44 protein-coding genes (2 of these 44 cut by a window edge) are annotated in these 57,671 nt (G+C 35.5%); 24 read left to right on the top strand and 20 right to left on the bottom strand.

Features of this window, described 5'->3' with window-relative positions:
• The 4 genes in view from rnc to queA are tightly spaced (at most 17 nt apart) and all read left to right on the top strand, a layout consistent with a single transcriptional unit that may run on beyond the window.
• Window positions 1-673 carry the 3' portion of a ribonuclease III gene (gene rnc, locus TTHT_RS06555; RefSeq protein ID WP_201327179.1) on the top strand. The gene continues 44 nt to the left of window position 1, outside the view, so the window shows 673 of its 717 coding nt (coding positions 45-717); its start codon lies beyond the left edge, outside the window; its stop codon occupies window positions 671-673.
• Window positions 663-1,673 carry a radical SAM protein gene (locus tag TTHT_RS06550; RefSeq protein WP_201327178.1) on the top strand — a complete coding sequence of 337 codons (1,011 nt, stop codon included), beginning with the start codon at window positions 663-665 and terminating at the stop codon, window positions 1,671-1,673. The genes rnc and TTHT_RS06550 overlap by 11 nt, the downstream gene beginning before the upstream one ends.
• On the top strand, window positions 1,666-2,817 hold the full coding sequence (locus TTHT_RS06545; RefSeq protein ID WP_201327177.1) for a hypothetical protein: 1,152 nt from the start codon (window positions 1,666-1,668) through the stop codon (window positions 2,815-2,817). The genes TTHT_RS06550 and TTHT_RS06545 overlap by 8 nt, the downstream gene beginning before the upstream one ends.
• A gap of 17 nt (window positions 2,818-2,834) precedes the next feature.
• A complete protein-coding gene (gene queA, locus TTHT_RS06540) occupies window positions 2,835-3,869 on the top strand; it encodes a tRNA preQ1(34) S-adenosylmethionine ribosyltransferase-isomerase QueA (RefSeq protein ID WP_201327176.1) in 1,035 nt (344 codons plus the stop codon).
• Window positions 3,870-4,083: 214 nt separating this feature from the next.
• Here the strand turns inward: queA and TTHT_RS06535 are convergent, their stop codons facing one another.
• Window positions 4,084-6,180: a glycosyltransferase family 39 protein gene (locus tag TTHT_RS06535; protein ID WP_201327175.1), complete on the bottom strand. Its 2,097-nt coding sequence runs from the start codon at window positions 6,178-6,180 to the stop codon at window positions 4,084-4,086.
• A gap of 257 nt (window positions 6,181-6,437) precedes the next feature.
• Between TTHT_RS06535 and TTHT_RS06530 the strand changes: the two genes are divergently transcribed.
• Window positions 6,438-10,658, top strand: coding sequence for an SBBP repeat-containing protein (locus tag TTHT_RS06530; RefSeq protein WP_201327174.1), 4,221 nt, complete (start codon window positions 6,438-6,440; stop codon window positions 10,656-10,658).
• Between the two features lie 58 nt (window positions 10,659-10,716).
• On the opposite strand, the gene TTHT_RS06525 is transcribed toward TTHT_RS06530, so the two are convergent.
• Genes TTHT_RS06525 through TTHT_RS06510 form a run of 4 tightly spaced genes read right to left on the bottom strand, consistent with a single transcriptional unit; the run spans window position 10,717 to window position 15,137 of the window.
• A complete protein-coding gene (locus TTHT_RS06525; RefSeq protein ID WP_201327173.1) occupies window positions 10,717-11,655 on the bottom strand; it encodes a site-2 protease family protein in 939 nt (312 codons plus the stop codon).
• Window positions 11,656-12,516, bottom strand: coding sequence for an RluA family pseudouridine synthase (locus tag TTHT_RS06520; protein WP_201327172.1), 861 nt, complete (start codon window positions 12,514-12,516; stop codon window positions 11,656-11,658). It abuts the gene before it with no gap.
• Complete coding sequence (locus tag TTHT_RS06515; RefSeq protein ID WP_201327171.1) at window positions 12,491-13,678, bottom strand: sodium:solute symporter family protein; 1,188 nt, start codon at window positions 13,676-13,678, stop codon at window positions 12,491-12,493. The genes TTHT_RS06520 and TTHT_RS06515 overlap by 26 nt, the downstream gene beginning before the upstream one ends.
• Before the next feature lies 1 nt (window position 13,679).
• On the bottom strand, window positions 13,680-15,137 hold the full coding sequence (locus TTHT_RS06510; RefSeq protein WP_201327170.1) for an HAD-IG family 5'-nucleotidase: 1,458 nt from the start codon (window positions 15,135-15,137) through the stop codon (window positions 13,680-13,682).
• A 66-nt stretch (window positions 15,138-15,203) separates the two neighbouring features.
• Between TTHT_RS06510 and TTHT_RS06505 the strand changes: the two genes are divergently transcribed.
• Window positions 15,204-16,814: a PAS domain-containing protein gene (locus TTHT_RS06505; RefSeq protein WP_201327169.1), complete on the top strand. Its 1,611-nt coding sequence runs from the start codon at window positions 15,204-15,206 to the stop codon at window positions 16,812-16,814.
• Between the two features lie 59 nt (window positions 16,815-16,873).
• On the opposite strand, the gene TTHT_RS06500 is transcribed toward TTHT_RS06505, so the two are convergent.
• From TTHT_RS06500 to TTHT_RS06465, 8 genes are all read right to left on the bottom strand, one after another.
• Window positions 16,874-17,155: an FmdB family zinc ribbon protein gene (locus TTHT_RS06500; RefSeq protein WP_201327168.1), complete on the bottom strand. Its 282-nt coding sequence runs from the start codon at window positions 17,153-17,155 to the stop codon at window positions 16,874-16,876.
• Window positions 17,156-17,343: 188 nt separating this feature from the next.
• The gene (gene fabF / locus TTHT_RS06495) at window positions 17,344-18,582 is read right to left on the bottom strand and encodes a beta-ketoacyl-ACP synthase II (RefSeq protein ID WP_201327167.1); all 1,239 of its coding nucleotides are present in this window, start codon (window positions 18,580-18,582) and stop codon (window positions 17,344-17,346) included.
• Between the two features lie 3 nt (window positions 18,583-18,585).
• A complete protein-coding gene (locus TTHT_RS06490; RefSeq protein WP_201327166.1) occupies window positions 18,586-18,825 on the bottom strand; it encodes an acyl carrier protein in 240 nt (79 codons plus the stop codon).
• Between the two features lie 61 nt (window positions 18,826-18,886).
• Window positions 18,887-20,068, bottom strand: a complete 1,182-nt coding sequence (locus TTHT_RS06485) for a M24 family metallopeptidase (RefSeq protein ID WP_201327165.1) — start codon at window positions 20,066-20,068, stop codon at window positions 18,887-18,889.
• Window positions 20,069-20,133: 65 nt separating this feature from the next.
• Window positions 20,134-20,490 carry a pilus assembly PilX N-terminal domain-containing protein gene (locus TTHT_RS06480; protein ID WP_201327164.1) on the bottom strand — a complete coding sequence of 119 codons (357 nt, stop codon included), beginning with the start codon at window positions 20,488-20,490 and terminating at the stop codon, window positions 20,134-20,136.
• A complete protein-coding gene (locus tag TTHT_RS06475) occupies window positions 20,480-21,241 on the bottom strand; it encodes a prepilin-type N-terminal cleavage/methylation domain-containing protein (protein ID WP_201327163.1) in 762 nt (253 codons plus the stop codon). The genes TTHT_RS06480 and TTHT_RS06475 overlap by 11 nt, the downstream gene beginning before the upstream one ends.
• Window positions 21,216-21,728, bottom strand: coding sequence for a type IV pilus modification PilV family protein (locus TTHT_RS06470; protein ID WP_201327162.1), 513 nt, complete (start codon window positions 21,726-21,728; stop codon window positions 21,216-21,218). Before TTHT_RS06470 ends, TTHT_RS06475 begins: the two co-directional genes overlap by 26 nt.
• Entirely contained in the window at window positions 21,718-22,179 is a 462-nt protein-coding gene (locus TTHT_RS06465; RefSeq protein ID WP_201327161.1) for a GspH/FimT family pseudopilin, read from the bottom strand. Before TTHT_RS06465 ends, TTHT_RS06470 begins: the two co-directional genes overlap by 11 nt.
• Before the next feature lie 103 nt (window positions 22,180-22,282).
• On the opposite strand from TTHT_RS06465, the gene TTHT_RS06460 reads away from it, so the two are divergent.
• Both TTHT_RS06460 and TTHT_RS06455 read left to right on the top strand, forming a co-directional pair.
• On the top strand, window positions 22,283-25,225 hold the full coding sequence (locus tag TTHT_RS06460; protein WP_201327160.1) for a hypothetical protein: 2,943 nt from the start codon (window positions 22,283-22,285) through the stop codon (window positions 25,223-25,225).
• Between the two features lie 69 nt (window positions 25,226-25,294).
• Complete coding sequence (locus TTHT_RS06455; protein ID WP_201327159.1) at window positions 25,295-29,680, top strand: DUF2341 domain-containing protein; 4,386 nt, start codon at window positions 25,295-25,297, stop codon at window positions 29,678-29,680.
• An 86-nt stretch (window positions 29,681-29,766) separates the two neighbouring features.
• On the opposite strand, the gene TTHT_RS06450 is transcribed toward TTHT_RS06455, so the two are convergent.
• Window positions 29,767-30,144 carry an alkaline phosphatase family protein gene (locus TTHT_RS06450; RefSeq protein WP_269089409.1) on the bottom strand — a complete coding sequence of 126 codons (378 nt, stop codon included), beginning with the start codon at window positions 30,142-30,144 and terminating at the stop codon, window positions 29,767-29,769.
• Window positions 30,145-30,550: 406 nt separating this feature from the next.
• Between TTHT_RS06450 and TTHT_RS06445 the strand changes: the two genes are divergently transcribed.
• On the top strand, window positions 30,551-39,481 hold the full coding sequence (locus TTHT_RS06445) for an outer membrane protein assembly factor BamB family protein (RefSeq protein ID WP_201327158.1): 8,931 nt from the start codon (window positions 30,551-30,553) through the stop codon (window positions 39,479-39,481).
• An 86-nt stretch (window positions 39,482-39,567) separates the two neighbouring features.
• Here the strand turns inward: TTHT_RS06445 and gpmI are convergent, their stop codons facing one another.
• The 3 genes from gpmI to TTHT_RS06430 all read right to left on the bottom strand — a co-directional run bounded on the left by gpmI (window position 39,568) and on the right by TTHT_RS06430 (window position 42,752).
• Window positions 39,568-41,085, bottom strand: coding sequence for a 2,3-bisphosphoglycerate-independent phosphoglycerate mutase (gene gpmI, locus TTHT_RS06440; protein WP_201327157.1), 1,518 nt, complete (start codon window positions 41,083-41,085; stop codon window positions 39,568-39,570).
• Between the two features lie 84 nt (window positions 41,086-41,169).
• Window positions 41,170-41,982 carry an NFACT RNA binding domain-containing protein gene (locus tag TTHT_RS06435; RefSeq protein WP_236578211.1) on the bottom strand — a complete coding sequence of 271 codons (813 nt, stop codon included), beginning with the start codon at window positions 41,980-41,982 and terminating at the stop codon, window positions 41,170-41,172.
• Window positions 41,955-42,752 (bottom strand): NFACT family protein, encoded by a 798-nt coding sequence (locus tag TTHT_RS06430; protein WP_201327155.1) that lies wholly within the window; start codon window positions 42,750-42,752, stop codon window positions 41,955-41,957. The genes TTHT_RS06435 and TTHT_RS06430 overlap by 28 nt, the downstream gene beginning before the upstream one ends.
• 123 nt (window positions 42,753-42,875) lie before the next feature.
• Here TTHT_RS06430 and rplM point away from each other — a divergent pair, with 123 nt between their 5' ends.
• The 14 genes from rplM (at window position 42,876) to TTHT_RS06360 (ending at window position 55,111) form a co-directional block, all read left to right on the top strand.
• Window positions 42,876-43,325: a 50S ribosomal protein L13 gene (gene rplM, locus TTHT_RS06425; RefSeq protein WP_201327154.1), complete on the top strand. Its 450-nt coding sequence runs from the start codon at window positions 42,876-42,878 to the stop codon at window positions 43,323-43,325.
• Between the two features lie 13 nt (window positions 43,326-43,338).
• Window positions 43,339-43,731, top strand: a complete 393-nt coding sequence (rpsI, locus tag TTHT_RS06420) for a 30S ribosomal protein S9 (RefSeq protein ID WP_201327153.1) — start codon at window positions 43,339-43,341, stop codon at window positions 43,729-43,731.
• A 60-nt stretch (window positions 43,732-43,791) separates the two neighbouring features.
• A complete protein-coding gene (rpsB, locus tag TTHT_RS06415; RefSeq protein WP_201327152.1) occupies window positions 43,792-44,547 on the top strand; it encodes a 30S ribosomal protein S2 in 756 nt (251 codons plus the stop codon).
• Window position 44,548: 1 nt separating this feature from the next.
• Window positions 44,549-45,145, top strand: coding sequence for a translation elongation factor Ts (gene tsf, locus TTHT_RS06410; protein ID WP_201327151.1), 597 nt, complete (start codon window positions 44,549-44,551; stop codon window positions 45,143-45,145).
• 101 nt (window positions 45,146-45,246) lie between these two features.
• Window positions 45,247-45,888 carry a DUF47 domain-containing protein gene (locus TTHT_RS06405; protein WP_201327150.1) on the top strand — a complete coding sequence of 214 codons (642 nt, stop codon included), beginning with the start codon at window positions 45,247-45,249 and terminating at the stop codon, window positions 45,886-45,888.
• Between the two features lie 12 nt (window positions 45,889-45,900).
• Window positions 45,901-47,343, top strand: coding sequence for an inorganic phosphate transporter (locus tag TTHT_RS06400; RefSeq protein WP_201327149.1), 1,443 nt, complete (start codon window positions 45,901-45,903; stop codon window positions 47,341-47,343).
• 102 nt (window positions 47,344-47,445) lie between these two features.
• Entirely contained in the window at window positions 47,446-48,426 is a 981-nt protein-coding gene (pilM, locus tag TTHT_RS06395) for a pilus assembly protein PilM (protein WP_201327148.1), read from the top strand.
• The gene (locus TTHT_RS06390) at window positions 48,423-49,016 is read left to right on the top strand and encodes a hypothetical protein (protein ID WP_201327147.1); all 594 of its coding nucleotides are present in this window, start codon (window positions 48,423-48,425) and stop codon (window positions 49,014-49,016) included. The genes pilM and TTHT_RS06390 overlap by 4 nt, the downstream gene beginning before the upstream one ends.
• Entirely contained in the window at window positions 49,013-49,672 is a 660-nt protein-coding gene (pilO, locus tag TTHT_RS06385; RefSeq protein ID WP_201327146.1) for a type 4a pilus biogenesis protein PilO, read from the top strand. The genes TTHT_RS06390 and pilO overlap by 4 nt, the downstream gene beginning before the upstream one ends.
• Window positions 49,659-50,051 (top strand): hypothetical protein, encoded by a 393-nt coding sequence (locus TTHT_RS06380; RefSeq protein WP_201327145.1) that lies wholly within the window; start codon window positions 49,659-49,661, stop codon window positions 50,049-50,051. The genes pilO and TTHT_RS06380 overlap by 14 nt, the downstream gene beginning before the upstream one ends.
• Window positions 50,048-51,514, top strand: a complete 1,467-nt coding sequence (locus TTHT_RS06375) for a type II secretion system protein GspD (RefSeq protein WP_201327144.1) — start codon at window positions 50,048-50,050, stop codon at window positions 51,512-51,514. The genes TTHT_RS06380 and TTHT_RS06375 overlap by 4 nt, the downstream gene beginning before the upstream one ends.
• Window positions 51,511-53,430 (top strand): M1 family metallopeptidase, encoded by a 1,920-nt coding sequence (locus tag TTHT_RS06370; protein ID WP_201327143.1) that lies wholly within the window; start codon window positions 51,511-51,513, stop codon window positions 53,428-53,430. The genes TTHT_RS06375 and TTHT_RS06370 overlap by 4 nt, the downstream gene beginning before the upstream one ends.
• Window positions 53,420-53,941: a hypothetical protein gene (locus tag TTHT_RS06365; RefSeq protein WP_201327142.1), complete on the top strand. Its 522-nt coding sequence runs from the start codon at window positions 53,420-53,422 to the stop codon at window positions 53,939-53,941. Before TTHT_RS06370 ends, TTHT_RS06365 begins: the two co-directional genes overlap by 11 nt.
• 36 nt (window positions 53,942-53,977) lie before the next feature.
• Window positions 53,978-55,111 (top strand): IS256 family transposase, encoded by a 1,134-nt coding sequence (locus TTHT_RS06360; protein WP_201327094.1) that lies wholly within the window; start codon window positions 53,978-53,980, stop codon window positions 55,109-55,111.
• Window positions 55,112-55,444: 333 nt separating this feature from the next.
• Here TTHT_RS06360 and rpmF read toward each other — a convergent pair whose 3' ends face one another.
• The 3 genes from rpmF to prxU form a co-directional block, all read right to left on the bottom strand.
• Window positions 55,445-55,627 (bottom strand): 50S ribosomal protein L32, encoded by a 183-nt coding sequence (rpmF, locus tag TTHT_RS06355; protein WP_201327141.1) that lies wholly within the window; start codon window positions 55,625-55,627, stop codon window positions 55,445-55,447.
• Between the two features lie 3 nt (window positions 55,628-55,630).
• Window positions 55,631-56,152, bottom strand: a complete 522-nt coding sequence (locus TTHT_RS06350) for a DUF177 domain-containing protein (protein ID WP_201327140.1) — start codon at window positions 56,150-56,152, stop codon at window positions 55,631-55,633.
• A 119-nt stretch (window positions 56,153-56,271) separates the two neighbouring features.
• Window positions 56,272-56,994 (bottom strand): thioredoxin-dependent peroxiredoxin, encoded by a 723-nt coding sequence (gene prxU, locus TTHT_RS06345; RefSeq protein WP_269089378.1) that lies wholly within the window; start codon window positions 56,992-56,994, stop codon window positions 56,272-56,274.
• 457 nt (window positions 56,995-57,451) lie between these two features.
• On the opposite strand from prxU, the gene TTHT_RS06335 reads away from it, so the two are divergent.
• On the top strand, window positions 57,452-57,671 hold the 5' portion of the coding sequence (locus tag TTHT_RS06335; protein ID WP_201327137.1) for a cytochrome c3 family protein. 407 nt of this gene lie beyond the right edge of the window; the window shows 220 of its 627 coding nt (coding positions 1-220); the start codon lies at window positions 57,452-57,454; its stop codon lies off the right edge, out of view.

Here is a 57,671-nt window from a genome sequence, read left to right as displayed (position 1 = left end):
TTCTTTTCAAAATAAAAAGCTTTTAAAAGAGGCTTTTACTCACGCTTCATACGCCTATTTAAAAAACCTTAAATATAACAACGAAAGGCTTGAGTTTTTAGGGGATAGTGTTTTAGGGTTGATTATAGGTGAATACCTTTTTAAAAACTTTCCAGAGCAACCTGAAGGGGTTTTAACAAATGCAAAGGCTTATATGGTGCACTGGGAGACTCTGTCAACAATTACAGATTTTCTTGAAATCCCCGATTTTCTTCTTGTGGCAGATGCAGACAGGCAGATAAGGAACAACCCTAAAATAAAGGAAAACCTCTTTGAAGCCCTTGTTGGTGCAATTTACCTTGATTCAGATTTGCAAACTGCAAAACAATGGGTTCTTGACATATACGAAAAAACAGGTTTTCTTGTGAGAGAACCTGAAAAGGTAATCTTTGACTATAAATCAAAATTGCAGGAAATCCTGCAGGGTGAGGGGCTTGGCCTTCCTGAATACAATATAATTGCAACAAGGGGGCCTGTTCACGACACATCATTTATTGCCGAGGTTAAAATTAAAGGTAAGGTTGTTGCAACTGGGGAGGGTAAAAGCAAAAAAATAGCCCACCAGAATTGCGCAAAAAAGGTTTTGAAAAAGCTTGAGAATAAAGATTTAAACGAATTGCTTGATGAAGATTAAAATTATCCCTGTTTTTCTCCCTGAAAATCAGTGCCCTTTTAGGTGTAAATTTTGCAATGTAAAGGTTGCAAACGGGGATGTTTTGATTAAGTCAAAGAGAGATATTGAAAATATAATAGAAAAATCGTTAATTACTTTAAAAAACAGGTATCCAGATTCATTTAAAGAGGTGGCTTTTTTTGGTGGCACTTTTACCTATGGAAAACTTGAAGAGATAGAGGATTATCTGAAAACAGTTAAGCCGTACATTGAAAACAGTTTAATTGACGGAATAAGGGTTTCAACAAGGCCTGATTTTTTCAATATTGAAATTGCTGAAATATTTAAATTTTACGGTGTTACAACAGTTGAGTTTGGGGTTCAGAGTTTTAACCTGAATGTTTTAAAGGCTGTAAACAGGGGACACAATGGAGAGATTGCTAAAAAAGCGGTAAAGATTTCAAAGGATTACGGTTTTAAAACCTCAATTCATTTGATGATTGGTTTACCTTTTCAAACAGATGAGATATTTTTAAATGATGTTAAAGAAACTATTAAACTTAAAGTTGATTATGCAAGAATTCATCCCCTTGTTGTTTTAAAAGATACAAAACTTGCAGAAGAGGGCTTTGTAGCCCCTGATTGTGATGAAACACTTGATACTTTAAGCAGGGGAGTGTATTTGTTAAAGAAGAATAATGTTGAGGTTATAAAATTAGGCTTGCAGCCAACTGATAGTTTAAATAAAGACAATAGCGTTCTTTCAGGTTGTTATCATCAATCTTTAAAACACCTTGTTTATTCAAAGATTTACAGAGATTTTCTTTTAAATTTAATTGAAAAGGGAGTAAAAGAAGTAACTATCTCTGAAGCTGATACATCCTTTTTTTACGGATACAGGGGCTCAAACAGGGATTTAATTGAAAAAATAGCGTTAAAATCCGATAATAAAATTGAAAGGGAAAGTGTTTTTGTTAATGGGAGATTAATAAGAATTTTTGAGGAGAATATATATGGTTAAAAGGATTATTGATTTTTTGAAAGAATACTGGCTAATGCTTGTTTTAATTTTTCTTATTGCTGGTGGAGGAATTTACTATATTTTTATTCATCCGATTTTAAGGATAAAACACGCACCTAAGTTTGTAAAAGCCTATGTGGTTGTAAAAACAAAAAGCCTTGATTACGCAACAAACGACTTTATGATTATAAAAGAAGATGAAAATCCTGAATTGCAGGCGTGTATTGTTGCAAAAAAGTGGGGAGAGGATAAACTTACTTACTTTTGCCCTTCAAAAAAACTTAAAATAGACGGAAAGTTTATCCCTGAAGATAGAATAGAGCAGTGGGACAATTTTAAGTGGAAAGAAGTAAGGGTATTCTGGTTTAAGATTCAGCCTGTAACTCTGGCCAGGTATGAGAATGAACCATTTGATTACTCTCACATAAAGTATGTATATCAATTGCAGACAACATGGCCTCTTCAATGGACTCATAAACTTGATGTAAGGGATTTTGCGTCTATTTATCCAAAGCAGAATTACGGCACAATGAGGTTTAAGATAAGGGCTGAAATAAAAGAGGGAATAGCAAATGTAATTGAAAAAGTGTATTCAAAGGGAGAGGAAGATGTTGATGAAAGCAACATAATTTCAGACGAGGTTTTCAAGGTGTCCCTTGTGCCTTCAAAGGATTACTTTGGGTATTTAACCTCTCTATTTAATCTTGCCTATGTGACAGGTGGGATAGATTACAAGAAATTTACAGACAAAAACCCTGTTGTTTTAAGGATTGCAGTTGATTCACCTGGATACTTTACCTATGCAGCCCGGCTCGCAGGTTTTAAGGATGTTGAAATTGGAAGTATTCCTTCCCTTTTAAAGCATTTCAAGGTTTTGTACAAAGGGGTTCATCTTGATAAAAAGAAAGGCATTTACCTTGATGAAAAGGGGAATCCTGTAAAAACTAAAAACCTAAAAAGAGGATACATTATCTGGGACGGAGAGTTAATTGGGGTTTACGCCTCTGAAGGAAGCCTGCAGGGGGGCAAATACGGTGTTTTAAGCGACGAAGACAGGGTGTTGTACTCAAACGGATTACCACTTTACTATGAAAAAATGGGAGACCATTTCTATAACAATATTCAAATAGGATATCTTGAATAAATTTGAGGAGTGAAAAATTGAGGACAGATGAATTTGATTACAATTTACCGCAGGAGTTGATTGCTCAAAAGCCCCGTGACCAAAGGGATAAAAGCAGAATGATGGTTTTAAACAGAAAAGAAAAGAGTATTGAGCATAAAATATTCTATGAATTTCCCGAGATAATCCCGGACAACACAATGATTGTTTTAAACAATACAAAGGTTTTCCCTGCAAGGCTTTATCTTACAAAGAGAGAAACAGGGGCAAAGATTGAGGTGTTTTTGTTAAAGCAGTTGGATAAGGAAGCAAAAAGATGGAAGTGTATGATAAAGCCTTCAAAGAGGGTAAAAAAGGGTACTGTGCTTGAATTTGAAAATGGTAAAAAGGTAATTGTTGAGGAAAAGTTTGACGAGGGAATTCACTATGTTTTCTTTGACTTTGACAATCCATTTGAAGAGATATTTAAGTATGGGAAAACCCCTCTTCCACCTTACATAAAAAGAGAGCCTCAAAAAGACTTTGACCCTATAAGGTATCAAACTGTTTTTGCTGAAAAGACAGGTGCAGTTGCAGCCCCCACCGCTGGCTTTCATTTTACTGAAAGTGTTTTGAAAAGACTTGAGGAAAGGGGAATTCCTGTTAGAAAGGTAACACTCTATGTTGGATTGGGAACCTTCAAGCCTGTTACTGTGGATATTGTTGAGAAGCACAAAATGGACAGCGAACACTTTGAAATCAGTAAAGAGGTTGCAAGAGACATAAATGAATGGAAGAAAAAAGGGGGAAAAATACTTGCTGTGGGAACAACAGTGGTAAGAACGCTTGAGGGCTGCTTTGCAAAGTATGGAGAGGTAAGGGGAGTTTCAGACGAAACAGATATATTCATTTATCCCCCTTATGAGTTTAAGGTAATTGATTATCTCCTTACAAATTTTCACCTTCCAAAATCAACACTAATAATGCTTGTATCAGCTTTTGCCGGAAAAGATTTTGTTTTTAATGCTTACAACGAAGCGGTAAGGGAAAGGTACAGATTTTACTCTTACGGCGATTGTATGTTGATTTTATAGACGAAATGTCGTGACTTGGAGTGATTTGATGTATTGAACAAATTGAAATAAGGGGTAAAATTTAAAATAAGTACAGGGTTTAATTTAAGATTTTGGATGTTGAATGATGGATTCTTAATTGAGGGAAAAAACTTTTAATTTAAAGAAACCCTACCTTAATTCAGCATTTAGAATTAAGAATCTAAAATTCTAATTCATAATTTAAAATCCCCATTTACATTTGTTTTTCAAAAGAGATTTTAAAGGGAAGTCCATTGGAAACATTAATTAAAATTTCGTATTCATTGTTATTATGTTCAATGTGATACGCATAGCACAAAGCCCCGTTTTCAATTTCAATTTCTTCTTCAAGGATTTTGCCTTTAATTAAATTTAATGCTATTTTTCTTGCTTCACCCTTCTCAATATTTGAGAGATTTTTTAAATCATGTTCAGTAAATTCAGCTTTCTCGTTAACTGGTTCTTTTATTGATATATTGCCTGTGTATGCATCAACATGTACTTCAAAAAAATCTCCTCTTTTAACAAATTCAAACTCATAGTAAACCCTGTTTTTTATAATAGCAAGTTCTGAGTCGTGCAGGTTGTATTCTTTATCAATTGCCTGTTTTGCTTTTGTTAGGGCATTATTAAAAGATACTTTTACAAATTGCATAAGGTTTACAGGTGCTTTTAATCTATGAGTTTTAACCCCTTCTTTCCAGTTTATGTTGGCACCCCACAGAGGTTTATTGGAAATAACAAAATTATTTCCATCTTTTGCAAGGACAAAGCAGTCTTTAACCAAATCGGTTAAATTTATTATGTCTTTTTTTGAAACAAGAATTAGAAAATTTTCTTTATCCCACAATTTTTTTAACTCTTTACAGCTTATAATTTTTTTAAAAGGGGAAATTTCTTTTTCTATTTTAATGTCGCAATAATAAGGGGTTTCTCCGTGGGTATAAAATGGAATTTGAAATGCATACTGTCTAAAAGAAACAAAGGTAAAACCACTATGAGAAAATTCTTTGCTAATATATGCTAATTTTTTGTTTGAATTTAGAAGTTGGGGGTAGGAAATAAAAAGCTTAACAATAAAAATAAAAAGGATTGTCCAAGAAATAAAAAACAATGCTTTAAAGCATTTATTTTTAATGAATTTTATAATTGAAAGAAATAGAATCAATATTCCTGTAATTATAGAAAGTTTTACTATTTCCCTGTTTATCTGGGATGAAATGTTTAGGTAGCGGGTATTTAAAAGAAATAAAAACGGTATAAGTCCAGCGGTTAGCCAGAGGCACTTTAATTTTGATTTTGTCTCTTCAATCCAGTCTGCTGTAAGCATTGCTGCAGGCGGGATTGAAAATAAAATATAAGTCGGTAGTTTGGTAAGTATAACTGAAAAAAATATCAACGGAAAGGAAAACCAGGTAATTAAAAATAAATCTCTGTTAGAAATCCCTTTTCTAATTTTCTCAATTATTGCTATTAAAAAAGGTATGTAAAAGGGAAGTATTAAAATCGGTAGTATTTCAAAGTAATAGTAAACAGACTTTGGGTGTCCTATTTTTGTGCCTTTTATCCCTGCAATTCTTGCGTAAAGCTGGTCTATTAGAAAGTATTCAAGTATTTTTTTGTCTGAAAAAATAAGGTAAAGATACCATGGGAAGGCTATTACAGAGAAGGTAAGGAGATATTTTAATCTAAAAAGCGGTTTTATTTCTGAAAAATCAAGTTTAAATAAGGATATTAAAACAAGTATTAAAAGAGGGATAACAACTGCAACAGGCCCTTTTGTCATAAATCCCAAACCTAATGATAACCAGAAAAGATATAGTAGTATTTCCTTTTTTGTTTTGTAAAATTTTAAATAAAAATAAAATGCCGTTAATTCAAAAAAGAAAAGGAATATATCTGTTGCAAGAATTCTTGATGTAAAGAAAATTCCAGGAGAGGTTGATGAGAGGATAAGCGTCCAGTATGCCTTTTCTTTATCAAATAGTTCTCTTGCAATTAAATATATTATGAAAAGTGACAAAATTGCAAAAATTATTTGAAAAAATCTCACTCCGAATTCATTTATACCAAAAATTTTCATTCCAAGTGCCATAAACCAGTAACTTAAAGGTGGTTTATGAAGGTGAGGTGTCCCCATTAACTTTGGGACAATATAATTGCCGCTTATAACCATTTCCCTTGCTATTTCTGCATACCTTGAATCAGTTCTATTTAAAAGGGGGATTTTATTTGAACCGTAAAAGTACAGGACTGTTGTTAGCAGAAAAACAAATATTACTTTGTGGTTTTCCTTAATAAAATCCTTCAAAACATCCCCCTGCCAGAATGACATATTCTTTAAACGCATTAATATTATCAGCAAATTTTGTGCCAGCTTAATCCTGATTGTTTTTTTATCTTATTTTATAAAGGGAATTAAAATGTGATTTGAATCTCTTCTTTGATTTTTTTTGAATATTTCTTTTGAAAAATTTTTATTTATTGATATATTCTAATTAACTTATCCATTTGAGAAATTTTTTGGTATTAATTTTTTGCTTTTTTTTATTAACTCAGGAGGAGAAAATGAAAAAGTTTTTTTATTGTGCGTGGGGTTTTTTAGTCTTTTGTTTTTTTCTTTTTTCAACAACTTCAGGGAAAGTCATAGCGAAGGAGTTGAAAAATTTTTCTGAAAAAAAAGGCTTTATTTTAAAGTTGTCACCATCTTACTTTATCCCTAAATTTGAACTTAGAACAAAAGGAAAGGCTATATTAAATAGAGGGGATAATACAGTTGCTTTCGTTCAGACATTGAAGGGTAAAGTGAAATTTACACCTGAAGGTGTGTTTATAGGGGTGCCAGTTAAAAAGGATAGTAATAGCAGTAAGTTTAAAAGAATAACTTTCTCTTCCAGTGAGAATAGCTGGGATGAAAAAGGTTTGTATAGAAATTTGTTTATTTTAGGTTTGGGTTTTGGAGAAAAAAGATCAAAAAATACTGAAAAAAAGGTAGTACCCCGCCTTGAGGAAGCAACAGATGCTTCTGTAAATTTTTTTATTGGTAAAAAGGAGGAATGGCTTACCAACATTCCAACCTATAAGAAGCTTGTTTATTCTGAGGTATGGAAAGGGATAGATGTGGAATATCTGGGATTTTTGGATAGATTAGAGTACAGGGTTATTGTTAAGCCTGATGCAGATCCTGACAATATAGTTATGGAAACTGGTTCTAACAGACTTTTTATCGATAACAGAGGAGATTTAAGGGCTCAGTTTGAAGATGCAATTCTGCTAATTACCAAACCTTTCGCATTTCAAATTTTAAATGGAAAAAAGGTCTTTGTCCCAGTTCAGTTTAAAATACTTGATAATGGAAGATATTCATTTACTGTTGCTAATTATGATAAAAGCAAAACTCTAATTATAGACCCGGTAATGAGCTGGGGGAGTTATGTTGGTGCATCTTTAGATGAATATGCCTTAGGAATGGTGTTGGATTCTGATAGTAATATTTATGTTACTGGATATACATCTTCCTCAGATTTTCCAGCCACCAGTGGGGCTTATAGCACTTCTCATTCTGGCAACAATGATGTGTTTGTTTGCAAATTAAGTGCAGACGGAAGAAAATTATTAAGTTCAACCTATTTAGGTGGGGCAAGTGCCGATTATGGGGAGTCAATTGTTCTGGATTCATCAGGAAATGTGTGGGTAACAGGTTATACAGGTTCTTCCGATTTCCCTGTTACATCTGGTGCGTACAGCGAAACCTATGGCGGGGGTTTGGATGCTTTTGTTTCAAGTTTAAATCCAGATTTAAGCAATTTAAATTATTCAACTTTTTTAGGTGGAAGCGGATATGATGCCTCTTATGCTCTGGCCGTCGATACTTCTGGTTATGTTTTTGTAAGTGGTTATACTAAATCTACTGATTTTCCAACTACAAGTGGGGCATATTCAACAAGTTTAAATGGTAGTGATTATGATACTTTTGTTACCAAATTAAATCCAACTTTAAGCAGTCTTGAGTATTCTACCTATATTGGTGGTGCAGGGAAAGATTATAGTTACAGTTTAGCAGTAACCTCTTCTGGAGAGGCAATTATAACTGGAATTACTTATTCTTCTGATTTTCCGGCAACTTCAGGTGCTTATAGTACAACTAACAATGGTAGTGGAGATGGTTTTGTTCTCAAATTAAATTCAACTGGAAGCAATATTGTTTGCGCAACATTTTTTGGCGGAAGTGACTCAGACCAGGCTAAAGCGTTAGATATTGATTCAGCAGGTAATATCTATGTTGCAGGTTATACTTTCTCCAATGATTTTCCAACTACAAGTGGGGCTATAAGTGGAAGTTTACAAGGAACAATTGATAGTTTTGTTGTGGAGTTTAATTCTGATGTAAGCGCTTTAACTTATTCAACCTATTTAGGGGGGAGTAGTAACGATGTTGCAAGGGGGATTGTACTTGATAGTTCAGGCAATATGTTTGTTACAGGATACACAAATTCAACTGATTACCCCACAACTTCAGATGCTGTATCTTCCTCTTTAACAGGTGGATTTGATAGTTTTGTAAGTGAAATTAAATCTGATGGAACAGGGTTTAATTTTTCAACCTTTTTAGGCGGCAGTTTAGATGATTATTCTTATGATATTGCGGTAAATTCCTTAGGCAATATCTATGTAATAGGTACAACATCTTCTTCAGATTTCCCAGTTACAAGTGATAGTTATGATCCGGATTACAACGGCAGTGACGATATGTTTATTGTAAGGATATCATCTAAGTGTAAGATTACAGCAACTGCTCAAACAGGTGGCAGTATTTCGCCTTCTGGAACAACAACTGTAACAGTTGGTTCAGATAAAACCTATACAATAACACCAGATAGTGATTATTCAATTAAGGATGTTCTTGTTGATGGGCAAAGCGTAGGAGCAGTTTCAACTTACACTTTTACCAATATTACAAATGACCATACTATTGAAGTAAAATTTAATGCAAGTACATACACTATTACTGCAACTGCGGGTCCGAACGGTTCAATTGACCCATCTGGAGAAGTTACTGTAAACTCAGGTGATGATATTACCTTTACAATTACCCCGGATGAAGGATACTTTATCCTTGATGTTCTTGTTGATGGAGAGCCAGTTGGCAGAGTTGACACATATACTTTTGAGAATGTGGACGCAAACCACACTATTGAAGCTCGTTTTGCAGACTCTTTGCCGCCTATAATAAATTCCGCTGTAGGGGAGAATTTAAACCAGGTGTTGCCAGTTCAAGCAGAATTTTCCTGCGATGCATACGACCCAGATGGGGGGGACATTGTTAAATATGTGTGGCATATTAATGGCTCTAATTATCATGACACAGTTACGACTTTTGTCGGTTCATGCAATTATGTTTTTTCAAAACCGGATACTTACTGGGTGGATGTCACTGTGATTGACGATGAAGGACAGGTAAGTCATGCGAGGTTAAAAAATAGTGGTGGTACTGATACTCAGATTATAGTATCGGCAAATAGCAGTTTTAATATGGTAATTCCAATTCCGTTGCAAGCATCTTCCAAACAAAAAGGTGTGAATATTGCCAATACTGTTACAAGCATTTTGAATTGTTCTGACCAGTCTGTTAATATGCAGGTAAAATACTACGATTCTTCTGGAGATAATGTTAAAACAGATAATTACACAATATCCGGTAAGGGGAAGTTTGTTTACAATCCTAATACTTATAATACAGATGGATATGCTAATGTTTTAATTAATAGTGACAATTATGTACTTACGTCTGCAAGAATTATTACTGATTCAGGTCAGATGATTTCCTATCTTTTACCTCAATTTAGCGGCAAATTGTATATTCCGCATATTGCTGAAGAAACAGATTACTGGGAAACCAGTATGTTTGTTTCTTCACTTCAGTCAACAGATTTATCTGTAACTGTAAACAGCTTGCAGCAACAGTATTCAATTTCTCAATTTTCTACTCAGATTGACCTTGAAGAAGTGTTAGGAGACCAGATTGACGAAGCAAAAACCTGGGGAACTGTAGAATCTGTATCCAATAATCCTTTTGGGGGTACAGAATCTTTAAACGGGTTTGAGATTTTTCAACACAATAACACTGACGGTGCAGGAGTTGAACTTCCTTCTTCAGGCAGCATGACTCTTTTTATTCCTCATATTCCTGAAGAGACAGATATTTTCTGGACAGGTTTTGCCATTGTTAATCCGAATGCCGAGGATGCAAATTTAACCGTTGACCTTTATTCTAAGACTGGTGAATCAGTGGGAAGTGTTGGCATAACAATTCCTGCAGGCAGTAAACTAAAAGGATTGGCAGGTGATTTGTTTGGTGATGCTTACGGTAGTGCAGAATGGGGTATTATCCGCTCTGACAAGCCGATATTTGGGATAGAACTTTACGGAACTGTTGCAAGTGGTATCTGTGGATACCTATTGCCATATATAGCAACTTCTGAAGGGTATTTACCAGAATTAATTACAGGGGAAAATTACTGGAATGGAATTGCAATTACCAATCCCTCAGATGTTAATGCAACCATAACTATTGAACTCGTGGCAGCAGATGGGACAGTAAAATCAACTAAAGATGTGCAGTTAGGGTCAATGCAGAGGTTTAAGAGTGTGGTGAAAGATTTGTTTTCAGATGTTGAAATTGAGTCTACCGATTACATTTATTACCATTCCAATACCTCGATAATAGCAATTGAGGTAAGCGGAGACCTTGATAGAACATTTATGTTTTCCTTAATAGGAAAACAATGATAGTTAAAAAAGTAAAAAATCAAGGCGGCTTTTTGCCGCCTTTTTTGTTTTTTACAATTTAACAGGTATTGGCACAAATGAGAGGATAAAAAATCAACAGTGCAATTAATGCAAGTATCTTTCTCTTTTTGTCTAAAGGCTCGTTTTCAAAGAAAAAGCGAGGGTGTTTTATCCCTAAAATAATCAAAAGAACAAGCCATATAATCCAGCCTGAATAGAAAAAAGAAGAGATAAATAAAACAAATGCAAGGCCATAGGCAATTAAGAAACTCTTTTTACCAAAAACAGCATATGAAATATGCCCCCCATCTAACTGGCTTACAGGGAGAAGGTTTAAAGCACTAACAAGCAAACCAATCCATCCTGCAAATCCTGTTGGGTGAAGAATTAAATCAACCTTTGTTGTTCCGTATTTTATAAGCACTATTATTTTGTAAAGCAACGGTTCACCAAAGGTTATAACATCTTTTGAGTTAACAATATGACCTGCTGGTTTTGAGAGAATAATTCCCAAAGTTAACACAGGCACTGCAACTATAAATCCGGCAAGAGGGCCTGCTATCCCCACATCAAACAACTCTCTTTTTGATAGAAAAGGAGATTTAATTTTAATAAATGCCCCAAATGTTCCAATAAATGTTGGTGCAGGAATAAAGTATGGTGGGGTGCAGTCAATTCCATAGTAGGTTGCGGTTAAAAAATGCCCCATTTCATGGGATGCAAGTATTAGCATTAAAGGGAGTGAATACCACAATCCCCCAAGCCAGAATTTGATGCTAAAAAAAGGGTAGTTTAGTTTGTAAAAGGAGATGTAATCCAGCCCGCCTATAAAGGTTGTTATAAAAAATGTTATAAAAAAAAGGATTATAGATAAAAATTTTTGTTTTTTTGTAAGTCTTTCATTTGCTTTTTTTAACAAATATTTCAGGTTTTTTTCTGGCTCTTCTATTTCAAATTCAGGGTAAATTTCTATAATTCTATAAGGCTTATAATCCATTTATTCTTTCTCCTTTTTTAGCAAATCCTTAAACCTTTCAGGCATATCAGTTTCAATTGTAACCTTTTTTTTGGTTACAGGGTGATTAAATTCAAGTTTTTTGCAGTGTAGCATAAGTGAATAGTTGCTTTTTTCTTCCTGATTGTAAAATTTATCTCCTAAAATTGGATGGCCTATACTTGATAGGTGAACTCTTATTTGATGCGTTCTTCCTGTTAAAGGCATTGCTTCAATTAAAGTGAAATTTTTCAATACTTCAATAGGTTTTACAATGGTAATTGCTTGTTTTGACTCCGGCATATTTACCCACCATTTTTTGGGGTTGCTTTCAGGTATTAAGCCTATAGGCTGATTTATTTCTTTTTTTCTCTCTAATCTTCCGTGCACTATGGTAATATAGTATTTCTTTATTTCCCTGTTTTTGAATAGTTTTGCAACCTCTTTATTTACTTCCTTTTTCTTTGTAAACAAAACAAGCCCGCTTGTATCCCTGTCAAGCCTGTGGTGAAGCCCAGCATAGCCATTTAAATATTGTTTAACAAAATAGTAAAGGTGGTTAATGTCATAGCACATTGTCCCCTGAGTTGTTATTCCCTGTGGTTTGTTTACTATTATCAGGTATTCATCTTCATAAACAATCCAATCTTTTGAAAACTCAAACTCTGGCGGGTTTTCATCAAGACAAATTGAAACTCTGTCTCCTTTTTTAAGCTTTGTATCAATTTTTTTTATTCTTTTGTTGTTTACTAAAATTCCCCCTATTGCAAGGGATTTTTTTAGGTTTTGAGAATCTATACCCTTTATGTTTGCCAGTTTAATTAAGTCTATGTTTTTACTAACTGTGTATTTTAGTATAGGCAAGTGTTAACCCTCCGAAAAATAAAGACGAAAAAAAAGAAAATTCGGTTGATTTTGTTATAGCATAAAAAACAAAGAAAGCAAAAACAGGTATTAAAAATGATTTGTTCTCTACTTTTTTAAAAAGAAAAAATGAAAGTGCGGGGAATGTTATTGCAACTAAGAGTATTGTATAGCCAGATGCAAGAAGAGAGATTATGTTCGGGGTAAAAATAGCAAGGAGAAAAGAGATTGCCCCTATAATTACAGTTGCCAGTTTCATTGCTCTATTATTGTTAATTGAAAGTATATCTTCGCAAATAATAGAGGTTGAGGTAATGAGCATACTATCTATTGAGGATACAATTGCAGAAAATACAGTTAAAAAAACAAAAGCATTTAAGCTTTTTAAAGAAAATCCATTTTTAAAAGCCCAGATAAGCAGGATTGAGAACAAAATCTTTAAGACGCCGCTAAAAAAAGCCCCCTTTTTTGCAGTTTTTTCATCTTTTGCAGACAATAATTTTGAATATATATCGGGGCCTATAATGTGTGATATTAGCATCAAAGTGCAGAGGTAAATTAGAGAAAAGTCCGGGATTTTTAAGAAAAGTTTTTTTGTTGACAAAGGGTTGATTAAATATAGGATAAGTCCAATTACAATTAATAAAAATTGAATTATATCTGTTTTAGAAACGCTCCATTGACCACCTATTAAAGAGTAGCCAACAATTAGAGATGTTATCATCGCAGTTTTTCCTGTTGAAAAGTTTCCTAAAATCTGTATTCCCTTTATTGAAAGTGCAAGCCAGCAGATTTCAGCTAAAATCAAGGCTATGGATATTGCTTTATATGAAGGGCTATTTAGTTTTGTCTTCAGAATAGAAGGAAGGGTTAATGCCCCTGTGCCCCTTACTCTGTTAGCCAGTGTGAAGGAGAGTAAAATTAAACCTATTCCCCCGGAAATATCCATGAAAATTCCCGAAATTCCATACTTTTCAATTAACTTTAAAGATACAACTATTGCCGAACCGCCAATTGTTGTTGCCGCAAGGGTGAAGGAGAGGGTGGCAGTTTTCAGCCCCCTTGAAGAAACAAAGTAACCTTCTTTGGTTTTTGATTTTTTTGCAAAAGGGACAGATATTACTCCCATTATTAAAAGGAATGCAATGGCAATTGCAAACATATTAGTTTTCGCTTAATTCACTTATTTCAATATCAAGGAATTCAGGTTCTTTGTCGTGGGGCATAAGTTGAACTGGGGTGTGGAAGTATTCAGTTGGTGAATAGTATAAAATGTTTGTTAAATCAGAGGTATATGTGCAGGCAAAGTCTAATACCTGGTCCCCAAAAAGGGAAAGTTCATTCTGTTCCTTAAATAAGTCTCCAAAATATGGGTTGTATGCTTTATCAATCTCTTCTTCCAGTTCTCTAATTTTAGTTAATAATTCGGTTAATTTTTTATTTAATTTATTCTGTTCAACTGTAAGTTTTTCTATTTTTGAGTCTATTTCTTTAATTGTTTGTAAATTAAGATTGTCAAATTCATCTTCCTTTTCTTTTATAAGTTTGTTTAATTCTTCTATTGTCTGATCAAGTCGCCTATTTGTCCTGTTTTTTAATTCAAACATTTTTATAAGCCTTTTTGCATCTTCTTTTAGCATTTTTTTAATTTTTATGTGGTTGCACAACTCAGGAATAATCATCATTGTTCGCCATGCTGATGTTTGTTTTGTTTTAAGCATATCTCCATAAATATGGTCTCCAACATAAAGTATGCTATCTCCGTAAACTCCTAATTTTTGTTCCAGAAGATAAATATTTCCTTTTTCAGCCTCAAAGCACCTTCCCTCTGAAATAATTTTAAATGGTTCTCTCTTAGTAAAGAAGTCAGGTTTTGAAGAGCTGTAAATAATTATGTCAAAAAAGTCTCTAAAATTTTTGCCTAACAGGAATTCCATTACAAATGTTGTGTAGTTGTAATCTGAGTTTGTAACAATAAAGAGTTTTCTTCCATTTTTTTTAAAGTGATTTAATGCTAATGGGAGCATGCTGTTTTTAATTATGTACTTTTCAGGGTGTTCTTTTATAATACTTTTTAGTGTTCCGTCTCTATGTACTAAATCAACAGCCCATCTAATATCATCGTAGAGCCATTTATAGCTTGAAGATTGGCTTTTAGCCGATGATTTGTCAAAATAGTCAATTAGTTTTGCAAAAAGATATGTTTCAGGAATTTCAAAAAGGGTATCAACAGCTCTATAATTGTCAGAAGCAAGGTCAAGCTTTTTGTTTGTGTATAGGTTTTTCCTCTCTTTTTTCGAATACTTTTGAAAGCCATGGTAGACTCTTTTTACATACCTGAATTTGTTCGTTTTTAGTATGTTTCCATGCTTTATATCAAAAATTAAACCTCTTATTGCAAAGTTTTCTTCATACTCAAAATCAAGAAGTTCTTTCGGGTAATGCTTTTCATATACAAGTTTTTCAATTGATTTTTTAAAGGTGAGTTTCTCTATTTCAGGTGAGCGATATTTTGCAAGGGTGTAATCCATGTCAAAGCCTACAGCTTTTATGCCTTTTAACTTTAAATTTCTGTTTGTGAAAATCCTGTGTTCAATAGGCGCTTTTGTTCCGTTATCCATTTTCAACCCCCAGAAATAATTTAACACAAATTTATGCTAAAATATAAAAAAATTGGAGAGTTTTCTATGATAATTGATGATTTGATAGATGTTTTGAACATACCCTTTGGGATATTTAACAAAAATAATGAAAGCATATACCTTTCTCCTTTAATGAGAGAATTAGAGGAAAATTATGGAGATATTTTTGACTTTTTAGAGATAGATGATAAAAGCCCTGTTTACTTAAAGGGTGTATCAGTTGAGAAAAGGTTAATGCTAAATGGAGAAACAAAATCTTTTGTGTTTTTCATTCAGAAAGCAGATGATTTTTTTATAATACTTGCGATAGATATTACTTACAATACAGATTTAATAAATTCCATTGTTGAAAGAGGCAGGTTGTTGTCTCAGGTTTTATCATTGTGTTCTGCTGGGATTTTTTTAAAAGAGTTTGATGGGAATTTTATTTACAAAAATTTATCTTTTGAGAGATTTTTAAATTCAGTAGATTATCCTGAGAAAACTACTTTACAGAAGATAAAAGAGAATGGTTATGCAATAGAGATAAGGCCTGTGTTTTTTGAGGGAAAGGAAAGGTATATATTTGAGTTATTAAGGCGTGTTGAGGTTTCAGGAAAAGAAGCGGTAGGAGGATTGGTGCTTTTCGATGGTCCTACTACTGATTTTTTAGGAAACATTATGAAAAAAAGTAAAATGTTGTCTGAAATTATAGACCTATCTGAAACAGGAGTCCTTTACTTTTCACGAGATTTTTTAAGCCTGGAATTTTTCAATAAAAAAGCTTTAGATATTTTAACTAAAGAGAGAATTGAGAGAATTAAGGTTTTAGGATTATTTGAACCTGATGTCCTTTTTGATAAGAATACTGTGGCTATTTTAAAGGAAAGTTTTTTATTGAACGGAAGTTGCGAAATTTTTAACTATAAAATTCCAAATGTAGAAGGAGAATTTAACTTTTATATTGTTTCAGGATTAAACGGCATATCTGTTTTCTTTAAAAAGGTGTTGCCAACAGAAGAGGAAAAGGCATACCATCAGTTTAAAAGTATGTTTGAATTTGCGTCTGACGCAATCTTTTTGATGAAAAATGCAACTTTTGTTGAATGTAATAAAAAGGCAGAGGAAATGTTTGGGTGTACAAAAAGTGAAATTATAGGAAAAACTCCTTTTGATTTTTCCCCTGAGTTTCAGCCAAACGGTATCCCTTCTGAAGAAGGTGCTCTTAAAATGATAGATGAGGCAACAGTTAGTGGAAATAAGGTTTTTGAATGGGTTCACAGGAAATGTGATGGAACTCTTTTTGATAGCGAGGTGACTTTAAGCAAGTTTCAGGTAGGGGGGTATACCTATACTCAGGCTATTGTTAGAAATATAACGGAAAGAAAAGCTTATATAGATTTAGGTAGAGAGTTTGAGAATTTGATAGCCTCAACCAACCCTGTCTTTGTTTTTAATCAAGAATTTTCCCTTGTTATGAAGAATACTGTAGAGTCAGATTTGTCTGTCGAGGAAGCAAAGAAGTATGCTATTTCTGTGCTTAACAAGAATTCAATGGTTTATCCAGGAGCTTTTTCCGGGAATATTGAAATTAATGGAAAAAATTATCTTTGTCAGGTAAAGATAGTTTATAGTAAAGGAGAAAAATATTTTTTAGTCACCATTGAAAAACTATAAAAGGAAGGAAAGCCCCGTCAAAGCGGGGCTTTCTATGCGGTTGGCCACCTCAGGCGAGCCTAAGATGCGAGGGTGTCTTTTTTCGGCGAGCCTTCTTTTGGTAGGCCTTTTTGGGCTGTGTTGTTGCCCTCTGCACTTTTATTAGACGCAGAGGGATTAGAGTTAGTTTTATAATCAGTAATGTAAAATCCACTTCCTTTAAATCTTATTGATGGAGCGCTAACAAGCCTTCTAAAATTCCCTCCGCACTTTGGGCAAATGGTGAGTGGTTGTTCATTCACTTTTTGTAAAACCGAATTTTGGTATCCGCAATTATCACACCTGTACTCATATATTGGCATGTTAACCTCCGTAATCTTAAATATTTTAATTCTCAATATTATAAAAGTCAAATAAAAAAGATTAAAATATATACATTTTTTTTGTTTTTTCTGATTTTTTAGATAGCTTAAAAATATAATTTATACAAAACAAAGGACTAAAGACTAAACTAAAAAGCCCCGATTATTCGGGGCTTTTTTAAAAAATCTTATTCTTTAAATTTTTTCATTACAATACTGGCGTTTGTTCCCCCAAATCCAAATGAGTTGGACATACCGTAAGCTGGATTAATTTCCTGTGCATTACCTGGCATATAATCAAGATCACATTCTGGGTCTTTTACTTCAAGGTTTCTTGTTGGATGTGCTTTCCCTGTAAAAAGTGTAAGTGCCAGAATTGATGCTTCAAGTCCACCTGCTCCACCTAATAGATGCCCTGTCATTGATTTTGTAGAGTTGATTTTAATTTTATAAGCGTGTTGCCCGAAGAGGTCTTTAATTGCCTTTGTCTCAATCTTATCATTGTAATAGGTTGAGGTGCCATGGGCGTTGATATAGTTAATTTGTTCATGTTTAATCCCAGCATCTTTTATTGCTGCTGCCATTGCCCTTCTTGCGCCATCTCCATCTTCTGCCGGGGCAGTTATATGGTAAGCGTCTCCACTCATTCCATAGCCAACAATCTCTGCATAAATCTTTGCCCCTCTGTTTAATGCGTGTTCTAATTCTTCTAAAATAAGAATTCCTGCCCCTTCTCCTATTACAAACCCGTCTCTCTCTTTGTCAAAGGGTCTTGATGCCTTTTCAGGTTCATCATTCCTTGTTGAGAGAGCTTTCATTTGAGAGAATCCAGCAACAGCAAGGGGGGTTATTGCTGCCTCGCACCCGCCGGCAATCATTGCAATGGCATCCCCTCTCTGGATAATTTTAAAAGCATCCCCAATTGAGTTTGTCCCTGTTGCACAGGCTGTAACAACTGAGCTGTTGGGCCCCTTTGCCCCTAACCTTATTGATACAGCGCCTGATGCAAGGTTTATAATTACAGAGGGGATAAAAAATGGGGAGACTCTTCTTGGTCCTCTTTCCATTAAAGTTTTATATTGCTGTTCAATGAAGTTTAAACCCCCTATTCCTGATCCAACCAAAACTCCTATTTCATTACAATTTGAGTCATCAATTTTAAGTTTTGAATCTTCAAGCGCAATTTCACTTGCCGCAATTGCGTATTTGATAAAATTATCCATTTTTCTGGACTCTTTAGGGGGGATAAAAGCACCTTCGTCAAAATCGACTTCACCTGCAATTTTGCTTGCAAAACCCTCAGTATCAAATTTTGTAATTTTTCTTATTCCATTTTCACCGTTTAGAAATCTCTGGTAAAGTTCATGACTCCCTGTTCCCAAGGGAGACACCAACCCTATACCTGTAACTACAACTCTCTTTTTCATACTTTAGTTTATGTGTTCTTCAATATACTTTACAGCATCACCGACTGTTTTTATTTTTTCAGCTTCTTTGTCGGGGATTTCAATCCCGAATTCGTCTTCAAATGCCATTATCAACTCGTAAATATCGAGGGAATCTGCACCTAAATCGTCAATAAAATTTGAGTTTTCTGTAATCTGGTCTTCTGAAACTCCATCAAGCTGGTTAACAATAATTTCTTTTACTTTGTTTAATACTTCACTCATTCTCTCCTCCTCCAAAAAATATCTATTGTATTTTAGGGATGAAAACCTAAAAAATCAAGTTTTATATGAGAATCAACTCCTGCTGTATATCACCTACAACAACAACCTCTCCATCAAGTTTTATAAATACATCTATCTCACTTCTTACTCCAACTTTGCCAGGGATATAAATTCCAGGCTCAATTGAAAAGCATATTCCGGGAACAAGTTCTCTTTCATCTTTTGTTTCAAGGTTGTCTATGTTTACCCCATTTCCATGCACCTCTTCTCCGATTGAATGCCCTGTCCTGTGTATAAAATACTCTCCGTAACCTGCATCAATAATTACCTGTCTGCACACATCGTCAACCTGATACCCAAAAATCTTTTCTTTTTTTTCAAATTTTTCTTTAACAAAGTTAAGTGCTGCGTTTCTTGCATCCCTAACAATATTGAATACTTTTACATAATCTTCAGGTGGATTTTTACCCACAAATCCACACCAGGTTATGTCGTAAAATATAGCTCCGGGTTTGTCAAGCTTTGCCCATAAATCAATTAAAACCCTGTCTCCTTCTTTAAAATAATACGAATTTTCCTCTGTTGGAGAAAAATGTGGGTCTGACGGGTGTTCGTTTATTCCAACAATTGGATGTTCATCCATACAGGTTAAGTTGTTTTTATGGAATTCTGAAACTATCCATTGCTGTAATTGATATTCTGTTAGTTTTTCCCCTTTATCTATTGCTTCTCTAATTTTTATGAATGCTCTGTTTTTAATATCCTGAATGATTTTTCCTGCTTCCTGGTGTGTTTTAAACCCCTCTTCGTCTATAATTGCTTCAAATTCCTGCACTAAATCTGCGGAAGAGACAACTTCAACTCCAGTTGATTTAACAAGTTCTATAGTTCCCGCATCCACAACAGAAACATATGGAATATTATTCATAGGGGAATACTGCATTGCTATTTTTTTTGCTCCGCTTAGTATGTTTTTTAGCTGAGAGTGCAACTCTTTCCAGGAAAGGTATGTATTCTTTTCACCGGGAAGCTCGTTTAATTTTGTTGATTCAACCTTTGATACAAGTTTTTTCGGACTTCCTTCGGCAGGGATAAAGTAAAACCATCTCCTTGAGGTAAAGGTGATAGGGAGTTTTAATATTCTGTAAGCCATTAAATCCCTATGGTGAAAATCGCAAAAAAGCCATCCGTCAATTCCCTTTGCCTTTATTGATTTTTGGATATTTTCAATATGCTTTTCCATAAATCCTCCAATAAGTTTGATTATTAATTTTATCAGATTTTTGGTTTTAAAGGCTTTGATTTAATTTAATGGCGGTAAATAACTCTTAATTTTCTTCTTGCATATTTTTCAGTTGAGGTATCTCCACATATCCCTTCGCTTTCTATAATCCACAAATTACCGTTTTGACTTACCGTTAAATTTGCTCTTCCATTCCCGAAATCGTATGTTGATTGAGTTAAAGAGTTGTTTGTGTAAATATCTATCATTGCAGAGTATGCCCCGCTTTCAGCATAGTATAAAGCCTGAGTTGAAAGGTATTCGTTTCCTGTTTCTTCAGATTGGGTAATTACCTGCACCGCTAATATTGTTCCAACAATGGCAATTACGGTAATAATAAAGATTGCTGTAACAACAGAGATTCCTTTTTGACTACGGAACATTTCTTATATGTACCTCCTGGTGATAGGTTAATTGGGAGTCACCTATTTTAACTATTAGAGTTATTGAAACTAATGCAGCATTTGAAAGATTTCCAGGGTAATACTTAAACTCCACCCCCTGAACATTGTCGATAAGAATATTTTTATCACTTGCATCTGTTTGAAAATCCTGAGAAGGGTTGTACCCTGAATATCTATATAAAATTCCATTTGTATCCAGTGAATAACATACGCAGGTATTGAAGAGTGAGTATCGATGGTTTGGGGAATAGGGTTTTTGATTTGCGTTAAATTGGATTTGGCTTCCGGAGATTGATGTAACATCAAAAACAGATGTAGAGTTTGGGTATGAATAAAAATTATCTGCATTTGTGTTGTAAATGGAGATATAGTTTGCTGTGGGGATTGTAAGCCCTGTGTCGTCATTTAATGTGTAGGGGGAAGAAGTGCCATCTATAGTTGAATAGTGAGATTGAAATATTGAATCCCCGAATTCAATACTGTCATTTGTTGAATTTACGCTGTGAACCCTTATTGAGTTTGGGATTGCATACCTTAAATCCCTGCTTATCCTTTCAATTGCAAGCCTTGCTCTTAAACTTAACTCTTTTGCCTCGTTAAACTGCTTTGATGATTTCATCCCATACATAATAACAGGGTACAAAATACCTGCCACAATCCCGGTAATAACTATTACGATGATTAACTCAATTAATGTAAAGCCGTTAGATATTTGTTTTGTACGAAACAAAATTTATCTCCTCTCCTGTTGGAAGGGTAACCTTTACAGTTACTTTTTTATAGTTTTTCACATCAATTCCCGAAGGTGCACCATTTGGTTTTTCAAAGCTTACAGTAACACTTCTTGAAAAGCCAGTAAACCCTGACAAAACATTTCCTTCCTCATCCTTTAAAGGCTCGCTTGATGTTCCATCTGAGTATCCGTCATAATCGTCAACATCGTCAAAATCTTCCCTGTTTGATTCTCCGCTTTCAGTACCTATATTTGCAAGTGAAGTATCTATATGTCCACCCCCTAAAGGGGTATCTTCATCCCATCTTTTCAGCATTATTTCGTCAAGCATTGCCTGTCCAAGTTCGCAGGCCTTTAACTCCATTACCGGGTCAATCCCTTTTTGTTCAACATTGTAAATTACAGAAAGAATCCCAACTATTGCCACAGAGACAATAACTATGGAAATTACTGTTTCAATTAATGTAAACCCCCTATTGTTCATAGACAAACCCCGTTTTTGGCTCAACCTTAACAACCTTTGACTTTGAATTGTAGGTTAGAGTTATTGTTATTCCATCTGGGTTAGGTGCACCTCTTTTATTGAAAAAGATTGAGGTTGTTCCTGATGGAGAAATGCTTATATTTGAATCAAGGTTGATTATAAGCTCACTGGTTCTGTCTTCGGGAGATTTAATAATGTTTGACGATGAACAATCGGTTTTGTTAACTGAAAATGTTTTTGCAGATGTGTTAAAGCATAAGCCGTAAGGTTCACTTTTTGTCATTGAAAGCTCCTGGGCATAACTTAAGTATGATTCTAATTTTTTTGCATCTTTTACAAGTATAGATTCTGAATAGCCGGCAAATTTAGGGATAGCAATAAACCCTATTATGCTTAAGATTACAATAATTATTACAAGTTCAACTAAAGTGTAACCTTCCTGCTTTCTCATAAAATAAATTATAGGCTTACAGGAGAAATAGTCAAATAAATTGCATAAAAGTTTTTTTTATTTAAAATAAACTTAAATAAAGCTTTTTAATTGAGGAGTAAATATGATAAGGATAAAAAAGGTATCAGGTTTTATTTTTTGTTTAATTCTGACCTTTAATTTAGTTTTTGCCTTGGGTGTTAATGATAAAATTAAATTTCTTTCGGATACTTTGAAAAAAAATTCCTATGCTTTGAATTTGGAAAAACCTGAATTTTCTAAAAATACAATTTCTTCAAATTTAAATTCTGTTTCATTACCGCTTATTGTTCAAAAAAATAATTTGAAAAAGTTTAAAGGAATAAAAAAAGGCGATCTTGTAATAGGATACACCAGCCCTGATGAAAAAGTAACCTTAACAGGGGAACAGGTTATTGCAGGAAATATAATTGTTATGAATAGCGGGGAATTAACATTTAACAATGCTTCTGTTGTTTTGTACGGGGATATTTTTGTTTTTGACAATGGAAAATTTAGTGTTGAAAACAGTACTCTAAATATTGTTAGCAAGTTTACTTACAGCAATGGAATGACTGTCTATGGGAGTGCTTCTGTTAATTTTAATTCTTCAACTATAAATTCAAACGGATTTAACTGGAATGTGGGGATTGCAGAAAACGGCAGTTGGAATATTACAGACACACAGTTTGAAAACGGAGTAACCACTGCTTTATTTGGAAACGCTATTGCCACTGTTGAAAACTCAAACCCACTTGAATGGGTTCTTGATGAAAACTCTTCTTTAACTCTGAGAGACTGTCCTGGTCCTTTCATGCTATGGCCTGTTTTCGGAGATGGTTCTGTTGTTGATTTAACCTTTCCTGATGGAAATCATGTGAATAATTTTGAGATTTCAAACTCTGTCTCAGGGATAGAAAATGTCTCCTGCTCTTTGGTAATAGAAAACTGCGACAATATAAATTGGGGAATGATGGTAAAAAAAGGTGCCAATGTAACTATTAAAGACTCTCAAATGATGACAACAGGGATAATGGCTGATGCAGAAGACTACTGGGATATAACAGGGCTCAATAATGAGCAATATTTTATTGATTACACTTTGCCAATAAATCAAATGACTATACGCTATGTGAACACAAGGGTAAATGTTTTTAATGTGTATCAGTATGGGGCAGACGAAATAAAATTGGAAAACTCTGTTATAGGTGAATTAGGTGTTTTAAGCGGGACAAAGTGTTCAGTATGGAAGGCTATGATTGATGGAACAGGAGGCTATTTTTTTACGAATTCAAATATAACAACTACATTCCTTTTATCAGCATTGTTTAGCCATGCTGTGGCAAATGAACAATCAATTGATTTATTTATAAACTCTACAATTTTAGGGGGAGACATTGTTGCAAGGGACGATGCGGTAATCCTACTTGCAAACACATTACATGACCATACCCTTAAAGCCTTTGACAATGCATTTATAGTAGATGCAGATTTAGATATCCCTGTCAGTGAAAGTATAAATTCTGTTATTCCAATAGAAGGAACCGCTTTTATTTATTATGGGGAACAATCTCCTGTAAGGTTTTCAACCTATTCTCTTTCATATTCAAAGGCTGACGATGGGCAAAATTGGACTAAAATAACAAATGAAGTTTCAAACCCTGTTGAAAACGGGATTTTAGGCTTCTGGAACACAACAGGGTTAACACCAGGAAATTACACAATTAAACTAACTTTAAACATGAACTTTGGAGACCCTATTGAAATAACTAAGAATATTTTTTTAGGAGTTGAAGGCACAACTCAAAAGACACTCTTTATCCCCCACATTGACAATAGTGAATACTGGGAAAGTTACCTTGTGTTTGACAATTTGTCTGAAACCTACAAAAAGGCAAAAATCTATTTGTTTGAAAACGGTAATTTTTTAAAAAAGATTGAAGTGAATGTAAACCCTTACGAGCAGAAACAGGTTAATCTTGAAGGAGACAGCGGTTTTGTAAAGGTTGGAGAGAGCACTTCTGTAAGGGAATTTTTTGTTTCCAAAACAGAGGGGGGGATTGCAGCCTTTAATTTGAAAGGTGTTTCATCGGGGAAAATAAATTTTCTCATGCCTTTATATTCAGCAGATACTTTAACCTGGGAAGGCATTGCATTTCAAAATGTTAAGAATTTAAATACCAATTGCAATTTAACAGGCTATGAACCTTTAAGCTCTACAACTTACCAGACTAATGTTTCACTAATCCCCTTTGGTAAATCTGTTGGATTGGTTGAAAATTACTTTAATAATGTTGATTATTCAAACCTATCAAGGATTGAGGTTAAATCTGATTCCCTAATAAACGGCATTATAATTTCAGGAAAAGGGAACAAAAGCCTTTTATTCACTCAGGGGGTATCAGAAACTGAAGCAGGGAAGGTGCTAATCCCCCACATAGCAAACGAGTGGAATACCTGGCAGAATTTTCTTATTTTGGATAATTTAACCAATGCGGCTGTTGAGATTAACTTGACATTGTTTTCTAATGGAAATAAGGTGTTAGATCGCAAGGTATATCAAATCTTTCCCAATAGCCAGATAATAATAAAATTAAATGACTTTAAAAACCTTTCCCCTGAATGCGGTTATGTTGAAGTGCCGAATAATATTGCAGTAAGGCAGGCATTTAAATCAGCAGATGGTGGAGTTGCAGAGTTTCTTTTATCTTCAGATGCTTCTTACAATCTCGTTTTAAACATGCCAAAAACAGAAAGCGAAAACCTGAACTGGAGTGGTATTGCTTTAATGAATTCATCTGATAGCGATGCAAGTGTTACATTAAATGCATACAATAATGGAGAACTTGTTGACTCTGTGCAAATTACAATTCCTAAAAATCAGCGTGCAGTAGGAGTTTTGCAAGACTTTTTCTCAAATTTAGAAAGCGATTTTATTGACAGGGTAGAGGCTATTTCAGACCAACCTTTAACAGGTTTAACAATCTCAGGCTATAATCAGGAGATATTGTTATTTTCCAATTTAGAGTTTGAAAGACAGAATAAATGATATATAATAATAAATGAAACTTCAACAAGATGGACAATTTTTTTGTATAAATAAGAAGGAGGTGCTGGAATGAAAAACAATGAAAGTTTTTTTTCAGGCTTTATCTTTACAAAATTTTTGAAAATCAAAATACTTGCGTTAATGGTTTTTGTTTTTACCTTTTCCTTTATCTCTTTTGCTGCTGGGGAGAATTGGGAATTTGGCTATAGTTACAGGAAGCAAATTACTTTTACTTCAGATATAAATAAAATCCCTTCTTCTCAAACAAACTTCCCTGTGTTAATCAATATAACTGATACTGATTTAAAAACAGTAACAAACGGTGGTCATGTTCAAAATGACAATGGTTGGGATATAAAATTCACTGCAAGTGACGGTTCAACAGACCTTTCTTATGAGATTGAAAAATATGATCCGGCTACAGGTGAATTGGTAGCGTGGGTAAAAATCCCAACTCTCTCAACAGGAACTATAATTTACATGTACTATGGAAGTGTTTCTGTAAATACTGACCCTTCTTCACCAGATACCTGGGAGGCAAATTACAAAATGGTACAGCACTTGCAGGAGACATCAGGGACTCATTACGATTCAACATCTAATGCCCTTGATGCAACACCTTCTGGTGGAGTAAATCAAGATACTTCAGGTAAAATTGATGGTGCAGACGAGTTTGATGGGGTTGATGATTATGTTTCTACTTCATCAAGCGTTGTTTTATCACCGCCTCTTACAATATCAGCGTGGATATACTATGGAGGTCAATCAAATATAAATACAATTGTTTCTAACGGTAACGCAGAGGCTTCAAGCGCTGGATTTAGGCTTTTTATAAACTCATGGAATACAAGTGACGGAAAATTAATAATTGAAGCGGGGGATGGTACCAATGGTAGTTCTATTGCAAGTGATATTGATACAATTGCAGCAGGCCAATGGTATTTTGTTACAGCTGTAATTGATGGTAGCAATTCGGCATTATATTTAAACGGTAATTTAATTGGGACAGGGTCTTTAATTGATTGTACTAATGATTCTCCAATTTATATTGGCAGAATGGCAGATGCATTCCTTTTTCAGGGGACAATTGATGAAGTCAGAATTTCTAATATAGGAAGAAGTGGAGATTGGATTAAAATAGAGTATGAAAACCAGAATGACCCATCAAGTTTTTATTCAGTCTCATCTGAGGAACCTGGGCATGCTGAATTAAGTATTACTAAAGCAGATAATCCGGATCCAGTAATAGCAGGAAATACATTAACCTACACAGTTACAGTAACCAACAATGGCCCAAGTGATGCATATAATGTTGTAGTAACAGACACCGTTCCCTCTCAATTACAAAATGTTGAATACTCTACTGATGGGAACACCTGGACAGCGTGGAGCGGAAGTGCAAATTTAGGGATAATTGCAAGTGGCTCAAGCAGCCAGATTCTAATTAGAGGTACTGTAAATAGTTCAACATCAGATGGAATTGTATTGGATAATTCTGCAAGCGTAACAACAGATACAGATGAATTAGATACTTCTGATAACAGTGCTACTGCAAGCACAACAGTGAATACAAGTTCAGATTTAAGCATAACAAAAACAGATAATCCAGACCCTGTAACAGCAGGAAATACATTAACTTACACAATTACAGTAACCAACAATGGGCCAAGTGATGCGCAGAATGTTGTGGTGACAGACAATGTTCCTTCTGAATTGGAAAATGTTGAATACTCTACAGACGGAAACACCTGGACAGCGTGGAGTGGAAGTGCAAATTTAGAAACAATAGCAAGTGGGTCAAGCAGCCAGATTTTAATTAGAGGCACTGTAAATAGTTCAACAGCGGAAGGAACAACGATAAATAACACAGCAAGTGTAACAACAGATACAACAGACCCTGATACAACTAACAACAGTGTTACAGCAGACACAGCGGTAACCACAAGTGCGAATTTAAGCATAACAAAGAGTGGTGCTTCGTCTGTGGATGCTGGAAGCCTTTTGTCCTATGTTATAACAGTAACCAACAACGGCCCAAGTGATTCGCAGAATGTTGTTGTGACAGATAATGTTCCTTCTGAATTGGAAAATGTTGAATACTCTACCGATGGAAACACCTGGACAGCATGGACAGGAAGTGCAAATTTAGGAACAATAGCAAGTGGTTCTAATGCTCAAATTCTAATTAGAGGTACTGTAAAATCAAATACAGCAGACGGAACAGTTTTGCACAATACAGCAAGTGTATTAAGTGATACAAGTGATCCAGACAGTTCAGACAACACAAGCAATGATGTCTCAACAACTATAACCACTAATGCTGATTTAAGTATAACAAAGAGTGTTGATAAGGCTAACGAATACCCGAGAGGAGAATTGCTTTACACAATCACAGTAACCAACAACGGCCCATCTTATGCAGAAAATGTAACAATTAACGACACACTGCCAGCAGAACTTGCCAATGCCTTATACTCCTCTGACAATGGAGCAACCTGGAACATATGGGGTGGTCAACTTAACATAGGAACCATTCCCAATGGAGAATCGCGAACAATACAAATAAAAGCAACAATCAACGATGATGTATCAGAAGGAACGGCAATAGACAATTTTGCAACAGTAACAAGCAACACAAATGATTCTGACACAAGCAACAACACATCAGGAGTTGCAGAAACAATAGTTCAATGCACCCATTACACTATCCATGTAGAGGTTGCAAACGGGGAAGGAAGTGGAGACTACACAGTATGCAGTCCATACGGCTGTTACATGGTAGAATTCAGCGGTAATCCAAACACCCACATATCTGAACTATACATAAACGGTAGATCAACCAACTTTTCCAGAAATCAGACAACTTACACATTCTGTAATATTCACGGTGACCAGGAAATAAAAGTTGTCTATGTAGAAGAAACAAATCCGGTAATAACAAACTTCGTAGCAACACCATCAATAGGAGTCAAACCATTAACAGTACACTTTACAGCAGAAGGATACGACCCTGACGGAGGATCGATTTTAAAATACTATTGGGATTTTGACGGAGACGGAAACACCGATGTTGTAACAGATGTTCCTCAAATAGACCACGTATATCCCAATCAAGGAGAATACTCTGCACAACTCACAATTAAGGATGACGAAGGCCAGCTCTCAGAACCAATGAGCGCACTTATACACGTTGGGAGGAGAAACCCAATTAGTATAGACCTATCCTCAATAGTAAACTTAATCAATGCCAACAATCAGACAGGTTATTTAGATATTATCAATCCAAACGAAACCGCAGCACACTTTAGTATTGAAAGCAGTGAAAATAGTCAGGGTAGCGCAAGCGAAGAATACACACTTTCTGCAAACGGTAAAATGACATTTGACATAACCAGCTTAAGTGCAAATGCAAAAGTAGTAAGTGATCAGGAACTCCTATTCTATGTTGAATTGAAAGGAGACGGTAAACTTTGTTCAGATTACATTGGCAACAATATAGGAGACAACCTCTATGTATCCCATGTAGCTGAAGAGACAGATTTATGGAACACATACCTTATAATCTCCAACCCGATGCTAAACAGCGTATACTACAACGACAATCTTTTGACAACCAATGAGAACGATGTATTTGAACTATCCCAATTCCATAACAAAGCAACCGACAAAGCAGAAGACTTAACTGATTGGTGGGGATACATACAAGGCAGGACAATAGATCCCTTCTCAATGCCTGCAAAAATCTCCGGCCTCGTACTCTACGAAAGGCTCAACGGTGACATATCAATGGTAGAGTTATACGAAAAACCTGTATACACAGGCTATATCGCTCACATTCCAACTGAAACGGATATGTTCTGGTACGGGTATGTAATAACCAATGTAGGAGAGGAAGACGGCCATTATGTTCTTACTTTCTATAGTGAAAACGGAGAGCTTTTAGGTCAGGAGCAACTAACAATCCCCGCCGGCCAGAAGAAAAAAGGCCTGCTTGAAAACGATTATGCGCAATATTACGGTAATGTTGCTTGGATAAAGATAGAAGGAGACAGCCCCTTTATTGGAGAATCAGTCTACGGAGCGTATGTAAACGGCGAAGAAGGCGGTGGAATATGTGGTTTAAGCCTTGCAACAGAAGGTAACTATAAATTAATCTTCCCGGACAGTGTAGAAGAAGGCTACTGGACAGGCTTAAGCCTTGTAAACACAGAACAAGAAGAAGCTACAGTTCAAATAAAACTCATAAACGGAGACGGAGAAGAAGCCCAGAGCAAGATAATCCACATCCCTGCATTAAGCCAGGCAAAAGTAGTTCTTGACAATGAATTTAAAGAAGCAAGCAAGGTAGCAGGCAACTATGTAATAGTAGAATCCAACAAAAAACTTATAGGAGTTGAAATCAAAGGGGATAAACACAACAATGTACTCTGTGGAGTTGTAGGTGTAAGCAAGTAAGTGCAATAAAGACAAAACCAAGAAAAACAAAAATAAAAGGGGGATTCAATCCCCCTTTTTCTTTTTCAAAAAATGTAATTTGTTTTTTACTTCTTTATTAAGCTTTCACCTGTCATTTCTTCTGGTTTTTCTATCCCCAATATTTCAAGCATTGTTGGGGCTAAATCTTTTAGTGCTCCGTTTTTTACACGCCTGCCTTTGTATTTTTCTGAGATAAGACAGAATGGCACAGGGTTTGTAGTGTGTGCTGTAAATGGATTTCCCTCTTCATCATACATTTTTTCTGCATTTCCATGGTCTGCTGTTAAAAGCATATGCCAGTTGTTTTTTAGTACGGCATCTGCAACCTTCCCGACGCACTGGTCGACTGTTTCAACAGCCTTTACAGCTGCTTCAAAAACTCCTGTGTGTCCAACCATATCACAGTTTGCAAAGTTTAAGATAATTACTTCATATTTATTAATTTTTTAATACATAGACTGAAGGTCCACTTTTAGTAATTGAGGGTTCCTTCGCATAGCTTAAGTATGATTCTAATCTCTAATCCTCAGTTTAAGAAATAAAGTTTTTACAAAATTTTATATTTTTAACAAAATAAAAATGATATTTTTTCTTTTAATTGAGTTTGCCCCGTTTTTTGCATGAGTTTACATATAAATGTTTTAAAAGAAAACTAATTTTGATAGTAAGTGGGTAAAAATATAACAAATTTTGAAATAAACTAAATTTTTTTCTTGATTTTTTTTTCTAATATCTATTATTATATATTTTAAAGTTTCTCTGATGTGAGGGTGTACATCAGAGTTTTAATGGTCTTTTTGGGAAAAACTTTTAGTGATTTCCTTTTTCAAAAAAAGAAGAGGAGCTGTTATGAATATGGAGGTCACCACTAATAAATCAAAATTTTATTTTTTAATGGTTTTTTTCTTATTTTTTTCTGTTATTTCCTTTGCACAGAATTCTGATTTATCTATAACAAAATCTATTGATAGTACAAATCCCAATGTCGGAGCAATCATTCATTACACTATCACTGTAACAAACAACGGGCCGGATGATGACACAGGCGTGGTTGTTAAAGATCTTCTTCCTCCTGAAGTAACATATTTAAGCGACGATGGCAACGGCAGTTACGATCCTTCAACAGGTATCTGGAATGTGGGAAGTATTGCAAACGGTTCATCAAAGTCGCTTGTAATATCCGCTGTTGTTCGGCCTGCAATTAGTCCGAAATCAATGTGGAGATACGACAGACAGAATACCGGTAGATGTCCCTATGTAGGTCCTACAGTGGCACCTTCAGAGGTATGGGAATTTTCTTTAAACGGCTCAAGCTATCCTTCTTCAGCGGTAATAGGGAGAGATGGCACAATTTATGTTGGAGATTATGATGGAATTTTTTATGCAGTAAATCCTGACGGGACTGAAAAATGGAGATATACAACAGGAGACATAATAGCAACAACGGCAGCAATAGGGTCTGACGGTACTATTTATTTTGGTTCAAGAGATGGATACTTTTATGCCTTAAATGAAGACGGTACCCTTAAATGGAGAGTAAATATTGGCAGTACTATATATTCATGCCCTGTTATTGATTTGGACGGAAACATTTATTTTGGTGGCGGATATTATGTTTATTGTGTAAGTGCTTCAGGGAGTGTGAAATGGAGTTATCATACAGGTGATTTTGTTAGAAGTTCTCCTGCTTTGTCCCCTGATGGAAATTATATTTATATTGGTTCATACGACTACAATGTATACGCTTTTGATAAAGACGGCAACGTGGTGTGGACCTATACAACTGGGAATTATATACGTTCTTCTCCAAGTGTAAACAATGATGGGACAATTTATGTTGGTTCAGACGATGAGTATTTGTATGCTTTAAATCCAGATGGGACATTGAAATGGAGATTCCATGCTGAAAGCAGTATAAGAAGCTCTGCAGCAATCAGTAATGACGGCAAAACAATTTATTTTTGCTCTTATCGAAACTCAGATTCTCAATCTCATTTATATGCAATTGATGCAGGTACCGGAACAGAAGTATGGAGTTACAATCTACCCAGCTTAGGAACAATTTCCCCTATTGTTGACAAAAACGACAATATTTTTATAGGACTCCATGATTCAAGTTTATGGGCGTTTACTCCTGACGGTAATTTAATATGGCATATTCCTTCTTCAAATTCAGGGGACATTGAAGGTGAGGTTGTTGTTGACGCCTGCGGAAATTTTTTTACAGTTGGAGGTGGGGGAAGTCTTATCAAATGGGGGCAAAACTCTCAATGTACATGTTTTACAAACTATGCGGAAATTATAGCCTCCGATAATAGTGACCCTGATTCAACTCCCAACAACCATGATGCTTCTGAAGACGATTACGCAAGTGCTCAAACCTGCCCTGATTACACTTATGTTCCTTCATCAGACCTTGAGGTTACCAAATCTGTTGACAACACCACTCCCAATGTTGGGAGCAATGTAACATACACTATTACTGTTACAAACAAAGGGCCTGATGTTGCAACTTTTGTAAAAATAAAAGATTTACTTCCTTTAGATTTAACTTATGTTTCAGATGATAGCGGGGACAATTATGACCCAAACACCGGTATCTGGAGTATAGACCAGCTTCCTGTAAATTCATCTCAAACACTTCATATTGTAGCCAAAGTAGAGAAAAGAGACCTGCCAATTAAGCCTATGTGGAGATTTGACAAACAAAAAACAGGGCGCTCTCCATTTTATGCCCCTGTCACTCAGCCTCCAAATGAGTGGGAATTTTCAATGAGTGGTTCCAATTTTACAGGAGCACCTGTAATTGATGAGGACGGCACAATTTATGTAGGTGAAGATAACGGTAGCGGAAATAGTGCGAATTTTTATGCATTAATAGATAACGGTAATTCAGTCTCTGTAAAGTGGAGTTTTACGGTAAGCGATGCAATTCACTCCTCTCCCGCCATTGCCCCTGATGGTACAATTTACTTTGGTTGTGCCAACGGAAATTTTTATGCTTTAAATCCAGATGGAACTGAAAAGTGGGAGTATTCAACCGGTGGAGAGGTTAGGGCTTCTCCCGTAATAGATTCAAATGGGATTGTATACGTTGCATCATATGACGGTTATGTTTACGCATTTAACCCTGACGGAAGTTTAAAGTGGGCTTTTGGGCAGAAAGGTGCATTTTTAAGTTCTCCTGCATTAAGCCATGATGAATCAACTTTGTATATTGGATGTGCTGATGGCAATGTTTATGCAATAAACACAAGTGATGGTTCTCAAAGGTGGGCTGTTGCAGCCCAGTATTGGAGTGGAGAATATTTTATATCAACCCCTGCAATAAACGACGACGGCGTTATTTTTATAGGTTCTCATTATTATGACAGTTCTTCAGGAAATTATTACGGTGCTGTATATGCTATTAACCCTGACGGCAGTATAAAATGGAGTGGTTATATCAGTAATTACTCTTTCATAGGTTCTGCGGCAATTAGCAATGACGGTTCAACGATATACATTCCTGCTGGAAATCCGGCAAATACTAATTCTGTTCTTTTGGCGTTAGATGCCTCTAATGCCTCTACAGTGTGGTCAGTGAGTTTTAATTCCAATTACTGGAGCTCTCCAGTTGTTGATGCAAACGGGAACATCCTTGTTGCTTTGCATATCTCGGCTTTATTGTGCCTTGATTCTAATGGAGATATTTTGTGGCAGATTAGTTCAACTCCGTGCGGAGATGTGGAGGGTGATGTGGTTATTGACCCCTGCGGAAACCTTTATTCTGTGGGAGGTGGTGGTCATTTAGTTAAATGGGGCACATCCTGTAAGAGCAGTTGTATTAAGAACACTGCAGAGGTTTATTCCTCAAATAATTCTGACCCTGATTCAACCCCCAATAACCATGTTGAAAGTGAAGACGATCAGGAAAGCGTAAGTATCTGTTCTGTACTTGCTCCGATATTAAATATTAGCAAAGCTGATTCCCCTGATCCTGTAACCGTTGGGAATGAAATAACTTATACTATTACTTACTCAAATGATGGTTATAAAGATGCAACAAATACTGAAATAAGGGATTCAATACCTTCAAACACTGCTTTTGTTTTAAATTCTGAAACTGTGGAAGCAGGTGTAACTATTGAATACTCCAATGACAATGGAGCAACCTGGAATTATACTCCTACAGATTCAGGAGATGGCACAGATCCGAATGTCACAGACATAAAGTTTGTTATAGGAACACTGCCTGCTGACGGCAATCATTCTTTATCCTTTAGAGTAAAGGTAAATAATTCTACTTCAGACCAGACAACAATTTCCAATACAGCACACATTTTTTTTGATGAAGATACTACAGGTAAAAATGCAACCACAACCACTCTTGTTAATGCACCTGTTTTAAATATATCCAAATCAGATAATCCAGACCCTGTCAATGCAGGAGAAACTCTCACTTATACCATTAACTATTCAAATACAGGCCATTCCGATGCAACAAATGTGGTAATAACCGAACATTATGATAGCAATATTGTATTTGTTTCAGCGAATCCTTCCCCTGACAGTGGAGCTAACAATCAATGGACAATAGGAACACTCTCCCAGGGAAGCAGTGGAACGATAACTGTTACAGTTTCAGTTTTATCATCGGTCTCTGACGGTACAATAATTCATAATTTAGTTGATTTAACCTCTGACCAACATTCGTCTTCTGCATCTCAAGACACAACAGTTACTACAAGCGCAGACATATCGGTAAGTAAGAGTGTAGACAACACAACGCCACACGTAGGAGACGAGGTAACGTTTACAATCACAGTAAGCAACAACGGTCCATCAGATGCAAGTGGAGTAGAAATAACCGATCAACTACCAACCGGCTTAAGCTACGTAAGCTCAAGCACAGCAACGGGAAGCTACGACAGCACAACCGGAGTCTGGACAATAGGTAATTTAGCAAACGGAGGAAGCGCAAGCTTAACCATAAAGGCTAAAGTAGAGCAATCAGGAAGCATAACCAACACAGCAGCCAAGAGCCATGAAGACCAATACGACCCAGACACAACCAACGACTCAGGAAACGCAACGCTCAACGCAAGCGACAGCGCAGACATATCGGTAAGTAAGAGTGTAGACAACACAACGCCACACGTAGGAGACGAGGTAACGTTTACAATCACAGTAAGCAACAACGGTCCATCAGATGCAAGTGGAGTAGAAATAACCGATCAACTACCAACCGGCTTAAGCTACGTAAGCTCAAGCACAGCAACGGGAAGCTACGACAGCACAACCGGAGTCTGGACAATAGGTAATTTAGCAAACGGAGGAAGCGCAAGCTTAACCATAAAGGCTAAAGTAGAGCAATCAGGAAGCATAACCAACACAGCAGCCAAGAGCCATGAAGACCAATACGACCCAGACACAACCAACGACTCAGGAAACGCAACGCTCAACGCAAGCGACAGCGCAGACATATCGGTAAGTAAGAGTGTAGACAACACAACGCCACACGTAGGAGACGAGGTAACGTTTACAATCACAGTAAGCAACAACGGTCCATCAGATGCAAGTGGAGTAGAAATAACCGATCAACTACCAACCGGCTTAAGCTACGTAAGCTCAAGCACAGCAACGGGAAGCTACGACAGCACAACCGGAGTCTGGACAATAGGTAATTTAGCAAACGGAGGAAGCGCAAGCTTAACCATAAAGGCTAAAGTAGAGCAATCAGGAAGCATAACCAACACAGCAGCCAAGAGCCATGAAGACCAATACGACCCAGACACAACCAACGACTCAGGAAACGCAACGCTCAACGCAAGCGACAGCGCAGACATATCGGTAAGTAAGAGTGTAGACAACACAACGCCACACGTAGGAGACGAGGTAACGTTTACAATCACAGTAAGCAACAACGGTCCATCAGATGCAAGTGGAGTAGAAATAACCGATCAACTACCAACCGGCTTAAGCTACGTAAGCTCAAGCACAGCAACGGGAAGCTACGACAGCACAACCGGAGTCTGGACAATAGGTAATTTAGCAAACGGAGGAAGCGCAAGCTTAACCATAAAGGCTAAAGTAGAGCAATCAGGAAGCATAACCAACACAGCAGCCAAGAGCCATGAAGACCAATACGACCCAGACACAACCAACGACTCAGGAAACGCAACGCTCAACGCAAGCGACAGCGCAGACATATCGGTAAGTAAGAGTGTAGACAACACAACGCCACACGTAGGAGACGAGGTAACGTTTACAATCACAGTAAGCAACAACGGTCCATCAGATGCAAGTGGAGTAGAAATAACCGATCAACTACCAACCGGCTTAAGCTACGTAAGCTCAAGCACAGCAACGGGAAGCTACGACAGCACAACCGGAGTCTGGACAATAGGTAATTTAGCAAACGGAGGAAGCGCAAGCTTAACCATAAAGGCTAAAGTAGAGCAATCAGGAAGCATAACCAACACAGCAGCCAAGAGCCATGAAGACCAATACGACCCAGACACAACCAACGACTCAGGAAACGCAACGCTCAACGCAAGCGACAGCGCAGACATATCGGTAAGTAAGAGTGTAGACAACACAACGCCACACGTAGGAGACGAGGTAACGTTTACAATCACAGTAAGCAACAACGGTCCATCAGATGCAAGTGGAGTAGAAATAACCGATCAACTACCAACCGGCTTAAGCTACGTAAGCTCAAGCACAGCAACGGGAAGCTACGACAGCACAACCGGAGTCTGGACAATAGGTAATTTAGCAAACGGAGGAAGCGCAAGCTTAACCATAAAGGCTAAAGTAGAGCAATCAGGAAGCATAACCAACACAGCAGCCAAGAGCCATGAAGACCAATACGACCCAGACACAACCAACGACTCAGGAAACGCAACGCTCAACGCAAGCGACAGCGCAGACATATCGGTAAGTAAGAGTGTAGACAACACAACGCCACACGTAGGAGACGAGGTAACGTTTACAATCACAGTAAGCAACAACGGTCCATCAGATGCAAGTGGAGTAGAAATAACCGATCAACTACCAACCGGCTTAAGCTACGTAAGCTCAAGCACAGCAACGGGAAGCTACGACAGCACAACCGGAGTCTGGACAATAGGTAATTTAGCAAACGGAGGAAGCGCAAGCTTAACCATAAAGGCTAAAGTAGAGCAATCAGGAAGCATAACCAACACAGCAGCCAAGAGCCATGAAGACCAATACGACCCAGACACAACCAACGACTCAGGAAACGCAACGCTCAACGCAAGCGACAGCGCAGACATATCGGTAAGTAAGAGTGTAGACAACACAACGCCACACGTAGGAGACGAGGTAACGTTTACAATCACAGTAAGCAACAACGGTCCATCAGATGCAAGTGGAGTAGAAATAACCGATCAACTACCAACCGGCTTAAGCTACGTAAGCTCAAGCACAGCAACGGGAAGCTACGACAGCACAACCGGAGTCTGGACAATAGGTAATTTAGCAAACGGAGGAAGCGCAAGCTTAACCATAAAGGCTAAAGTAGAGCAATCAGGAAGCATAACCAACACAGCAGCCAAGAGCCATGAAGACCAATACGACCCAGACACAACCAACGACTCAGGAAACGCAACGCTCAACGCAAGCGACAGCGCAGACATATCGGTAAGTAAGAGTGTAGACGACAATGTTGCTTATCCAGGGAGTGATTTAACTTATACAATAATAGTTAAAAATAATGGTCCTTCAGATGCTCATGATGTGATTGTAACTGATGATGTATCCAACAAACTTTCGGATGTTTCTTATTCATTAGATATGGGGACCACATGGTTAAATTGGACTGGACAGGTTAACATTGGTGATCTTGCAAACGGAGAAACAAAAATAGTTATTATTAAAGCAAGTGTTAATGATGATGTTCCAGACGGTTTTGTGATAGATAATGTTGCAACAGTAACAACCAGCACAGAAGATTCAAATCCTGATAACAATAATTCTATAAACACGGTCGGACTCGTTGAAACCTTAATTCAGTGCGCAAATTATACAATTCATGTCGAAGTTGAAAATGGAGAAGGAAGCGGAGATTATACAGTTTGTAATCCTGATGATTGTTACACTGTGGAATTCCATGGTAATGAAAATACGCATATTTCAGAGTTTTATGTGAACGGGAAGAAGCATTGCTTCTTTAAATGTCAGACTAGTTATACTTTTTGTGGAATTGATGGAGATCAGGAAATTAGGGTTGTATATACTGATGAGGTAAATCCTGTAATAACAACCTTTGTTGCTGATCCGCAAGAAGGTGTTAAACCTTTAAAAGTACATTTTAGTGCTGAAGGGTATGACCCTGATGGTGGAAGAATTTTGAAATATCACTGGGATTTTAACGGTGACGGAGTAGATGATTTGATTACACAAGTGCCTGAAATAGACCATGTATATGTTAATAGCGGAGAATATTCTCCTACATTAAAGATTGAAGATGATGAAGGCCAGATTTCAGAACCAATGAGTTTGCTTGTGCATGTAGGAAGAAGAAATCCTGTTTCCATTGATCTTTCTTATATTGTAAGTTTAATTAATGCAAATAATACAACAGGGTATTTTGAAATAATTAATCCAAACGGTACAACATCCCATATCACTATAAAAAATTCTGAAAACGGGAAAACCCAAAGCGAAGAATACACTCTTCCCGCAAACGGTAAAACAGAATTTGATATAACCTCTTTCAATGAAACAGCGAATATACTAAGTGACCAGGAACTCCTCTATTACGTTGAACTTAAAGGAGATGGTAAACTGTGCTCAGACTATATCGGAAACAACCTCGGAGATAATCTATATGTATCCCATGTAGCTGAAGAGACAGATTTATGGAACACATACCTTATAATCTCCAACCCAATGCTAAACAGTGTATACTACAACAACATTCTCTTAACAACTAACCAGAACGATATTTTTGAACTCTCACAATTCTACGGAGAATCTAAAAACAAAGTAGAAAACTTTAGCAATTGGTGGGGTTACATAGAAGGCAGGGTGGCAGACCCATTCTCCATGCCTGAAAAACTCTCCGGCCTCGTACTCTACGAAAGGCTCAACGGTGACATATCAATGGTAGAGTTATACGAAAAACCTGTATACACAGGCTATATCGCTCACATTCCAACTGAAACGGATATGTTCTGGTACGGGTATGTAATAACCAATGTAGGAGAGGAAGACGGCCATTATGTTCTTACTTTCTATAGTGAAAACGGAGAGCTTTTAGGTCAGGAGCAACTAACAATCCCCGCCGGCCAGAAGAAAAAAGGCCTGCTTGAAAACGATTATGCGCAATATTACGGTAATGTTGCGTGGATAAAAATAGAAGGAGACAGCCCCTTTATTGGAGAATCAGTCTACGGAGCGTATGTAAACGGCGAAGAAGGCGGTGGAATATGTGGTTTAAGCCTTGCAACAGAAGGGAACTATAAATTAATCTTCCCGGACAGTGTAGAAGAAGGCTACTGGACAGGCTTAAGCCTTGTAAACACAGAACAAGAAGAAGCTACAGTTCAAATAAAACTCATAAACGGAGACGGAGAAGAAGCCCAGAGCAAGATAATCCACATCCCTGCATTAAGCCAGGCAAAAGTAGTTCTTGACAATGAATTTAAAGAAGCAAGCAAGGTAGCAGGCAACTATGTAATAGTAGAATCCAACAAAAAACTTATAGGAGTTGAAATCAAAGGGGATAAACACAACAATGTACTCTGTGGAGTTGTAGGTGTAAGCAAGTAAGTGCAATAAAGACAAAACCAAGAAAAACAAAAATAAAAGGGGGATTCAATCCCCCTTTTTCTTTTTCAAAAAATGTAATTTGTTTTTTACTTCTTTATTAAGCTTTCACCTGTCATTTCTTCTGGTTTTTCTATCCCCAATATTTCAAGCATTGTTGGGGCTAAATCTTTTAGTGCTCCGTTTTTTACACGCCTGCCTTTGTATTTTTCTGAGATAAGACAGAATGGCACAGGGTTTGTAGTGTGTGCTGTAAATGGATTTCCCTCTTCATCATACATTTTTTCTGCATTTCCATGGTCTGCTGTTAAAAGCATATGCCAGTTGTTTTTTAGTACGGCATCTGCAACCTTCCCGACGCACTGGTCGACTGTTTCAACAGCCTTTACAGCTGCTTCAAAAACTCCTGTGTGGCCAACCATATCACAGTTTGCAAAGTTTAAGATAATTACATCGTATTTATTGTTGTTTATAGCATCTAAAACCTTTTCAGTTACCTCAAATGCACTCATCTCTGGTTTTAAGTCGTAGGTTGCAACCTTTGGAGATGGCACGAGAATTCTATCTTCACCTTCAAATTTCTTTTCTTCTCCACCGTTAAAGAAAAAGGTTACATGTGCATACTTTTCTGTTTCTGCAATTCTCAATTGTTTAAGCCCGTGTTTTGAGATTACCTCACCAAATATGTTTATTAGCCTTTCTGGCGGGAATGCAATTTTAACCGGCAACCCCTCTTCGTATTCGGTAAATGTAACAAAGTCTGAAAAGTTTATTAACTTCCTTTCAAAGTGTGGAAATTCTTTGTCTAAAAATGCGTGGCAAATCTGTCTTACCCTATCAGCCCTGAAGTTAAAGAATATTACTGCGTCTCCTTCTTCAATCTCTCTATAACCTTTAACCTTGAATGGCTTGATAAACTCGTCTGTTTCTCCATTTTCGTATGCTTTTTTAATCCCATCTGATGCTTTTTCAAATTCAGGTGCTTTCCCAAAAACTATGTTGTCGTAAGCCAATTTTATTCTTTCCCACCTTTTGTCCCTGTCCATTGCGTAGTACCTTCCTGAAACTGTGCCTATTTCTCCAAATCCCATTCTTTTTAAAAAGTTTTCAAGTTCTTTTATATATTCAATTCCGCTGTCTGGCGGAGTGTCTCTTCCATCTGTAAAGCAATGGATTACTATGTGTTCCTGTTTTGTTTCCCTTCCCATTTGGATAAGTGCCTTTAAGTGGTTAATGTGGGAATGTACCCCTCCGTCTGACACAAGACCGAATAGGTGCACTCTTTTTCCTTTTTCTTTTGATTTGATAAAAGCCTGTTTCAAGGTTTTGTTTTCAAAAAACCTTCCATTTTCTATTGCCTTGTTTATTCTTGTTATGTCCTGATATACAACTCTTCCAGCACCTATATTTAAGTGGCCTACCTCAGAGTTTCCCATTTGACCCTCAGGTAATCCGACTGCTAAACCTGATGCTTTTAGTTTTGAAAAGGGGTAGGTTGTAAAAAGTTTGAAAAGGTTTGGAGTTTTTGCAGCCTTCACAGCATTACCATATTCCTGCTCGGAAAGCCCGAATCCGTCCATTATTGTTAAAATTACTCTCTCTTTCATATCTCACCTCAAAGTATTTTTTCTTTCTATAAAATAATACTATATTTTTGTCTATCAATAAAAAATTTCCTTTGAAAATTTTTTTTAAATTTTATCTTTGCTAACAAATGATATGTCAGGTTTTACATTTATTGTTTTAAAATCCCTTAAAAGCACAAAGCCTGTTCCCTTTCCCTTTGACGAATATAAATTATCCTTTGTTGTGTATTGCACCTCAACAAGGGTATCGTTTCTTGCTTTAGAGTAATAAGCTGCGATTGATGCTGCTTTTTCAATTATTTCAGAGGGAATTTTTTCAGGGTTCAGATTTTTTGTGTTTTTCAAAACAACATGGCTTCCTGGGATATCCTTTGCATGAAACCATAGATCATTTTTTGCTAACTTCTGTGTGTAAATCATATGGTTTGCTTTAGAGTTTTTCCCAACATAAACAAAAAAATCTTCATCAATTTTTATCTTTTCAATCCCTGATATTTCTTTTTTATTTTTCCCTTTTTTCTCTTTTTTTTCTTCAAATTCTAATAATTCGTTTAAATCTTCCGTTGTTTCAATTAGGAATAGGTTGTCTTTCAAATTGTTAATTTCTGCCTTTAACTCTTTAATCCTTTCAGAAATTATAGGGTACTTTCTTTTCAGTCTTGCCGCCTTCCTGTAAAGCCTGCTTATGTTTTCCTGCGGGGAAAGTTCAGGATTTATTGTTAGTTCAATTTCTTTGTTCGTGTAAAAATCAAAAACCTTAACCTTTTTTAATCCCTTTTTTAATTTATGAAAGTTAGAGGAAAGAATTTCTGCTTTTTTTATTAACTCTTCTGCCTTTTTTGAGTCTTTAAGCTCTGCTTCCATTTTTTTTAATAGTTTTTCTTTCTTCTCTAACTCTTTTTTAAACCTTTTTTTAATTTGTTTTTCAGTTTTTCAATCTGGTCAAAGTGAAGTTTTGAAAAAAAACTTTCTTCAACACACTGGTTGAAAGATGGGTAAGTTTTAATTAGGGGGTTTAAAGTTTCCATTTTTATGGGATAGCAGTTTTTTTGGTATTTAAAACCGCCTTCTGCCTTGCATTCTAATAATTTTTGAAAAAATTTTCCCTTTTCTTTTGTTTCTTTAAGCTCTTTTGCATAGTTTGTTGAAAATCCCTTAAACTTTCTTGCTATTTCCTTTGGGGTTAAATTTTCAATCTCTTTTAATTTTTCTTCTGTCAATTCTTCTTTCTCTGTTTGAGGCATTAAAAACGTTGTTCCACTAACAGCATCAGGGTCGTTTTTTGAATAAAGTATTTTTTTATTTTCATCAGTAATATACCATCTGTTAGGAAGGGTTGCGCAGTTTACAATAAAGTAAAAATCCTTTTCCTCTCCCCATATCATTCTTTTTTTTAATTTGAAAAAGATTACTCTTTCAAAGAACGGTTTTTCAATGCTGTAAAGGAATGAGTTTTCAAAGTATTTTCTGAAAACATTTATGTCAGAAGATTTAATGTCTTCCCCTGAAACCTTTTTATTTGACAGGAAAAATGGTGGCGATTTAGGAGTAAGGGGGAAGAAAATATTTGTTTTTGAAGTTAGAAAAACCAAAAACTCTTTTTTAATTTTTAGTTTATTAATAAAAATTCCTGAATTTAACTCTTTTTTCGTTTCTTTTATTAAAAAGTTTATGCTAAAATTTTCCATGGCGACTGTGATTCTATCACAGTTTTTTTGTGATTGATACTTGACAAACGCTTTAAATTCCTTTAAAGTGTAAAATCCTTGAGGGGATTATTTTGAGAATTAAACATAAAGGAGATATGTGGCATGAGAGCAACAAACAAAAACAAGGAAACATATTTTGCTAAAAAGCATGAGGTTTCCCGTAAATGGTATGTGGTTGATGCAGCAGGGAAGCCTGTGGGAAGAATTGCAACCAGGATTGCGAGAATTTTAAGGGGAAAGCATAAGCCTATTTACACTCCAAATGTTGATACCGGGGACTTTGTGGTTGTAATCAACGCTGATAAAGTTGTTTTAACCGGTAGAAAACTTGACCAGAAGTATTACAGGTGGAGAACAACAAGGCCAGGTAGCATGAAAGAGAGAACAGCAAGACAGATTTTACAGGAGAAACCAGAAATGGTTATCCAGAGGGCAGTTAAGGGAATGCTTCCTAAAAACAAATTAGGTAGAAAAATGTTTAAAAAGTTAAAGGTTTATGCAGGGGCGGAACATCCGCATACCGCACAGAAACCGGAAACACTTGTAATTTAAATAGGAGGAATAAGTGAGGAAGGTTCAATATTACGGAACTGGAAGAAGAAAAACATCAGTTGCAAGAGTGTTTTTAACTCCTGGAACAGGCAATATCACCATTAACAAACAGTCCATTGATGAGTATGTTAAGAGCGATATTTTAAAGATGATTATTAAGCAGCCTTTTGAAATTACTGGTACAAACGGCAAGTTTGATGCTTACATTACAGTTAAAGGTGGTGGAGTTTCAGGGCAGGCTGGTGCAATCAGGCACGGTATTGCGAGAGCATTGCTTGAGTACGATGAAGGGTTAAGGCCAAAATTAAGGGAGAACGGATTGCTTACAAGGGACCCGAGAATGAAAGAAAGAAAAAAATACGGGCAGCCCAAAGCAAGAAAGAGATTCCAGTTCTCCAAGAGATAATTTCTTTTTTCTTTATTTTGCAAGGAGAATATTACAATTTAAAACTAAAGGAGGTATTCGTTGGTTGATATTTCTATGAAAGAACTGCTTGAGGCAGGTGTTCATTTTGGGCACCAGACAAGAAGGTGGAACCCGAAAATGAAGAAATATATTTTCGGGGAGAGGAATGGGATTCACATAATTGATTTACAGAAGACACTTAAGCTTTTTAAAGAAGCTGCTGCGTTTGTGACTGACCAGGCTGCAAAGGGGAAAACAATACTCTTTGTTGGAACAAAAAGGCAGGCTCAGGATGCAATGGCAAGTTTAGCTGATAAGGGTATTCCTTATGTAAATCAGAGATGGTTAGGTGGAACACTAACAAATTTCCACACAATCAAAAAGAGTATTGAAAAGTATAAGGCTCTTGTTGAACTTTTTGAAAGTGGGGAAGCAGAAAACCTTCCTAAAAAAGAAAGGTATAAATTAGAAAGAAAGAAAAACAAAATGGCAAAGCTCTTTGGTGGAATAAAAGACCTTAATGATTTGCCTGATGTATTGTTTATTATAGACCCGAAAAGGGAAAAGAATGCTGTTGCTGAGGCAAGGAAATTAAATATACCTGTTGTAGCAATTGTTGATACAAATTGTGACCCTGATGTGATTGATTATGTAATTCCTGGTAATGATGATGCTATAAGGGCAATAAATCTTTTTGTAAATAAAATGACTCAGGCTATTGAGGAAGGGAAAACCCTTGCTCAGTCTGAAGGGGATATAGAAGAAGAAATTCAGGAACCTGAAGATAAAGAAGAGGGAAAAGAGGAGGAAAAGTAAAATGGCTGAAATAACTGCTGCTATGGTGAAAGAATTAAGACAGAAGACAGGCTTAAGTATGGGCGAATGTAAAAAAGCCCTTGTAGAGGCTGATGGAGATATTGAAAAAGCAATTGATATTTTAAGAAAAAAAGGTCTTGAAGCAGCTGCAAAAAAAGCAGGTAGGGCAACTGCTGAAGGAATGGTTTACGCATACATTCACCCTGGTTCAAAGTTAGGTGTTTTAGTTGAAGTGAACTGTGAAACAGACTTTGTGGCAAGAAATGAGCAGTTTCAGGAAATGGTAAAACAAATTGCTATTCATATTGCGACTGCAGCGCCAAGATTTGTTTCTAAAGAGGATGTTACACCTGAAGTTTTAGAAAAGGAAAAAGAGATTTATCTTGAGCAGGCAATGGCTCAGGGTAAGCCAAGAGAAATTGCAGAGAAAATTGTTAACGGGAAACTTGCAAAATTTTATGAAGAATACTGCCTTCTTGAACAGCCTTTCTTTTACGATGAAAGCGTAACTGTTGGACAGTTCCTTTCTCAGAAGATTGCTGAAATCGGCGAAAATATGAAAATAAGAAGGTTTGCAAGGTTTGAAGTAGGCAAATAATTTTTTAGGCTGATAATGTTAGCCCCGATTTTTCGGGGCTTTTTTTCTTTGTGGTTGTTTTTCCGTGGTAAAATATTTTTAAAACAGGCCGGGAGGCAGTAATGAAAACCTTATTTAATTCAAAAAAACTTGAAAATCAAATTGACCAGTTTCTTGACGCTGTCAGTCAGGGATTAATAGTTTTTTTAAACGGTGTTAAGAGTTATTTTGGCGAAGACAAAGAAGATTTTGCTCACTATCTTACTGAGATAAGTAAGCTTGAATCTGAAGCTGATAAGTTGAGAAGACAGGTAGAAAATGACCTATATACATTTTCTTTAATTCCTGAGAATAGGGGGGATGTACTTGCTTTGCTTGAACACCTTGATAATGTGATTGATACTGCTAAAGAAACCTTACATCAGTTTGATGTTGAAGTCCCTGATATTCCACTTGAATTTGCAGATAAGTTTATTAAACTTGCAGAAACAAGTTGCAATGCAGGAGAGGAAATTGTACTTGCAGCGAGGGCTTTTTTTAAAGATATAAAAAGCGTTAGAGACCATGTTCATAAAGTGTATTTTTATGAAAAAGAAGCTGATAGGCTAAGCAATCATTTGAAAAAAGATATTTTTAGAACAGACATGAAACTTTCAAGAAAAATTCATCTAAGGGATTTTACAACTCATGTTGAAAAAATATCAGACGATGCTGAAGATGTGGCAGACAGACTTTCAATTTACACAATAAAAAGAATGATTTAATAGTTTGAGATTATGCTACTATTTTTCCTTTCAAGCGGGTTATTTTTAGGCTGGAGTCTCGGAGCAAACGATGCTGCCAATGTTTTTGGTACTGCTGTAGGCTCCAAAATGGTAAGGTTTAAAACTGCAGCAATAATTGCAAGTATTTTTGTGATTTCAGGGGCTGTAATAAGTGGCGCAGGTGCGTCTCACACCCTTGGAAAGCTTGGAGCTGTAAATGCCTTAGGCGGCTCTTTTATGACTGCTCTGGCGGCAGGTTACAGTGTTTACCTGATGACAAAATATGAATTGCCTGTTTCAACTTCCCAGGCAATTGTGGGGGCAATTGTAGGCTGGAATTTTTTCTCTGGATTTGTTACTGATTATAAAATTCTATCTAAAATTATTTCCACCTGGGTAATTTGTCCCATTCTTTCTGCCATATTTGCTGCTGTATTATACCTTGTTATGAGGAGTATTTTTAACAATGTAAAAATTCATTTGTTGATGATTGATAGTTTAACCAGGATTGGTTTAATCCTTGTAGGAGCTTTCGGAGCGTACTCCCTTGGCGCAAACAATATTGCAAATGTTATGGGTGTTTTTGTCCCATCTGTTCCTTTCAGGGAAATTAATTTAGGATTTTTTACACTATCAGGTCCACAGCAGCTTTTTTTGATAGGTGGAATTGCAATTTCTGTAGGTATTTTCACATACTCCTACAAGGTAATGAAAACTGTGGGCGGTGAATTGTTAAAACTCTCACCTCAGGCAGCATTGGTTGTTGTTCTTGCCGAGTCAATGGTTTTATTTGTTTTTGCTTCGCAAAGTTTGTCTGATTTTGTTAAATCTCTTGGCCTCCCTCCTATCCCGCTTGTCCCTGTTTCTTCTTCACAGGCTGTTGTTGGGGCAATAATAGGTATAGGGATTGTGAGAGGCTGGAGAAATATCAGGTTTCAGGTAATGGGGAAGATAGCGTTAGGTTGGGTGGCTACTCCTATTGCTGCTGGAGTGATTTCATTTGTTGGGCTTTTTATTCTTCAGAATGTCTTTGGTATTGTTGTTGCAAAAAAATCTGTTTATAAAGTGGAACAAGAGTTTGTTCAGTTTGTTTCAGATGTTGAAATTAAAGGGGATTTTTCTAAAATTGAGGGGAAAGAGTTTGGGAGTTATAAAAAATTATACAATCAAATTTTTCCGATTGTTGGTGAGAAAGATATTGCTGCTTTGTTAACTTCACTATGCGAGGAAATTGATCTGGAATTAAATTTAGGAAAGGTAAAAAAGCTCTATTCAAAAGGATTATTAACTAGAGAAGAAAGAGATTTATTTTTAAAATTTAAAACAAAAAAATTTGAATACAAATATCAGTTTTTGATGGAGTTTTGCAGAGTACAGGGTTGTAAGTTAAGAAATTATAAAGAGTTAAGAGAAATTTATAAAAAAGTCGAAGTTTATTTAAAATTACTCGGATAGACTATTCTAACTATGTGAAAAATTAAACATTTATATTGCAATTTTGAAAAATTATGTTATTTTTTAAATATGATTAGCAAATTCTTTAAAAAAAGGAATTGTGTGGCAATTGAATTAGGTTACTCGGCAATTAAAGGGGTAAGACTTTGTTCTGTGGACTCTGTTAATATTGACAATTGTGCTATTATTCCTCTTAAATCCTCTACCTCATATCCTTATGAAGAGCCAGTCTTGGTTATGCCTGCATTAACCTCAATAAGGGATAAATTGAAAGCCAAAGGGACAAAGGTTAACCTTTGTATAAATATGTCTCATGTAACTGTTAGAGAGATAAGAGTTCCAGTTGTTCCAGAGGATGAACTTATTGAAGTTGTTAAATGGGAATTGAAAAAAGTTATAGATTATGACCCCGAGGAATACAATATTGATTATAAAATTTTAGGGGTGACGGAGAATGAGGCTGTCCAGAAATATCTTGTTAAAGTCTATCTTGCCAGAAAAAGCGTGTTAAAACAGTATGTTTCTCTTATTGAGCATGCTGATATGGGTGTGGATGTGATTACAATTCCTCCATTTGCATTAAAGGCTCTCTGTAAAAAGCTTTGGGGAAGTCTTGATAATAATGTTGCCATGCTGGATTTAGGCGCAAAGGTTTCTTCACTTTCTATAGTGAAAAATAATATGGTGAGGTTTGAAAGGCAGTTGAGGTTTTCCGGTTTTGAATTAGAGGATATTCTACAAAAAGAAGGGATAGAGTTTGCTTCACTAAGTGAGCTTTATTTAGGATATTCCATTGGTGATGATACATTATTGGATAGGGCAACCAAAGAAGCTCTGGATATTCTAATAGATGAGTTAGCTAAAAGTTTTGGTTACTATAATTCTGTGATTAAAGGCGGTACTGTACAAAAACTATTTTTAACTGGTGGTCTGGCAAATATAAGGGGATTAGATAAATATGTTGAAACTCATCTGGGGGTTGAAGTTGATTTGTTAAACCCTCTTAATAAGTTAAAGTGCGGTGATGTTTCAATTGACCCGTTAAGGATAAGTGTTGCACTGGGGACTGGGTTATTGTTATGACTAAAAGAGACTATATAAACCTGTATTCAAAAGATTTATCTACAAAAAAATGGCCAAGTGATAGAAATTTTCTCATCACTTTTTGGGGGTCTGCAATAATAATTTTTTTCTTCCTAATTTATTATGGAGTGTCTCTCACCTCATATTTTCAGGAGTATAAAAAAAATAAAGAGTTAAGTGCAGAGTACAAAGAGTTGTCTTTAAAGGATAAAGAGCTTCTTGCTTTATCAGTTAAGCTAAAAGAGTTAAACATTAAATCAAATGCATTAAACAAAACAATTTTTAATCTTAATAAATTATTCCAAAAGAAAATTAAATGGAGTAAATTTTTAGAGATTTTTTCCGGTTATTTGAATGATAATGTTTGGGCTAATTCAATGAGTGTTGATTTGTTAGGTAAAGACAATAGGTTTCTTTATGTTCAAGTTCAGGGAGGAGCAATTAGCCTGAAGGATTTGAATGATTTTGTTTCAAATGTGGAAAAAGATAATAAAAATGTTAAGGTGAGTTTTAAGGTAATTGATAAAAACGGCGTTATGTTTTACTCATTTGGCATTAATTTTACCTTTGATACGGAGAAGTTAAAATGAGAAGTTTTCTTTTAAGGTTAGAAAGTTATTTTAAAAGAATGCCTGAAAGAGACCAGAAAATTTTTCCGTATTTTATGTTTGTTTGTATTTTTATTATCTTTTATTATGGTTTAATAATGACAACTATACATAAAACCAGGATGTTGAAAAACGAAAACAACAATCTTGAGCAAAAGGTTTTTATGCTAAAAAGCAAAGTTTCTGTTTTAGATACTGTTAAAATCGGTATGCAGAAAAAAGAAAAGGATTTGAAAGAATTAGAACAAAAGTTTTACGAATTAAAAAATAGAGTGCCTGAAACAGATGAAGTTTCAAAAATTGTTAAATCACTTGCTAAAGCGGAAAAGATGAATTATCTTATCAGAGAATTAGATGAGAAAAATTATATTAAGCACAAGGCATATACCGAAATACCAATGTCAATTTACCTTGAGGGAGATTTTTATCACGCATTGCATTTTATTAAAGCAATTGAAGATTCAGATAGGTTTTTCCTTATTAATGGAATGAGTTTTGACGCTAACGAAGAGATTAACGGGAATGTGAATGTAACATTAAATCTTTCTGCATTTAAAATTATGCAATTAGAGTATTATTTGAATGCCTTTAGCGAGAAAAAAGCAGAGGAAAAAGGAGAAAAAAATGTTAAGAAATAAAATAATTTTATCTGTTATTTTAATTCTCCTTTTCCAGGTGTGTGGGTTTGCAAAAATAAGGAACCCTTTTAAAAGACCTTCCATTATTATGCTTACTCTAAACTCAGGGCAAAAACCCTCTTCTCCCAAAGACAGAGTAAAGGATTTGTTAAACAGCCTTGTTTTGTCAGGGATTTTAAACAACAGTATAGCCATAATAAATCATCAATTTTACAGGGTAGGGGATAGTTTAGATTTATTCAAAATAAAAAAGATTTTGCCTAATAGTGTAATTCTTACGGCAAATGGAAAAGACTACGAGTTGATATTAAATCTTTCAAAAGAATTGAAAGAAAATAACAGGGATAAAAAAACCTTAAATAAGGAGCAATATAAATGAAAAAGGTTATGAGTGTTGTACTTATCCTCATTTTGACTGGGTGTGTAAATCAAAAACCGCCGGAAAGTAAACCTGAAGTTGCTGATTTGAAAACACCAGTTTATGATATAAAAGTACTTGATGTAAAAAAGTTTAAGCGCCAAAAACAAAAAAAGAAAAAGGAAGAAAAAAAGAAGACTACAGTTAAGGTTTATACAGGGAAAAAAGTTTCCTTTTCTTTTTACAAAGCAGACATACATGATTTTTTCAGGGCAATTTCAGAGGTTGCAGGAGTGAGTTTTCTTGTTCATGATAATGTAAAAGGAGAGGTAACAATAGATGTAAAGGATGTCCCATGGGATCAGCTTCTTGACACAGTTTTAGAATTCAACAAATTAACAATGATTAAAAAGGGGAAAATTATAGAAATAATACCCAGAGAGCTTGCAGACAAAACAACTGAAGTTATAAAACTAAACTATACAAAAGCAAAAGATGTTGTAAAGATTTTCAAGGATAACCCCATACTTGGAAAATCAGAAGGAACTATAGTCCCGGATGAAACCGCAAATGCCTTAATTGTTACAGATATACCGGAAAATATTGAAAAGATTAAAAAAATTGTTAGCCAGATAGATGTAAAGCCCAAGCAGGTTTTACTGGAAAGTATCATTGCAGAGGTAACTTTGAACGATAATAATAAATTAGGTATAGGATGGCAATTTGGTGAAGATGGAAGGATAAGAAATTCATGGGGAGATACATCTTTTTCAAGTAGCGGTTCACTTAACTTTCCTCTTAACGATGTTGATGAGGGCACAGGATTCTCATATGCTCTTTCTGTAAATGATGACCTTGTAAAAGCGCAGTTAAATGCCTATGCTCAGGCAAATAAGGCAAAAATTCTTTCCCATCCTAAAATTGTTACCTACAACAACCATAAAGCAGAAATGAAAGTTGTTGAAAGAAGGTGGGTTCAAACTTCAGTTAACACAAATGCAGCTGTGGGAGTAGGTGGCTTGTTTACCAATTTTGAAGAAAGGGATTATGGAATTATTCTGAAAGTAACTCCCCATATAAATGAAAATGGGGATATTGTTCTTGAAATAGACCAGGAAGTAAGCGATTTAATAGGTGTTGATAACTTTGGAAATCCTATTGCAATAAAAAGAAACCTTACCACTACAATTTTATTGAAAAATGGTCAAACAATGGTTTTAGGTGGTTTAATTCAAGAGAAAAACAAAAATGAAGATAGGGGTATACCAAAGGTAAATAAAATCCCTATACTTAAGCATATTTTTGGCACAGGAGAAAGTGAAAAGAAGAGAACAGAATTGTTGCTTTTTATAACACCTCACCTAATTGAGGATTTTAGTGATGCAAAGGCTGTTACGGATACAATGCTTCACCAGGATACTGCTTTAAAACCGCTGGATAGTTCTAACAATAATAATGATAAAACGAAAAAAGAACAAAAATGAAAAAAGGGATAATACTCTTATTTTTTACTATAACTTTTAATCTTTTTAGTCAGAATCCTTTTGTAGATAACGAGCATGCAATTTTTTCTTCTCCTTTATCCGATAGGATAGTTGGCTATAAGATAAATGTAAAACTGGACACAATTTCTCATAAAATTATTGGCAGTGAAAAAATTTTCTGGTTGAATAATACACAATTTCCCACCAAAACCCTCTATTTTCATCTGTTTATGAATGCATTTGCAAACAACCACACGAAAATGATGAGGAATACCGAAAAATTAAGACATGGAATGTTGGGAATAAAGCTTACACCTCAAACTGCTGGCTATTGCCGTGTGAAAAAGATAATGGTTAACTTTAATGATTTAACAGAGTATTTTGTTGTTGATGAAACTGTTGGAATATTACACCTTCCTTTTGAGGTTAAGCCTGGTGAATCCGTTATTATCGATGTGGACTTTGAAACAAAATTGCCGAGGATAATGATTAGAAGCGGATATGCGGGAAGTTTTCACTTTGTTGGACAATGGTTTCCTAAACTTGGAGTTTTTGAACAAAATGGCAATTGGTATTGCGAGCAGTACGATGGTAATGGTGAATTTTACTCAGATTTTGGGGTATATCAGGTTGAGGTGACATTACCATCTTATTTTACTGCTACCGGGACTGGTATTGTTTTAGGAGAAAAAATTGAAGGTGATGTAAAAAAAATAAAATTTTACGCAGAAGATGTACATGATTTTGCCTTTGTTGCCTGGGATAAATTCAGGATACTGTCAAAAAAAATAGGAGAAAAAACTCTGTATGTGTATTATTTTGATGAACATAAAGACATTGCTAAGAGAGAGCTTGATGCTCTGGTTAAAGTTTTTCAATGGTATCAAAAGAATATAGGTGAATATCCTTATCCGGACTACAAAGTGATAGATGTACCTTTTAATGCTATTGCTTCTTCAGGAATGGAATACCAGAACTTTTCAACATCCTTTTCCCTGTCTGTTTTTCCTGAGTGGTTGAGGGCAACAGAAAGCACTGTTGTTCACGAGTTTGGCCATGCCTACTGGCAGGGGATGGTTGCCACAAACGAAAACAGGCAGGCATGGGCTGATGAAGGTTTAAACTCTTTTTTTGAAGGCTTAATTATGGACACTTTATACGGAAAATGTAGTGAATTAAAGTTTAAAGCATTTTGTCAGAACGGTTTTTCAAGGTTTCTTTCTGCTGATTTCGAAATGCTTAAATACGAAAAACCTGACAAAAAAGCCTCGGAATTTGTTTCAAGAGGGGGCTATGGGCTTGCTTCATACAATAAATTTGCCCTTACCTTGAAAACAATAGCAAATATTGAGGGGAACGAAGTGGTTGTGGATGCTGCACGGGAATTTTTTCAGAGATTTAAATTTACTCACCCTGATGGGAAAGAGTTTTTAAACATCTTAAATGAAAAAACAAACAATAAGTATAAAGAATTACTTGATAATGTTATTTACACTTCCTCTTTCCCGGATGCTTCCGTTATTTCGGTGAAAAAAAATAGTGTTGACCCTTTTAAAGGTTACGACGAAAAATTTTCTTTTAAAGGGCAACAGAACAACAAAAAGAAAAAATCATACTATTACAAAATTTTAGTAGGTAAAAGGGAATTGCCTGTTAAAGTTAACGGTGTGGTTGTGTTTGATAGTGGTAGGGTTAAAAAGTTTACCATTCCAGCAGAAAAAAACATACTGCAAATAAATATTCCAATTAATAGTGATGAAAAATTATTGTATGTTTGGGTTGATAATGAGAGAAAGATCTTAATAGACCTTGACCGGTCAAACAACCTTTATAAATATAAGCCAAAGCGTTTTGAGGCACAGGTGGCCTTGTTTTTGTTTAATTTTTATCTGGAGTTAATAAGCTATGTTTTTTAGAAAGGCAGGAAAGTATCTTACAATTCTCTATTCTTTTTACTTTGCATTTTTTCTAATACTCTATTTTGCTCTCTTTAAAGAGTATGGATATGCCAGTGAGGTATATTCTTTTTCTTCCATTTTTAGTTCATTTAAAGAATTATCGTTGGGGATTGCAGCTGTTATTCTTTTCTATATAGTAGATATGGTATCAGTTGTGGGTTTTTTAACCGACTTTTATGACAAGAGAGGCTCTATTGCATATTACATATACTATATTTTTTCCTCAATATTCGGCCTTATTTTTTATGCTTTTACATTCTTTATTGTTTTTACTCCGTTTAAGGGTTTAATCGCAAGGTTTAAAGAGGTTTCTTTAACAGAAGTTCCTTTACTTGTGACTTACTTTTCTCTCTTTATTTTAATTGTTTTCCTATGGAAGATAATTACTTACTGGAAAATAAAAGGCAGTGTAACATTAATTGTGTCAGGGAGAAAAAAAACTCCTTTCGGGAAGGAGAGGTTAAAATAACCTCAGAAGAAAAATTCCCGAAAGGAGGTACCACCAATGAGTGATTTAATTTTCACTCAATTTAAAGAATTTTTCAAGAAAATGTTGCAGGAAATGTTGTTGGAAGAGAGGGAAAGATACTTAAAAGAAGCAAGAGGCCAAACAAGGGCAAACGGTTATTATAAGCGAACGCCTAAAAGCTTTTTAGGAGAGATTGAATTGCAAATTCCAAGAACAAGAGACAGTCAGTTTAAGGTTAAATGGCTTCCCCAGAGAAAAAGGGTAATGTTTTTTCTTGAAGATATTGTGGAGGCAATGTTTATAGCAGGAGTATCCACAAGAAAGACAGCAGGGGTAATTAAAAATCTCATAGGGGCTAACATATCCGCTCAATATGTAAGCAGGATAAGTGAAATATCTGAAGAAGTAATTGAAAAATGGAAAAACAGCAGATTAACAAAAACATACCCCGTGCTATACATAGACGCAACATACATTTCATTAAAAAGAGACAGTGTGGCAAAAGAGGCAGTATATGCAGTATTGGGCCTGTCTGAAGACGGTAAAAGAGAAATTTTAGGATACTTTCTTCCTGGAGGAAACGAAAAAGCATCCCTCTGGCAGGAAATATTCAGGGATTTAAAAGAAAGAGGCTTAAAAGGAGTAAAACTGATTATAAGTGATGATTTAACAGGTTTATCTGAAGCGATAAAAGAAGAATTTCCTGAGACTATGCACCAACTTTGTTGGTTTCACCTGAAAAGAAACATAAAAAACAGAGTAAGAAAACATCATTTTGAGAAAATAAAAGAAGAATTAGACGAGATAATGAAATGCGAAAGCAGGGAAGAAGGGAAAACCAAACTTCTTGCATTTATTGAAAAATGGAAAAAGATATACAGGTTTTTAAAAAACATTAAGGCAAAAGTTGATAACTATACATTCTTTCTCCTTGCCCCTGATGAGATAAGAAGTTACTTCAGAACAACAAACTGGATGGAAAGGTGTTTTAAAGAGTTAAAAGATTACATACGAATACGAGGATTTTTTCAAAATGAACAAAGTGCAGAGAAGTTTCTTTACATTTTCTTCACAGACAAGAATGAGAAGTATCAATCAAGGAGTTTAAGGTATTCTTCTTCTTTTAATCGCTTTTTTTCTTCTCTTTCCCGGGAGGCTTCCCATGCCTGACACAATTAACTTGACATTACCAAATAAAATCAAGATTAAACTATTTTGGAAAATACCCAGGATTAAAATTCCTGATTCTTCCGTTAAATGGTTTTAAAGCAGGGGAATTTGTAAAATTTTTAATTTTTGTAATATTAATTGTTGGATTGCCTTTCCTGTTTTTTATACTGGGGATATTAAATAAAACCAATATTTTTATTAATATTGCCGTGATTCTTACATATTGTTTATTCCCGTTTTTAAAAATTTATATATACTATTTGTTAGCAAACAAAAAAGGATTATAAAAAAAGCCCCGAAAGCGGGGCTTTTTTGTTTGCTTTTGTTTTCTGGTTAGAAGTTTTCCACTTCAATAACCTGTACTCCCTTGTAGTAGCCGCAATGAGGGCAAACTCTGTGAGGGAGCTTTCTTTCCTGACAATTTGGACAAATGGTTGTTGATTTTGTCCTTAAAAAATCATGTGCTCTTCTCTTGTCCCTTCTTGCTTTTCCTGTTCTTCTTTTGGGATTTGCCATAACTTACTCCTTATTTAAAAATTCTTTAAGTTTTTGTAGTCTTGGATCAACCTTTTCTATTTTACAATTGCAGGGATTAATATTTCTGTTTGCTCCACAAATGGGGCATAATCCCTTGCAATCTTCTTTACAAGTATGCGACATAGGTATAAATAAATCAATAGTTTTAATTGCTTCTTCCTTTAAATCTATTGTTTCTCCTTCCAGGTATTGAACATCAAGCTCAGATTCTGTTAATGTAACCTCTCCTCCTAAAAATCCTTTGTCTTTTGTGAAAATAGTTTCTGTGCTTAAATCAATGTCCTGTGTGTATTCTTCAAGGCAGTTTGTGCAAATTAAAGTTATATTTCCTTTAATCTTTTCTTTAATTGAAACATCATTAATATCAATTCTGTATGCCCTGAAAGATACATTGACATTGTTTATGGTAAAAAATTCAAATTCATTTTGAATTACCTTTTCGTTGATAATGTCAAAATCACCTTTTAATATTTTTTCTTCTATTTTTGCAAACTCTATCTGCACGAAATCCTCCCAGACAAAGACTGATTATAACATTTTAATCGAAGCTGTCAACAAAATGGGAGGTAAATATAAAAAAAAGAGCCCTAAAAAGGGCTCAATTTTTTTATATCCAGAAAAAATTAATCATCAAAAGCCATGTCTGTTTTCCAGACTTCCCAGACTTTACCTACTAAATCAGGTCCAGGTTTTAATGTTACCTTGCCTGGTTTCCACCCTGATGGAGTAGCCTCTACTCCTTTAGTTTCTCTAACCAGCTGGAATGCCTGAATTTGTCTGATAGTTTCGTTTACATTTCTACCAACAGGAGGAGTAAGTACTTCGTATCCCTGGATAATGCCATCTGGGTCAATAATAAACCTTCCCCTTGTTTCAACCCCTGCGTCTTCATCATAAACCCCGTAAATACTTCCAACCTTTCCGCCTGTATCAGACATCATTGGAAATGGAATTCCCCCCTTAACCATTTTTGATAATTCGTGTTCATCCCACATCTTGTGTACAAAAATACTGTCAATACTCATAGAGAGAACTTCAACGCCTAATTTTTGAAGTTCTGGGTATTTTTCGGCAACTGCCGAAACTTCTGTTGCTCAGACAAAGGTAAAATCACCAGGGTAAAAGCATAAAAGTACCCATTTTCCTAAATAATCTGAAAGTTTTACTTCAATAAATTTCCCCTTGTGGTATGCCGGGGCAACAAAATCGGGAGCAGGTTTTCCTACCATTACCATAAAATTGTCCTCCTTTTTGTTATTGGTTTCTTCAAGTTGAGGGGCTTCTTCTTTCTTCCCCACAGGTCCCCCTGTAGGTCTTGCACAGCCTACATCTACCTCTTTATTCATAAACCCTCCAACAAAAAAAGTTTTCAGTTTTTAATAAAATCAATTCTTTTTAAGATATTTTTATTATATCATTTTTTTATTAAATTAGTAAAAATATTTAATTGTGAAAAAAATCATAATTTGTCGATTTATTATTTCTTGTTTAATCTTGTAATGTCAAGGGGATTTTTGAAAAAATAAAATTAAATCCATCTTTGGAATGTATTTTTACTTTACACTTCTAAATGACAACTGAAATAAAAGCTAATTTTAATAAGTAGATTAAGATTCGCTTTATTTTACAAAAAATGTAATAATAAGCGTATATTGCAAGATTTGTTTTGGCTTTTGTTGTTTTATTTTTCTAAAATTTTATTTATTGTGAAAAAAATAACAAAAAAGAGTTGATATTTTGATAAAAATCATTATAATGATAATGGGGCTTTATGTTTGTGAGAATGTTTTGTCAGGAGGTTTTATGATGTTTAAAAAACTTTTTTTAGGTGCGGCAATAATGGCTTCATTTGTTTTTTCTATGGTAGTTAGTGCTCAGGGAATTGTTGGGAGTGCCCATGATTTTTCAGGTGCCGGATGGAATACTACAGGGGAAATTTGTATTGTTTGTCATACTCCCCATAACGCAGATCTTACTGTAACGGATTCACCGCTCTGGAACCACCAGGTTACTACATCCACTT

It is taken from the genome of Thermotomaculum hydrothermale (genome assembly GCF_016592575.1).
In the GTDB taxonomy this organism is placed as follows: Bacteria; Acidobacteriota; Holophagae; order Thermotomaculales; family Thermotomaculaceae; genus Thermotomaculum; species Thermotomaculum hydrothermale.
This window is presented reverse-complemented; position numbering and strand designations above follow the sequence as displayed.

Excerpts from the sequence above, each read along its gene's own strand:
- TTHT_RS06550 (WP_201327178.1), top strand. The coding sequence starts at position 663 with ATGAAGATTAAAATTATCCCTGTTTTTCTCCCTGAAAATCAGTGCCCT.
- TTHT_RS06545 (WP_201327177.1), top strand. The coding sequence starts at position 1,666 with ATGGTTAAAAGGATTATTGATTTTTTGAAAGAATACTGGCTAATGCTT.
- TTHT_RS06530 (WP_201327174.1), top strand. The coding sequence starts at position 6,438 with ATGAAAAAGTTTTTTTATTGTGCGTGGGGTTTTTTAGTCTTTTGTTTT.
- TTHT_RS06525 (WP_201327173.1), bottom strand. The coding sequence starts at position 11,655 with ATGGATTATAAGCCTTATAGAATTATAGAAATTTACCCTGAATTTGAA.
- TTHT_RS06515 (WP_201327171.1), bottom strand. The coding sequence starts at position 13,678 with ATGTTTGCAATTGCCATTGCATTCCTTTTAATAATGGGAGTAATATCT.
- TTHT_RS06510 (WP_201327170.1), bottom strand. The coding sequence starts at position 15,137 with ATGGATAACGGAACAAAAGCGCCTATTGAACACAGGATTTTCACAAAC.
- TTHT_RS06505 (WP_201327169.1), top strand. The coding sequence starts at position 15,204 with ATGATAATTGATGATTTGATAGATGTTTTGAACATACCCTTTGGGATA.
- TTHT_RS06500 (WP_201327168.1), bottom strand. The coding sequence starts at position 17,155 with ATGCCAATATATGAGTACAGGTGTGATAATTGCGGATACCAAAATTCG.
- fabF (WP_201327167.1), bottom strand. The coding sequence starts at position 18,582 with ATGAAAAAGAGAGTTGTAGTTACAGGTATAGGGTTGGTGTCTCCCTTG.
- TTHT_RS06490 (WP_201327166.1), bottom strand. The coding sequence starts at position 18,825 with ATGAGTGAAGTATTAAACAAAGTAAAAGAAATTATTGTTAACCAGCTT.
- TTHT_RS06485 (WP_201327165.1), bottom strand. The coding sequence starts at position 20,068 with ATGGAAAAGCATATTGAAAATATCCAAAAATCAATAAAGGCAAAGGGA.
- TTHT_RS06480 (WP_201327164.1), bottom strand. The coding sequence starts at position 20,490 with ATGTTCCGTAGTCAAAAAGGAATCTCTGTTGTTACAGCAATCTTTATT.
- TTHT_RS06470 (WP_201327162.1), bottom strand. The coding sequence starts at position 21,728 with ATGAACAATAGGGGGTTTACATTAATTGAAACAGTAATTTCCATAGTT.
- TTHT_RS06465 (WP_201327161.1), bottom strand. The coding sequence starts at position 22,179 with ATGAGAAAGCAGGAAGGTTACACTTTAGTTGAACTTGTAATAATTATT.
- TTHT_RS06460 (WP_201327160.1), top strand. The coding sequence starts at position 22,283 with ATGATAAGGATAAAAAAGGTATCAGGTTTTATTTTTTGTTTAATTCTG.
- TTHT_RS06455 (WP_201327159.1), top strand. The coding sequence starts at position 25,295 with ATGAAAAACAATGAAAGTTTTTTTTCAGGCTTTATCTTTACAAAATTT.
- TTHT_RS06445 (WP_201327158.1), top strand. The coding sequence starts at position 30,551 with ATGAATATGGAGGTCACCACTAATAAATCAAAATTTTATTTTTTAATG.
- gpmI (WP_201327157.1), bottom strand. The coding sequence starts at position 41,085 with ATGAAAGAGAGAGTAATTTTAACAATAATGGACGGATTCGGGCTTTCC.
- TTHT_RS06430 (WP_201327155.1), bottom strand. The coding sequence starts at position 42,752 with ATGGAAAATTTTAGCATAAACTTTTTAATAAAAGAAACGAAAAAAGAG.
- rplM (WP_201327154.1), top strand. The coding sequence starts at position 42,876 with ATGAGAGCAACAAACAAAAACAAGGAAACATATTTTGCTAAAAAGCAT.
- tsf (WP_201327151.1), top strand. The coding sequence starts at position 44,549 with ATGGCTGAAATAACTGCTGCTATGGTGAAAGAATTAAGACAGAAGACA.
- TTHT_RS06405 (WP_201327150.1), top strand. The coding sequence starts at position 45,247 with ATGAAAACCTTATTTAATTCAAAAAAACTTGAAAATCAAATTGACCAG.
- TTHT_RS06400 (WP_201327149.1), top strand. The coding sequence starts at position 45,901 with ATGCTACTATTTTTCCTTTCAAGCGGGTTATTTTTAGGCTGGAGTCTC.
- TTHT_RS06390 (WP_201327147.1), top strand. The coding sequence starts at position 48,423 with ATGACTAAAAGAGACTATATAAACCTGTATTCAAAAGATTTATCTACA.
- pilO (WP_201327146.1), top strand. The coding sequence starts at position 49,013 with ATGAGAAGTTTTCTTTTAAGGTTAGAAAGTTATTTTAAAAGAATGCCT.
- TTHT_RS06380 (WP_201327145.1), top strand. The coding sequence starts at position 49,659 with ATGTTAAGAAATAAAATAATTTTATCTGTTATTTTAATTCTCCTTTTC.
- TTHT_RS06375 (WP_201327144.1), top strand. The coding sequence starts at position 50,048 with ATGAAAAAGGTTATGAGTGTTGTACTTATCCTCATTTTGACTGGGTGT.
- TTHT_RS06370 (WP_201327143.1), top strand. The coding sequence starts at position 51,511 with ATGAAAAAAGGGATAATACTCTTATTTTTTACTATAACTTTTAATCTT.
- TTHT_RS06365 (WP_201327142.1), top strand. The coding sequence starts at position 53,420 with ATGTTTTTTAGAAAGGCAGGAAAGTATCTTACAATTCTCTATTCTTTT.
- TTHT_RS06360 (WP_201327094.1), top strand. The coding sequence starts at position 53,978 with ATGAGTGATTTAATTTTCACTCAATTTAAAGAATTTTTCAAGAAAATG.
- rpmF (WP_201327141.1), bottom strand. The coding sequence starts at position 55,627 with ATGGCAAATCCCAAAAGAAGAACAGGAAAAGCAAGAAGGGACAAGAGA.